56 protein-coding genes and 2 pseudogenes (2 of these 58 cut by a window edge) are annotated in these 56,067 nt (G+C 70.3%); 42 read left to right on the top strand and 16 right to left on the bottom strand.

Annotated elements, in window-relative coordinates; genetic code table 11:
- From uvrC to whiA, 4 genes and pseudogenes are all read left to right on the top strand, one after another.
- A protein-coding gene (uvrC, locus tag ABFX55_RS18000) for an excinuclease ABC subunit UvrC (protein ID WP_346122528.1) crosses the window boundary here: on the top strand, positions 1-535 show its final stretch. Its footprint begins 1,370 nt before the window's first position; 535 of the gene's 1,905 nt are visible here — the last part of the coding sequence; the start codon falls outside the window, past its left edge; its stop codon occupies positions 533-535.
- 7 nt (positions 536-542) lie between these two features.
- Positions 543-1,430, top strand: coding sequence for an RNase adapter RapZ (gene rapZ / locus ABFX55_RS17995; protein ID WP_346122448.1), 888 nt, complete (start codon positions 543-545; stop codon positions 1,428-1,430).
- A 242-nt stretch (positions 1,431-1,672) separates the two neighbouring features.
- Positions 1,673-2,656, top strand: coding sequence for a gluconeogenesis factor YvcK family protein (locus tag ABFX55_RS17990; protein WP_346122446.1), 984 nt, complete (start codon positions 1,673-1,675; stop codon positions 2,654-2,656).
- Between the two features lie 72 nt (positions 2,657-2,728).
- Positions 2,729-3,710: pseudogene (gene whiA, locus ABFX55_RS17985) on the top strand (DNA-binding protein WhiA).
- 46 nt (positions 3,711-3,756) lie between these two features.
- Here the strand turns inward: whiA and ABFX55_RS17980 are convergent.
- Positions 3,757-4,275: a hypothetical protein gene (locus tag ABFX55_RS17980; protein ID WP_346122445.1), complete on the bottom strand. Its 519-nt coding sequence runs from the start codon at positions 4,273-4,275 to the stop codon at positions 3,757-3,759.
- Between the two features lie 187 nt (positions 4,276-4,462).
- On the opposite strand from ABFX55_RS17980, the gene gap reads away from it, so the two are divergent.
- From gap to ABFX55_RS17950, 6 genes are all read left to right on the top strand, one after another.
- The gene (gene gap / locus ABFX55_RS17975; RefSeq protein WP_346122443.1) at positions 4,463-5,467 is read left to right on the top strand and encodes a type I glyceraldehyde-3-phosphate dehydrogenase; all 1,005 of its coding nucleotides are present in this window, start codon (positions 4,463-4,465) and stop codon (positions 5,465-5,467) included.
- Positions 5,468-5,536: 69 nt separating this feature from the next.
- A complete protein-coding gene (locus ABFX55_RS17970) occupies positions 5,537-6,724 on the top strand; it encodes a phosphoglycerate kinase (protein ID WP_346122441.1) in 1,188 nt (395 codons plus the stop codon).
- A gap of 1 nt (position 6,725) precedes the next feature.
- Complete coding sequence (gene tpiA, locus ABFX55_RS17965) at positions 6,726-7,502, top strand: triose-phosphate isomerase (protein ID WP_346122439.1); 777 nt, start codon at positions 6,726-6,728, stop codon at positions 7,500-7,502.
- A 98-nt stretch (positions 7,503-7,600) separates the two neighbouring features.
- The gene (gene secG, locus ABFX55_RS17960; protein WP_183661991.1) at positions 7,601-7,831 is read left to right on the top strand and encodes a preprotein translocase subunit SecG; all 231 of its coding nucleotides are present in this window, start codon (positions 7,601-7,603) and stop codon (positions 7,829-7,831) included.
- 69 nt (positions 7,832-7,900) lie between these two features.
- A complete protein-coding gene (locus tag ABFX55_RS17955; RefSeq protein WP_183661989.1) occupies positions 7,901-8,245 on the top strand; it encodes an RNA polymerase-binding protein RbpA in 345 nt (114 codons plus the stop codon).
- A 166-nt stretch (positions 8,246-8,411) separates the two neighbouring features.
- Positions 8,412-8,834, top strand: coding sequence for a spore-associated protein A (locus tag ABFX55_RS17950; RefSeq protein ID WP_346122437.1), 423 nt, complete (start codon positions 8,412-8,414; stop codon positions 8,832-8,834).
- On the opposite strand, the gene ABFX55_RS17945 is transcribed toward ABFX55_RS17950, so the two are convergent.
- Both ABFX55_RS17945 and ABFX55_RS17940 read right to left on the bottom strand, forming a co-directional pair.
- Entirely contained in the window at positions 8,831-10,432 is a 1,602-nt protein-coding gene (locus tag ABFX55_RS17945; protein WP_346122435.1) for an amidohydrolase, read from the bottom strand. The genes ABFX55_RS17950 and ABFX55_RS17945 overlap by 4 nt on opposite strands.
- A gap of 11 nt (positions 10,433-10,443) precedes the next feature.
- Positions 10,444-11,838, bottom strand: coding sequence for an NAD(P)/FAD-dependent oxidoreductase (locus ABFX55_RS17940; protein ID WP_346122433.1), 1,395 nt, complete (start codon positions 11,836-11,838; stop codon positions 10,444-10,446).
- Positions 11,839-11,946: 108 nt separating this feature from the next.
- Here ABFX55_RS17940 and ABFX55_RS17935 point away from each other — a divergent pair, with 108 nt between their 5' ends.
- Positions 11,947-12,963, top strand: coding sequence for a GNAT family N-acetyltransferase (locus tag ABFX55_RS17935; protein ID WP_346122431.1), 1,017 nt, complete (start codon positions 11,947-11,949; stop codon positions 12,961-12,963).
- Here ABFX55_RS17935 and ABFX55_RS17930 read toward each other — a convergent pair.
- On the bottom strand, positions 12,960-13,520 hold the full coding sequence (locus ABFX55_RS17930) for a Clp protease N-terminal domain-containing protein (protein WP_487047397.1): 561 nt from the start codon (positions 13,518-13,520) through the stop codon (positions 12,960-12,962). The two genes, ABFX55_RS17935 and ABFX55_RS17930, sit on opposite strands and share 4 nt — an antisense overlap.
- Before the next feature lie 70 nt (positions 13,521-13,590).
- Here ABFX55_RS17930 and ABFX55_RS17925 point away from each other — a divergent pair, with 70 nt between their 5' ends.
- The 4 genes from ABFX55_RS17925 (at position 13,591) to add (ending at position 16,886) form a co-directional block, all read left to right on the top strand.
- Positions 13,591-14,307, top strand: coding sequence for a hypothetical protein (locus ABFX55_RS17925; protein WP_346122429.1), 717 nt, complete (start codon positions 13,591-13,593; stop codon positions 14,305-14,307).
- 39 nt (positions 14,308-14,346) lie between these two features.
- Positions 14,347-15,216 (top strand): oxidoreductase, encoded by an 870-nt coding sequence (locus ABFX55_RS17920; protein WP_346122428.1) that lies wholly within the window; start codon positions 14,347-14,349, stop codon positions 15,214-15,216.
- A gap of 10 nt (positions 15,217-15,226) precedes the next feature.
- On the top strand, positions 15,227-15,802 hold the full coding sequence (locus ABFX55_RS17915) for a TetR/AcrR family transcriptional regulator (protein WP_346122426.1): 576 nt from the start codon (positions 15,227-15,229) through the stop codon (positions 15,800-15,802).
- 73 nt (positions 15,803-15,875) lie between these two features.
- Positions 15,876-16,886: an adenosine deaminase gene (add, locus tag ABFX55_RS17910; protein WP_346122424.1), complete on the top strand. Its 1,011-nt coding sequence runs from the start codon at positions 15,876-15,878 to the stop codon at positions 16,884-16,886.
- A 51-nt stretch (positions 16,887-16,937) separates the two neighbouring features.
- Here the strand turns inward: add and ABFX55_RS17905 are convergent, their stop codons facing one another.
- The 7 genes from ABFX55_RS17905 to tkt all read right to left on the bottom strand — a co-directional run bounded on the left by ABFX55_RS17905 (position 16,938) and on the right by tkt (position 26,569).
- On the bottom strand, positions 16,938-18,152 hold the full coding sequence (locus ABFX55_RS17905; RefSeq protein ID WP_346122422.1) for a S8 family peptidase: 1,215 nt from the start codon (positions 18,150-18,152) through the stop codon (positions 16,938-16,940).
- 115 nt (positions 18,153-18,267) lie between these two features.
- Positions 18,268-19,044 carry a 6-phosphogluconolactonase gene (gene pgl, locus ABFX55_RS17900; protein ID WP_183661967.1) on the bottom strand — a complete coding sequence of 259 codons (777 nt, stop codon included), beginning with the start codon at positions 19,042-19,044 and terminating at the stop codon, positions 18,268-18,270.
- A 142-nt stretch (positions 19,045-19,186) separates the two neighbouring features.
- On the bottom strand, positions 19,187-20,098 hold the full coding sequence (locus ABFX55_RS17895) for a glucose-6-phosphate dehydrogenase assembly protein OpcA (RefSeq protein ID WP_346122420.1): 912 nt from the start codon (positions 20,096-20,098) through the stop codon (positions 19,187-19,189).
- Between the two features lie 67 nt (positions 20,099-20,165).
- Positions 20,166-21,767 (bottom strand): glucose-6-phosphate dehydrogenase, encoded by a 1,602-nt coding sequence (gene zwf / locus ABFX55_RS17890; protein WP_346122418.1) that lies wholly within the window; start codon positions 21,765-21,767, stop codon positions 20,166-20,168.
- Between the two features lies 1 nt (position 21,768).
- Positions 21,769-23,379: a glucose-6-phosphate isomerase gene (locus ABFX55_RS17885; protein ID WP_346122416.1), complete on the bottom strand. Its 1,611-nt coding sequence runs from the start codon at positions 23,377-23,379 to the stop codon at positions 21,769-21,771.
- Between the two features lie 2 nt (positions 23,380-23,381).
- Positions 23,382-24,473 carry a transaldolase gene (gene tal, locus ABFX55_RS17880; protein ID WP_346122414.1) on the bottom strand — a complete coding sequence of 364 codons (1,092 nt, stop codon included), beginning with the start codon at positions 24,471-24,473 and terminating at the stop codon, positions 23,382-23,384.
- 2 nt (positions 24,474-24,475) lie between these two features.
- Positions 24,476-26,569: a transketolase gene (tkt, locus tag ABFX55_RS17875; RefSeq protein WP_346122413.1), complete on the bottom strand. Its 2,094-nt coding sequence runs from the start codon at positions 26,567-26,569 to the stop codon at positions 24,476-24,478.
- A gap of 238 nt (positions 26,570-26,807) precedes the next feature.
- On the opposite strand from tkt, the gene ABFX55_RS17870 reads away from it, so the two are divergent.
- Together ABFX55_RS17870 and ABFX55_RS17865 are read left to right on the top strand one after the other, a co-directional pair.
- Positions 26,808-27,761 (top strand): heme o synthase, encoded by a 954-nt coding sequence (locus ABFX55_RS17870; RefSeq protein WP_379479243.1) that lies wholly within the window; start codon positions 26,808-26,810, stop codon positions 27,759-27,761.
- Between the two features lie 53 nt (positions 27,762-27,814).
- Entirely contained in the window at positions 27,815-29,032 is a 1,218-nt protein-coding gene (locus ABFX55_RS17865) for a PrsW family intramembrane metalloprotease (RefSeq protein WP_346122411.1), read from the top strand.
- Positions 29,033-29,063: 31 nt separating this feature from the next.
- On the opposite strand, the gene ABFX55_RS17860 is transcribed toward ABFX55_RS17865, so the two are convergent.
- Positions 29,064-29,759 carry a SanA/YdcF family protein gene (locus tag ABFX55_RS17860; RefSeq protein ID WP_346122409.1) on the bottom strand — a complete coding sequence of 232 codons (696 nt, stop codon included), beginning with the start codon at positions 29,757-29,759 and terminating at the stop codon, positions 29,064-29,066.
- A 74-nt stretch (positions 29,760-29,833) separates the two neighbouring features.
- On the bottom strand, positions 29,834-30,745 hold the full coding sequence (locus tag ABFX55_RS17855; protein WP_346122407.1) for a COX15/CtaA family protein: 912 nt from the start codon (positions 30,743-30,745) through the stop codon (positions 29,834-29,836).
- A gap of 166 nt (positions 30,746-30,911) precedes the next feature.
- Between ABFX55_RS17855 and ABFX55_RS17850 the strand changes: the two are divergent.
- The 14 genes and pseudogenes from ABFX55_RS17850 to ABFX55_RS17785 all read left to right on the top strand — a co-directional run.
- Positions 30,912-31,397: pseudogene (locus tag ABFX55_RS17850) on the top strand (NAD(P)/FAD-dependent oxidoreductase); the annotation flags it as partial.
- A 58-nt stretch (positions 31,398-31,455) separates the two neighbouring features.
- On the top strand, positions 31,456-32,043 hold the full coding sequence (locus ABFX55_RS17845) for an NAD(P)/FAD-dependent oxidoreductase (RefSeq protein WP_346122405.1): 588 nt from the start codon (positions 31,456-31,458) through the stop codon (positions 32,041-32,043).
- A complete protein-coding gene (locus ABFX55_RS17840) occupies positions 32,040-32,282 on the top strand; it encodes a (2Fe-2S)-binding protein (protein WP_346122526.1) in 243 nt (80 codons plus the stop codon). The genes ABFX55_RS17845 and ABFX55_RS17840 overlap by 4 nt, the downstream gene beginning before the upstream one ends.
- Positions 32,279-33,634: an FAD/NAD(P)-dependent oxidoreductase gene (locus ABFX55_RS17835; RefSeq protein ID WP_346122403.1), complete on the top strand. Its 1,356-nt coding sequence runs from the start codon at positions 32,279-32,281 to the stop codon at positions 33,632-33,634. Before ABFX55_RS17840 ends, ABFX55_RS17835 begins: the two co-directional genes overlap by 4 nt.
- On the top strand, positions 33,618-34,511 hold the full coding sequence (locus tag ABFX55_RS17830) for a dihydrodipicolinate synthase family protein (protein WP_346122401.1): 894 nt from the start codon (positions 33,618-33,620) through the stop codon (positions 34,509-34,511). The genes ABFX55_RS17835 and ABFX55_RS17830 overlap by 17 nt, the downstream gene beginning before the upstream one ends.
- Positions 34,508-35,509 (top strand): proline racemase family protein, encoded by a 1,002-nt coding sequence (locus ABFX55_RS17825; protein ID WP_346122400.1) that lies wholly within the window; start codon positions 34,508-34,510, stop codon positions 35,507-35,509. Before ABFX55_RS17830 ends, ABFX55_RS17825 begins: the two co-directional genes overlap by 4 nt.
- A gap of 184 nt (positions 35,510-35,693) precedes the next feature.
- Positions 35,694-36,836 carry a branched-chain amino acid ABC transporter substrate-binding protein gene (locus ABFX55_RS17820; protein ID WP_346122398.1) on the top strand — a complete coding sequence of 381 codons (1,143 nt, stop codon included), beginning with the start codon at positions 35,694-35,696 and terminating at the stop codon, positions 36,834-36,836.
- Complete coding sequence (locus tag ABFX55_RS17815) at positions 36,833-37,726, top strand: branched-chain amino acid ABC transporter permease (protein WP_346122396.1); 894 nt, start codon at positions 36,833-36,835, stop codon at positions 37,724-37,726. Before ABFX55_RS17820 ends, ABFX55_RS17815 begins: the two co-directional genes overlap by 4 nt.
- Positions 37,723-38,703 (top strand): branched-chain amino acid ABC transporter permease, encoded by a 981-nt coding sequence (locus ABFX55_RS17810; RefSeq protein WP_346122394.1) that lies wholly within the window; start codon positions 37,723-37,725, stop codon positions 38,701-38,703. The genes ABFX55_RS17815 and ABFX55_RS17810 overlap by 4 nt, the downstream gene beginning before the upstream one ends.
- Positions 38,700-39,467, top strand: a complete 768-nt coding sequence (locus ABFX55_RS17805; protein WP_346122393.1) for an ABC transporter ATP-binding protein — start codon at positions 38,700-38,702, stop codon at positions 39,465-39,467. The genes ABFX55_RS17810 and ABFX55_RS17805 overlap by 4 nt, the downstream gene beginning before the upstream one ends.
- A complete protein-coding gene (locus ABFX55_RS17800) occupies positions 39,460-40,167 on the top strand; it encodes an ABC transporter ATP-binding protein (RefSeq protein ID WP_346122391.1) in 708 nt (235 codons plus the stop codon). The genes ABFX55_RS17805 and ABFX55_RS17800 overlap by 8 nt, the downstream gene beginning before the upstream one ends.
- Positions 40,164-41,126 carry a proline racemase family protein gene (locus tag ABFX55_RS17795; RefSeq protein ID WP_346122389.1) on the top strand — a complete coding sequence of 321 codons (963 nt, stop codon included), beginning with the start codon at positions 40,164-40,166 and terminating at the stop codon, positions 41,124-41,126. Before ABFX55_RS17800 ends, ABFX55_RS17795 begins: the two co-directional genes overlap by 4 nt.
- Before the next feature lie 88 nt (positions 41,127-41,214).
- Positions 41,215-42,231: an ornithine cyclodeaminase family protein gene (locus ABFX55_RS17790; protein WP_346122387.1), complete on the top strand. Its 1,017-nt coding sequence runs from the start codon at positions 41,215-41,217 to the stop codon at positions 42,229-42,231.
- Between the two features lie 10 nt (positions 42,232-42,241).
- Positions 42,242-42,907, top strand: a complete 666-nt coding sequence (locus ABFX55_RS17785; protein WP_346122385.1) for a GntR family transcriptional regulator — start codon at positions 42,242-42,244, stop codon at positions 42,905-42,907.
- Between the two features lie 3 nt (positions 42,908-42,910).
- Here ABFX55_RS17785 and ABFX55_RS17780 read toward each other — a convergent pair whose 3' ends face one another.
- The 3 genes from ABFX55_RS17780 to ABFX55_RS17770 form a co-directional block, all read right to left on the bottom strand.
- Complete coding sequence (locus ABFX55_RS17780) at positions 42,911-43,822, bottom strand: EamA family transporter (RefSeq protein ID WP_346122383.1); 912 nt, start codon at positions 43,820-43,822, stop codon at positions 42,911-42,913.
- A 169-nt stretch (positions 43,823-43,991) separates the two neighbouring features.
- Positions 43,992-44,759, bottom strand: a complete 768-nt coding sequence (locus ABFX55_RS17775; RefSeq protein ID WP_346122381.1) for an ABC transporter permease — start codon at positions 44,757-44,759, stop codon at positions 43,992-43,994.
- The gene (locus ABFX55_RS17770; RefSeq protein ID WP_346122379.1) at positions 44,756-45,664 is read right to left on the bottom strand and encodes an ABC transporter ATP-binding protein; all 909 of its coding nucleotides are present in this window, start codon (positions 45,662-45,664) and stop codon (positions 44,756-44,758) included. The genes ABFX55_RS17775 and ABFX55_RS17770 overlap by 4 nt, the downstream gene beginning before the upstream one ends.
- A gap of 148 nt (positions 45,665-45,812) precedes the next feature.
- Between ABFX55_RS17770 and ABFX55_RS17765 the strand changes: the two genes are divergently transcribed.
- The 11 genes from ABFX55_RS17765 to ABFX55_RS17715 all read left to right on the top strand — a co-directional run.
- Positions 45,813-46,589, top strand: coding sequence for a VOC family protein (locus ABFX55_RS17765; protein ID WP_346122377.1), 777 nt, complete (start codon positions 45,813-45,815; stop codon positions 46,587-46,589).
- A gap of 95 nt (positions 46,590-46,684) precedes the next feature.
- Complete coding sequence (locus ABFX55_RS17760; protein ID WP_346122375.1) at positions 46,685-47,905, top strand: multidrug effflux MFS transporter; 1,221 nt, start codon at positions 46,685-46,687, stop codon at positions 47,903-47,905.
- 76 nt (positions 47,906-47,981) lie between these two features.
- Complete coding sequence (locus ABFX55_RS17755; protein ID WP_346122374.1) at positions 47,982-48,674, top strand: helix-turn-helix transcriptional regulator; 693 nt, start codon at positions 47,982-47,984, stop codon at positions 48,672-48,674.
- On the top strand, positions 48,671-50,083 hold the full coding sequence (gene sufB, locus ABFX55_RS17750; RefSeq protein ID WP_183661909.1) for a Fe-S cluster assembly protein SufB: 1,413 nt from the start codon (positions 48,671-48,673) through the stop codon (positions 50,081-50,083). Before ABFX55_RS17755 ends, sufB begins: the two co-directional genes overlap by 4 nt.
- Positions 50,083-51,207, top strand: coding sequence for a Fe-S cluster assembly protein SufD (gene sufD, locus ABFX55_RS17745; protein ID WP_346122372.1), 1,125 nt, complete (start codon positions 50,083-50,085; stop codon positions 51,205-51,207). Before sufB ends, sufD begins: the two co-directional genes overlap by 1 nt.
- Positions 51,204-51,521: a non-heme iron oxygenase ferredoxin subunit gene (locus ABFX55_RS17740; protein ID WP_183661906.1), complete on the top strand. Its 318-nt coding sequence runs from the start codon at positions 51,204-51,206 to the stop codon at positions 51,519-51,521. The genes sufD and ABFX55_RS17740 overlap by 4 nt, the downstream gene beginning before the upstream one ends.
- Positions 51,522-51,523: 2 nt before the next feature.
- Positions 51,524-52,270 (top strand): Fe-S cluster assembly ATPase SufC, encoded by a 747-nt coding sequence (gene sufC, locus ABFX55_RS17735; protein WP_346122370.1) that lies wholly within the window; start codon positions 51,524-51,526, stop codon positions 52,268-52,270.
- A 90-nt stretch (positions 52,271-52,360) separates the two neighbouring features.
- Entirely contained in the window at positions 52,361-53,614 is a 1,254-nt protein-coding gene (locus tag ABFX55_RS17730; RefSeq protein WP_346122368.1) for a cysteine desulfurase, read from the top strand.
- A gap of 1 nt (position 53,615) precedes the next feature.
- Positions 53,616-54,050 carry a Fe-S cluster assembly sulfur transfer protein SufU gene (sufU, locus tag ABFX55_RS17725; RefSeq protein ID WP_183661900.1) on the top strand — a complete coding sequence of 145 codons (435 nt, stop codon included), beginning with the start codon at positions 53,616-53,618 and terminating at the stop codon, positions 54,048-54,050.
- A 3-nt stretch (positions 54,051-54,053) separates the two neighbouring features.
- Positions 54,054-54,416: a metal-sulfur cluster assembly factor gene (locus tag ABFX55_RS17720; protein WP_183661898.1), complete on the top strand. Its 363-nt coding sequence runs from the start codon at positions 54,054-54,056 to the stop codon at positions 54,414-54,416.
- A gap of 320 nt (positions 54,417-54,736) precedes the next feature.
- Positions 54,737-56,067, top strand: the 5' portion of a protein-coding gene (locus ABFX55_RS17715) for a DEAD/DEAH box helicase (protein WP_346122366.1). It continues 595 nt past the right edge of the window; the window shows 1,331 of its 1,926 coding nt (coding positions 1-1,331); it begins with the start codon at positions 54,737-54,739; the stop codon falls past the right edge of the window.

Raw genomic sequence — 56,067 nt, 5'->3', positions numbered from 1 at the left:
GCGCTACCTGGAGGAGAAGTCGGCGACGGGCGAGCTCGCCGCCGAGGACGACGTGCACGGGCCGATCGACCCGGAGACCGGCAGGCCGCGCAAGTTCGCCTATCCGCCCAACCTGGTCGTGGTCGACGGCGCGGGCCCGCAGGCGGCGGCGGCCCAGCGCGCGCTCGACGAGCTCGGCGTCGACGACGTCGCGGTGTGCGGCCTGGCCAAGCGCCTGGAGGAGGTCTGGCTGCCGGGCGACGACCAGCCGGTCATCATGCCGCGGTCGAGTGAAGGCCTCTACCTGCTGCAACGCGTCCGCGACGAGGCACATCGCTTCGCGATCGCCTACCATCGTTCCAAGCGGTCCAAGACGGTGAAGGAGAGCGCGCTCGACGGCGTGCCTGGCCTCGGTCCGGCGCGCAGGCAGGCGCTGCTGAAACATTTCGGCTCCGTGAAGCGGCTACGCGAGGCCGGTGTGGCCGAGATCTGCGAGGTTCCCGGCATCGGCCGCGCGACCGCAGAGGTGATCGTGTCGAGGCTTGCCCAGGAGTAGTGAGGTTATGAGCAGCCCAGAGGATCAAGGACGCGCCGGAACCGCGTTCGTCATCGTGACCGGCATGTCAGGAGCCGGGCGCAGCACAGCGGCCAAGGCGCTGGAGGACCTCGGCTGGTTCGTCATCGACAACCTTCCGCCCGGGCTGTTGTTCGCCATGGCCGAGGAGGCGGGCAGGGTCAAGCTGGCCGCCGACAAGGTGGCCGCCGTGGTCGATGTGCGCAGCCTGGCCTTCACCACCGATCTCAACGCCGCGATCGAGGAGCTCGAGGGGCGCGGCGTCCGCGTCCGCGTGGTGTTCCTCGAGGCCAGCGACGAGGAGCTGGTGCGCAGGTTCGAGAACGTCCGCAGGCCCCATCCGCTGCAGGGCGACGGGCGCCTGGTCGACGGCATCGCTCGTGAGCGCGGCATCCTGCGCGAGGTGCGCGCCAACGCCGACCTGGTGATAGACACCTCCGCGCACAACGTCCACGAGCTGCGCAACAAGATCGTCGCCTACTTCGGCGGCGACAACAGGCCGGGGCTGCGGGTCAACGTGGTCTCCTTCGGCTTCAAGTACGGCCTGCCCGTCGACGCCGACCTGGTGGTCGACTGCAGGTTCCTGCCCAACCCGCACTGGGTGCCCGAGCTGCGGCCGATGAACGGCCTCGACAGCCCCGTGCGCGACTACGTCCTCGGACAGCCCGGCGCGAAGGAGTTCCTCGACGCCTACGAGGAGGCTTTCAAGATCGTCGCGACCGGGTACGCACGCGAGGGCAAGAGCTATGCGACGCTGGCGGTCGGCTGCACGGGCGGCAAGCACCGCAGCGTGGCGATGGCCGAGCAGCTCGGCGGGCGGTTGCGTGACCGCGGGATGGAGGTCCAGGTGAGTCACCGGGATGTGGGTCGGGAGTGACGGATGGGCGCGAGGGCGTAGGCGGCTCAGCAGACGAGACCGGTGCCCCCACCGGACAGGGCGGCCCCTCGATGGGGACCTCCCCTGCCACGGGTGACCCGACGATCGCCGATGGTCCCACCCAGGGTGGTTCCGGGGGAGGGCGGCGGGCGGTGACGTCCGTGGGAAGCCCGGATGGCGGTCTCCTGCCGGATGGTCCCGTACTGGGTGGTCCCGGGGGAGGGCGGCGGGCGGCGACACCCATGGGAAGCCCGGATGACGGTCTCCTGCCGGTGGCGTCCGCGGCGCGGACGGGCCGGAAGCCCAAGGTGGTGGCGCTCGGCGGTGGGCATGGGCTCTACGCCTCGCTGTCGGCCCTGCGGAACGTGACCGACGAGCTGACCGCCGTGGTGACCGTCGCCGACGACGGAGGCTCCAGCGGCAGGCTGAGGCGCGAGCTCGGCGTGCTTCCACCAGGCGACCTGCGCATGGCGCTGGCCGCGCTGTGCGGCGACGACGAGTGGGGCATCACCTGGAGCGAGGTGGTCCAGCACCGGTTCAGGAGCGAGGGCGACCTGCACGGCCACGCCGTCGGCAACCTGCTGATCGTGGCGTTGTGGGAGCTGCTCGGCGACCCCGTGGCCGGTCTCGACTGGGTGGGGCGGCTGCTCGGCGCCAGGGGCAGGGTGCTGCCGATGGCCTCGGTTCCGCTCGACATCGTCGCCAGGGTGGAGCTCGACGGGGTGATCTCGACGGTGCGCGGCCAGGTGGCGTGCGCGCTGACCCCCGGCAGGGTCCAGGCGATCTCCCTGGTTCCCGAGAACCCTCCGGCCAGCCAGGAGGCGGTGCGGGCGGTGCTCGACGCCGACTGGGTGGTGTTCGGGCCCGGCTCGTGGTTCACCAGCGTGCTGCCGCACCTGAAGGTGCCCGAGCTGGCCGAGGCGCTGCATCTGACCAAGGCCAGGCGCCTGGTGACGCTCAACCTCGCGCCGCAGCCCGGCGAGACCGACGACTTCTCGCCGCAGCAGCACCTCGAGGTGCTCAGGCAGCACGCGCCCGACCTCACCGTCGACGTGGTGCTCGCCGACACCGGAGTGGTGGACGATCTCGACGCGCTGGAGAAGTCGGCGGCCGCGCTGGGCGGCCAGGTGATCACGGCCTGTGTGGCGGCCGAGGACGGCTCGCCGAGGCACGACCCACGACGTCTTGCCTCCGTCCTGGACGAGATTTTCCTCCAGAAGCGTTGATCCTGGTCGGCGCCGCTCGAAGGTGCGAGAGACTTCTTGGGAGCCGGTCTGTATGGGGGAGGACTAACGCTTATGGCAATGACAGGTGTGGTGAAGGACGAGCTGAGCCGACTGCCGGTGCTCAAGCCCTGCTGCCGCAAGGCGGAGGTGTCGACGCTGCTGCGCTTCGCCAGCGGCCTGCACCTGGTGGGCGGGCGCATCGTGATCGAGGCTGAGCTCGACACCAACGCCACCGCCCGCCGGCTGATCAAGGACATTGGCGAGGTCTTCGGTCACAAGGCCGAGGTGCTGGTGCTGGCCCCCGCGGGGCTGCGCAAGGGATCGCGCTACGTCGTGCGCGTCTACCGCGACGGCGAGGCGCTCGCCCGCCAGACCGGGCTGATCGACAACCACGGCCGCCCGGTCAGGGGGTTGCCGCGTCAGGTGGTGGCGGGGGCCTCCTGCGACGCGGAGGCGGCCTGGCGTGGGGCGTTCCTTGCCCACGGCTCGCTGACCGAGCCCGGCCGTTCGATGTCGCTGGAGGTGACCTGCCCTGGTCCCGAGGCGGCGCTGGCGCTGGTCGGATCGGCGCGGCGGCTCAAGATCCACGCCAAGGCGCGCGAGGTGCGCGGCGTCGACAGGGTGGTGGTGCGCGACGGCGACGCCATCAGCGCGCTGCTGACCAGGCTGGGCGCCCACGACAGCGTGCTGGCGTGGGAGGAGCGGCGGATGCGCAGGGAGGTGCGGGCCACTGCCAACAGGCTCGCCAACTTCGACGACGCCAACCTGCGCCGCTCGGCCAGGGCGGCGGTCGCCGCGGGGGGCCAGGGTGCAGCGGGCGCTGGAGATCCTGGGCGACGACGCACCCGACCACCTGGTCATCGCGGGGCGGCTGCGGGTGGAGCACAAGCAGGCGTCGCTGGAGGAGCTGGGGCAGATCGCCGACCCGCCGCTGACCAAGGACGCGATCGCGGGCCGCATCAGGCGCCTGCTGGCGATGGCCGACAAGCGCGCCTCCGACCTGGGCATCCCCAACACCGAGGCGAACCTGACGGTGGACATGCTGGCTCAGTGAGCGGGCGCGGGCGCCACGCGCGTGCGACGGCGCCCGCGGGTCGTGCTCAGCCCTGCGGGTTCTTCGGCGTGAACAGGCTGCCCTCGGGCTGCTGCTGCGGAGCGGGGACCGGCTCCACCGGCTCGGGCTGCGCCTGCCTGGCGGCCTTGACGCGCTTGCTGACGAACGAGTAGCCGGCGAAGGCGCTGATCGCCCAGAACAGCAGCGTCTTGGGGTCCTCGCCGAGCAGGTCCGGCATCATGCCGGTGACCGTGCTGAACGCGTCGAGGTAGCCCAGCTCGGCGCCCTCGGCCTTCGCGTACTTGACGGCGAGAACGGCGCCGCCGACGGCGGTGCCGAGCGCCGTGCCCACCAACGCGAACAGTGCGGCGAGCGGCGGCAGGACGGGGCTGGACGGCTTGACGGCCATCATGCCCAGGCCGACCAGCACACCGATCAGGATGGCGGCGAGACCGAGCTCGTACTCGGTGATGCCGATCACGGCCCCGTACACGGCCGCTCCGACGAGCATGGCCGCCAGGCCCATGAGAATGCCCGGTACCAGTCCTGATTTCTGCTGGGTCATATATGAGGTCCTCGGGAAATAGGCGTGTTGACAGTGACGAGTCGGGCACTTTACTCGACTAGGACAAACAGCGTGTGTTGATCCAGGAAAAACAGGGTGGGACCTCGCGTGGTCTAAACCAATTTGGGTCCGATAGGGTTCGTGGTTGAGGTTTCAGCCCGCCATTCACGTACGAGGAGACGGTTCCGTGAGCATCCGCGTAGGCGTCAACGGCTTCGGTCGCATCGGCCGCAACTTCTGGCGCGCGGTCGCCGCCAGCGGCAAGGACATCGAGATCGTCGCGGTCAACGATCTGACCGACAACGCGACGCTCGCCCATCTGCTGAAGTACGACAGCATCCTGGGACGCCTGCCGTACGAGGTGAAGGCCACGGCAGACGAGATTGTGGTCGACGGCAAGACCATCAAGGCCTTCGCCGAGCGTGACCCCGCCAAGCTGCCCTGGGGCGACCTGGGCGTCGACGTGGTGGTCGAGTCGACCGGGTTCTTCACCGACGCCACCAAGGCCAAGGTGCACGCCGACAACGGCGCCAAGAAGGTCATCATCTCCGCTCCCGCGAAGAACGAGGACGTCACCATCGTCATGGGTGTCAACGACGACACCTACGACCCCGCCAACCACACGGTCATCTCCAACGCTTCGTGCACGACCAACTGCCTGGCTCCGCTGGCGAAGGTGCTCAACGACTCCTTCGGCATCGAGAAGGGTCTGATGACCACGATCCACGCCTACACGCAGGACCAGAACCTGCAGGACGGCCCGCACGGCGACCTGCGCAGGGCCCGAGCCGCCGCGCTCAACGTGGTGCCGACCTCGACCGGCGCGGCCAAGGCGATCGGCCTGGTGCTGCCGGAGCTGAAGGGCAAGCTCGACGGCTTCGCGATGCGCGTGCCGATCCCCACCGGCTCGGCCACCGACCTCACCGTCGAGGTCAAGCGCGACGTCACCGTCGACGAGGTCAAGGCCGCATACAAGGCCGCCGCCGAGGGCCCGCTCAAGGGCTACCTCACCTACACCGAGGACGAGATCGTCTCCAGCGACATCGTCACCGACCCGGCCTCCTGCATCTTCGACGCGGGACTGACCAAGGTCATCGGCAACCAGGTCAAGGTCATCGGCTGGTACGACAACGAGTGGGGCTACTCCAACCGCCTCGTCGACCTCATCGAGCTGGTGGGTCGCGACCTGTGACGGATCCGCAGCGAAGCGGGGCATCCATTCCGGCGGACCGTTCCGAGCGAAGCTCGGCGAAGGAGAACAGTGCGTCGTCTTGACGATCTCGAGGTGACGGGCCGGCGCGTGCTGGTGCGCGCCGACCTCAACGTGCCCATCGAAGACGGGGTGATCACCGACGACGGCCGCATCCGCGCGTCGGTGCCCACCATCCAGACCCTGGTCGCCAGGGGCGCGAAGGTCATCGTCTGCGCCCACCTGGGCAGGCCCAAGGGCGAGCCCAACCCCAAGTACACGCTCAGGCCGGTCGCCGAGCGTCTGGGCGAGCTGCTCGGACAGGACGTCGCCTTCGCCGCCGACGTGGTGGGCGAGTCCGCGCTGAGCGAGACCAACGCCCTGCACGACGGCCAGGTCGTGCTGCTGGAGAACCTGCGCTACGAGCCCGGCGAGGGGTCCAAGGACGACGCCACCCGCAGGGCCTTCGCCGAGAAGCTGGCGGGCCTCGCCGACCTCTACGTCGGCGACGGCTTCGGCGCGGTCCACCGCAAGCACGCCAGCGTCTACGACGTGCCGCAGATCCTGCCGCACGCGGCGGGCGGGCTGGTCGTGGCCGAGGTCGGCGTGCTGAAGAAGCTCACCGACGAACTCGAGCGGCCCTACGTGGTCGTGCTTGGCGGCGCGAAGGTCTCCGACAAGCTCGGCGTCATCGCCAACCTGCTCTCCAGGGTCGACAGGCTGCTCATCGGCGGCGGCATGGCCTACACCTTCCTCAAGGCCCAGGGCCACGAGGTCGGCCAGTCGCTGCTCCAGGAGGACCAGCTCGACCAGGTGCGCGGCTTCCTCGACGAGGCGGCCAAGCGCGGCGTCGACCTCGTCCTGCCCGTCGACGTGCTGGCGGCCACCCACTTCGCCGAGGACGCCGGGCACGAGGTGGTCGAGGCCACCGCGATCCCGGCCGACCGGCAGGGGCTCGACATCGGCCCGAAGACGCGCGAGCTGTTCGCGAGCAAGCTCGCCGACGCCCGCACGATCTTCTGGAACGGCCCGATGGGCGTGTTCGAGTTCGACGCGTTCGCCGGCGGAACTCGCGCGGTGGCCGAGGCGTTGATCGCTTCTGAGGCCTTCACCGTGGTGGGCGGCGGCGACTCGGCGGCAGCCGTGCGCAAGCTCGGTCTGCCCGAGGACGGCTTCTCCCATATTTCCACCGGTGGTGGGGCCAGCCTCGAGTACCTCGAAGGCAAGACCCTGCCCGGCCTGGCCGCTCTGGAGGACTGACGTGCGCAAGCCGCTCATCGCCGGCAACTGGAAGATGAACCTCAACCACCTCGAGGCCATCGCGCTGGTCCAGAAGCTGGCCTTCGCGCTGAACGACAAGGACTTCGACAAGGTCGAGGTCGCGGTGCTGCCGCCGTTCACCGACCTGCGCAGCGTGCAGACCCTGGTCGACGGCGACAAGCTGCGCATCGTCTACGGCGGGCAGGACCTGTCCAGGCAGGACGCGGGGGCCTACACCGGCGAGATCTCGGGCGCGATGCTGGCCAAGCTGGGTTGCACTTTCGTGACGATCGGCCACTCGGAGCGACGGCAGTACCACCACGAGGACGACGAGGTCGTCAACGCCAAGGTGCGGGCGGCCTACCGCCACTCGCTCACGCCCATCCTGTGCGTGGGCGAGGACCTGCCGGTACGGCAGGCAGGCGGCCAGGTGGCCCACTGTGTGTCACAACTCGATGGCGGACTGCGCGAAATCTCCGAGGAGCAGGCAAAATCGATAGTGGTGGCCTACGAACCGGTCTGGGCGATCGGCACCGGTGAGGTGGCCACCCCGCAGGACGCACAGGAGGTGTGCAGCGCGTTGCGAGCACGACTCGCCGAGCTCTACACGTCCGAAGTGGCCGCGGGCATCCGTATCCTTTACGGAGGCTCGGTCAAGTCTGACAACATCGCCGGGATCATGGCTCAGCCCGACATCGACGGTGCTCTCGTAGGGGGCGCCAGCATCGATGCGGGGGAGTACGTGAAGATCTGCCGTTTCGGCGAAATGTCGGCCTAACTGCAGCGTTCGGAGGGTGCGACTTGACAGCAGGTCGTACCCTCGAGAAGCAAGTTTGAATCGTCACGCGAACAGAGCATTGAAAGAACAGGTCTACGGTGACTATCGGAATCTCCATCGCCCTCATCCTGGCGAGCTTGCTGATGATCCTGCTCGTCCTGCTCCACAAGGGTAAGGGCGGAGGTCTGTCCGACATGTTCGGTGGTGGCTTCTCGTCGAACTTCGGCGGTTCCTCGGTGGTCGAGCGCAACCTCGACCGCCTGACCATCATCACCGGCATCGTATGGTTTGTCTGCATCATCGCCCTTGGCCTGCTGCTCAAGCCCTGACAGCACGTCAACGCGTGACAGTGATTCTCCCCCCGCCGCACGCGGGGCGATCGAGCGAGGAGTTCATCCGTGGGTAGTGGCAACGCGATCCGTGGCAGCCGAGTCGGCGCCGGCCCGATGGGGGAGGCCGAGCGCGGCGAGGCAGCTCCGAGAGTGCGGGTCTCGTTCTGGTGCGCCAACATGCATGAGACGCGCCCCAGCTTCGCCAGCGACGCGGCGGTCCCCGAGACATGGGACTGCCCCCGCTGCGGCCTTCCTGCCGGCCAGGATGAGGCTGCGCCTCCGGCCCCTCCGAGGAACGAGCCGTACAAGACGCACCTGGCGTACGTGAAGGAGCGCAGGAGCGACAAGGACGGCAAGGCCATCCTCGAGGAGGCTCTCGAGCGCCTGCGCGCCAACAAGTCCCCCTGGTAGGGCTTTCACCGCGAAGACCCCGGCCGATGGATGGCCGGGGTCTTCGCGTTTCCCTGGACGCCGCGGCTGCGGTGAGTTAGGGACCTTGTCGGAAGTTGATATTGGCATGTCCGCAATTGCACGGCATGATGATCGCGATCAACGGTCGTCTACAAGAGGGAACTCCGTGCTGAAGAGAACGCTGTCCATCGCCGCCGCCACTGTCTCGGCCGCGGCCGTACTCGCCGTCCCCGCCGCCGCCCACGCGGACGCCAACTGTGGCAGCGGGTACAACGTCGTCGCCCAGGCCGCGGTCAAGACCTCCAGCGGCAGCAACTGGGGCACCGTCTACCTGACTTACAACAGCAGCACCGGCAAGAACTGCGCCACTGTGATCAAGAGCGCCTACGTCGGCACCTACACCGAGGCCTACGTCGGGTTCACCGTGCAGGGCGGCAGCGGCTATGGCATCTACGAGAGGATCAAGTACTACGCGGGCCCCGTCTACGGCGACGCGCGCGGAGCCTGCGTGAAGTACAACGCCTGGATCGAGAACTCCTCCGGCACCAGGGCCAGCGGCGGTCGCTCCAGCTGGGGCAACTGCGGCTAACGCTGATAGACCGCCTCGCCGTCCACGAAGGTCAGTCGCACCTTCGCGGTCCAGATCTCGGCCTCGGGCAGCCCGAAGGGGTCCCTGTCGAGGACGACCAGGTCGGCGGGGCGGCCCTGCTCGATCACACCGGCGGGGGAGCGGTTGATCCAGGCCGAGCCCGCGGTGTAGGCGGTCATCGCGGTGGCCAGGCTGAGCCGCTGCCCCGGCAGGAACGGGGTCCCCGCGGTCGGGTAGCCCGCGTGGACCGAGCCGCCCGGCTCGGTCCTGTTGACCGCCACGTGCATCCCCTGGATCGGGTCGGCGTTGGAGACGGGCCAGTCGCTGCCCGCGCAGAACCTTGCCCCGCTCCTTTCGAGGTCGGCGAAGGGGTACTGCCAGGCCGAGCGCTCCTCGCCCAGGTAGGGCAGCGTGAGCTCGTCCATCTGGGCGTGGTGGGTGGCCCACAGCGGCTGCAGGTTGGCCGTCACGCCGAGGGCGGCGAAGCGGCGCACGTCGGAAGGCTCGATGATCTGCAGGTGCGCGATGTGGTGGCGGTTGTCGGGTGAGGTGCCCTCGAAGCTGTCCAGCGCCTCGCGCACGGCCCGCTCGCCGATGGCGTGGAAGTGCACCTGGAAACCGTTCGCGTCGAGTTCGGCCACGTACTCGCGCAGCTTGCAGGGGTCGATGTAGGACAGCCCCGTGCCGCCGCACAGGCAGTACGGCTCCAGCACCGCGGCGGTGAAGTTCTCGGTGATCCCGTCCTGCATGATCTTGACGGAGCCGGCGCTGAACCGGTCGAGCCCCTCGGCCATCGCCCTGCGCTCGATGAGCGAGGCGATCTGGTCGGCGCCCCGCGTGCGGTCCCACCACAGCGCGCCGACCACGCGGGCCTTCAGCCGCCCTGCGCCGGCCGCGGAGATGTAGGTGGGCAGCTGGTCGTCGGAGCCCGCGTAGGAGCCGACGATGGCGTCCTGCCAGCCGGTGATGCCCAGCGAGAACAGGTGCCGCTGCGCCGTGACGAGCGCCGTGTCCATGTCGTCGGTGGTCGGGCGGGGGGTGAGCAGGCCGACCAGGTCCATGGCGCCCTCGTGGAGCACGCCGCTCGGGCTGCCGTCGGCGTCGCGCTCGATCCTGCCGTCGGCGGGGTCGGGGGTGTCGCGGGTGATCCCCGCCCGCTCCAGAGCCCTGGTGTTGACCCAGGCGGCGTGGTGGTCGCGCTGGATCAGGTAGGCGGGCCTGTCGAGGAAGTCCAGCCGGCTGCGGTGGGGAAGGCCGCCGGGGAAGGCCGACATGTCCCAGCCGCCGCCGTCGATCCACTCCTTGTCGCAGCCGTCGGCGTAGGTCCTGATGGCCGCCAGGTACTCGTCGAGTCCGTAGATCTCGGACAGGTCGCACTTGGCGTGCTCGAGGCCGGCCTGGACCGGGTGGATGTGCGCGTCGGTCACGCCCGGCATGAGCAGGCCGCCCTCGAGGTCGACCGTCTCGTGGGCGGGCGCCTGCCGTACAAGGTCGGACTCGGAGCCGACGGCGACGATCACGCCGTCGCGGACCAGGACGGCTTCGGCGAAGGACCCGGTGGCGGTGAAGACGCGGCCGCCGCGGAAGAGGGTGTGCAACAAGATCTCCTTCAGTGACCGGTGATGAGGTCGGCGAGGCGCGCGAGCGCCGAGGTGCGGGACATCGAGCGTTCACGGGCGTCGGCGACGCGGTAGAGGCGGTACATGGAGTGGACGCCCAGCCAGCGCAGCGGCTCGGGCTCCCAGGGGCGCACGTCGCGGCCCACCCACGGCAGCTCGGTGAGGTGGGTGGGCTCGCCCAGGATCAGGTCGCGGAGGGTGCGGCCGGCCAGGTTGGTCGTGGTGACGCCGTGCCCGGTGTAGCCGCCGGCCCAGCCGATCCCCGTGGCCTGGTCCACGTGCGCGGTGGAGCACCAGTCGCGCGGGACGCCGAGGACGCCCGACCAGGCATGCGCGATTCTGGAGGAGGCGGCGGCGGGGAAGAAGTCGACCAGCAGCCCCCACAGCGCCTCGACGGTCCAGTCGTGGGTGTGGCCGCGGGCGTCGACGCGCGAGCCGTACAGGTAGGGCCTGCCCCTGCCGCCGAAGGCGATACGGCCGTCGGCGGTGCGCTGGGCGTACATGTAGTAGTGGGCCAGGTCGCCGAGCAGCTCGGCGCCCTGCCAGCCGACCTGCTCCCAGAAGCTGTCCGGCAGCGGCTCGGTGACGATCATGGAGCTGTTCATCGGCAGCCACTGCCGGCGCAGGCCCTTGATCGTCGAGGTGAAGCCCTCGGTGGCCCTGATCACGTAGTCGGCGCTGACCGTGCCGTACGGCGTGACCGCCCGGTGCGGTGCGATCTCGTCGACCGGCGTGTGCTCGAAGATCTCCACCCCCAGCTCGCGTACGGCCCGCGTGAGGCCGCGCACCAGCTTCGCCGGGTGAATCCTGGCACAGTGCGGGCTCCAGGAGGCCTGGACGGCGCCCGCGACCCGCAGCCGCGCGTCACGCTCCTGCGGGCTCATCAGCCTGACCTCGACGTCCCACCTGGCCGCCTCGGCCACCGAGGCCCGCAGCCTGGCCGCCTGCGCGCTGCCCCTGGCGACGTTGAGCACGCCGCCCTTGACGATGTCGGCGTCGATGCCCTCCTTCTCGCAGACGGCGATCACCTCGTCGATGGAGGCGTACATCTCGCGCTGCAGGGCCCTGGTCGCCGCCACGCCGTGCGTCTTGGCGTAGCGCGCGTGCGAGCCGGCCAGGTCGCCGGTCAGCCAGCCGCCGTTGCGGCCTGAGGCGCCGAACCCGGCGAACTCCTTCTCCAGCACCACGACGTCGAGTGAGGGCCTGGCCTGCTTGAGGTAGTAGGCCGTCCAGAGTCCGGTGTAGCCCGCGCCCACGATCACCACGTCCGCCCGGCGATCACCGCCCAGGACGGGCCCCGCATGTGCGGGGCCGAGGGAGCGATGCCAGAAGGAGACGTCTCCGTTGACGAAGTCGTCGGTGAACGTAGGAACACGCGAGCTCATGACCCCACATACTGCTATATCCGCATATCTTGGCGTATCTCGCCACGGAATTCGTGATGAAACACTTTCGCCCGCCAGCTGTAACAAACGTCGCGCATCCTCATGTGTATGGGATTTCTGCGCATCCGAACCACGGTCGACGAACGCCCCGGAAGACTGGCCTCGCTGGCCGCGGCCCTCGCCGAGCGGGGCGGCAACATCCTCGGGCTGAGCGTCCAGCCCGACACCGACGGCACCGTCGACGAGTTCGTCGCGGACATCCCCGCCAGCCCCGAGGCGGTCAAGGCGGCGCTGGAGTCGGCGGGCGGCCGCCGCGTGCAGGTCGTGCCCGCCACGGCGCACGAGCTGACCGACGAGCCCACCAGGGCGCTCCTGCTGGCCTCGCGCCTGCGCGGCGCGCCATGGCGCCTTCCCGAACTGCTGGCCGAACTGCTGCGCGCGGACGACGCCCGCTGGGTCTATGGTGAGGCGGTGCGTGATCTCCCCGACCCCACCCTGCTGGTCGTCCCCGTGGCGGCCAAGCGCGCGATCAAGGTGCGCAGGTCCGACCTGCCGTTCACGCTGACCGAGGCCGCCCGCGCCGCCTCCTTCGTACGGCTGGCCCAGCCGCCGGCCGAGCCGTCCTCGAGCGCTCGCGTGCTGCGCCTGTCCGACGGCGTCGAGGCCGAGGTCAGGCCGCTGACGAACATCTACCGCGAGGCCATCCGCGACCTGCACGAGCGCTGCTCGCCCGAGTCGCGGCGCTTCCGCTACTTCACCTCGATGCCCTCGCTGCCGCCGAGGGTCTTCGACAGGCTCGTCGATCGCAGCCGGGGGCTGTCGCTCGTGGCCTGCCACGACGGCCAGGTCGTCGCGATGGCCAACCTCATGTTCACCCCCGATCCCGGCATCGCGGAGATGGCCGTGCTGGTCGAGGACCGCTGGCAGGGGCGCGGTCTGGGCGCGGCGCTGGCCAGGACGCTGGTGCAGGAGGCCCGCGACCTCGGGTACGCCGAGGTCCGCGCCACCCTGCTGTCAGACAACGCCCGCATGCGCAGGCTGATGATCTCGCTGGGCGCGACGCTGGCCTACACCGAGGACCCCGGCGTCATGGAGGCCAGGCTCGCGGTCGGCGCGCTCGTCTAGGAGGCCTCCTCGCCGTCCTTCGGCGCTCCCATCGCGTCCAGGCGGCGCTCGATCCTGTCGAGGCTGTCCTGGATGCGCTGGAGCCGCTGGTCGAGCAGCACGCGCTCCTTCGGGCCCGTGGAGCCGAGGTGGTGGGCCACGCGCTGCCTGAGCGAGGTGAGGTCGAGGCCCCTGGCGACGAGCACCTGCGCGGCGACGCCCTTGCCCTCGTGGATGAGGCCGAGCAGGATGTGCTCGGTGCCGATGTGGTGGTGGCCGAGCTGCAGGGCCTCGCGCAGCGACAGCTCCAGCACCTTCTTGGCGCGCGGCGTGAACGGGACGTGCGTGTGCTCCTCCGGCGGCGTGGAGCCCTGGCCGATGATCTCCATGATCGCCTCGCGGATCTCGCCGACGTCGGCGCCGCCGTCGCGCAGGATCGCGGCCGCCACGCCTTCGCCCTCCCTGATCAGGCCCAGCAGCAGGTGCTCGGTGCCGATGTAGTCGTGGTTGAGCGTCCTGGCCTCTTCCTGGGCGAGGACGACCACCCTACGGGCGCGGTCGGTGAAGCGCTCGAACACGGGGGCCTCCGCTCGAGTGGGCTCTCTCCACTATGCGCTACAAACCAGTCATGTGGGGTATCTCTCACGTGTGGATCTTGACGAGATCGCCGACCGGCTCTACGGGCTCGACGTGTCCGACTTCATCGCCGCGCGCGAGGCGGAGGCCCGCGCGGCCAAGCAGGCGGGGCGGGGCGACCTGGCCAGGCAGGTGGCCGCGCTGCGCAAGCCCACGGTCGCGGCCTGGGCGGTCAACCAGCTGTCACGCGGCCATCCCGACGAGCTCGCCGAGCTGCTCGAGCTGGGCGAGGAGCTGCGCGCCGCGTGGGCGGCCCAGGACGCCGACGCGCTGGCCGAGCTGACCGCGCGCCGCGCCAGGCTCTCCCAGCGGCTGGTACGGCTGGCGCCCTCCTCCGGCGCCGAGGTGGAGCAGACGCTCGACGCGGCCACCGTGGACGCCGACGCCGCCGACCAGGTACGGCAGGGCCGCCTGGCCAGGCCGCTCAGCTACAGCGGCTTCGCCCCCGCCCCCGCCCCCCGCTCCCGCCCCGCGCGCAAACCCTCAGAGGAGGAGGCGCGGGCCAGGGCGGACCGTGAGGCGAAGGAGCAGGCCGAGGCCACCGCCGCCTACGAGGAGTGGCGGGAGGCGCTGGCGCAGGCCGTACAGGAGAGGGACGAGAGGGCGGTGAAGGTGGCGACCCTGGAGAAGAAGCTCGCCAAGGCCCGCAAGAAGCTCGCGGAGGCCGATCAGCGGGCCGAGGTGGCTCGCAGGGAGGAGGCGCACGCGCGGGCGCGTTTGAAGCGTTAAGGTGGTGTACGAAACGGTTTCGTACACTTGGAGAAGCCCATGAGCGCCTGGACCCCCTCGGATCTGCCCGACCTCACCGGCACCACCGCGATCGTCACGGGAGCCAACAGCGGCATCGGCCTGGCTACCGCCCTCGAACTGGCCAGGCACGGCGCGCGGGTCACCGTGGCCTCCCGCGATCCCTCACGCGGCCGGTCGGCCGTCGGCGACATCCAGCGGGCCGCGCGGGGAGCCGACGTCCACTACGCCGAGCTCGACCTGGCCGACCTGTCGTCGGTGCGCGCCTTCGCCGCCACCGTGGACCGCGTCGACCTGCTGATCAACAACGCGGGGATCGGCATGATCCCGCGCGGCCAGACCAGGGACGGCTTCGAGCTGCAGTTCGGCACCAACCATCTCGGGCACTTCGCGCTCACGGGCCTGCTGCTCCCGCGCCTGCTGGCCGCGTCCTCGCCGCGCGTGGTCACGGTCTCCAGCGACGCGCACAAGGTCGGCAAGCTCGACTTCGACGACCTCGGCCTCGAGCGGGGCTACGCCAAGATGAGCTCCTACGGCCGCTCCAAGCTGGCCAACCTGCTCTTCGCCCTCGAGCTGCAGCGTAGGGCCGCACGGGCCGGCTCCTCGCTCGTCTCGGTGGCGACCCATCCAGGGGCCACCGCCACGAACTTCTTCACCCTCGGCCCGCTGCAGCCGCTGCTGCGGCTCTTCCTCAACAGTCCCGAGGACGGCGCGCTGCCCTCGCTCTACGCGGCCGCCTCGCCCGACATCCGGGGAGGGGAGTACCTCGGGCCCAAGGCCAAGCGGCTCACGCCGAGCCGGACGGCGACGGACGAGACGCTCGCGCGGCGGCTGTGGGAGGTGTCCACGGAGCTGACCGGCGTACGATTCCAGGAGTTCGCCTACAACTAAGGAAGCGTGCGTGGCACCACTCGATCCCGGCAGGGAGAAGGCCATCCTCGACGCCACCTTCGACCTGCTGTCGGAGATGGGCTACGACCGGATGTCGGTCGACCAGATCGCCAGGCGGGCCAAGGCCAGCAAGGCGACCATCTACCGGCGATGGGCGGGCAAGCCCGAGCTGGTCGTCGACGTCATCTGCCGTCGCTTCGACATGGACGTCCCGCCCGTGCCCGACACGGGCTCGCTGCGCGGCGACCTGGTCGAGGTCGTCAGGGGGCTGTCGGAGGCGGCCGAGCGCAAGCACGGGCTCATCATGGGGCTGTCGTCCACGCTCGTCTCCCACCAGGAGCTGGCCAGGACCCTGCGCGAGCACATGCCCGCGCGCGACCTCGGCGGCACCAGGGCGCTGGTCGAGCGGGCCGTGGTGAGGGGAGAGCTGGCCGCTCCCGTCGACACCGTACGGCTGTCCGAGCTCGTGGAGGCGCTCGTGTGGCACCGCCTGATCTTCGTCGGGCCCCCGCTGGACGACGCCTTCGCGGCTGAATCGGTCGACCGCGTGCTCCTCCCGCTGGCTCACGCCTGGGCAACGGGCTGAATCTGACGACTTGGTGTCAGATTCAGCCTCAGAGTCTTTCTGGCTGGGGCGGAGCGCGCCTAGGGTCGTCGTCATGACGATCGACGCCTTCATCGACCGGCTGCCCAAGGTCGAGCTCCACGTCCACCTGGTCGGCTCCGCCTCCGTGCCCACCGTGCTCGAACTGTCCCTGCGCCATCCGGGCAGCGGCGTGCCGTCCACGGAGGAGGAGCTGAGGCAGTTCTACACCTTCCGCGACTTCCCGCACTTCGCCGAGGTCTACCGCGCGGTCAACTCCCTGGTGCGCGAGCCCGAGGACGTCGCCTCCCTCGTGACGGGGCTGGCCCGCGACCTGTCGCCCCAGAACTGCCGCTACGTGGAGTTGCAGGTCACGCCGTACGCGCACTGGATGCAGGGGCTGCCCATGCGCGCGGTCACCGAGGCGCTCGACCTGGCCGCGCGCCGGTCGCTGGACGAGTACGGCGTCGAGATGGCCTACATCTTCGACATCCCCGGCGAGTTCGGCGCCGAGGCGGCCGCGATCACTCTCGACCACGCGTTGAAGGAACCTCCCGCCGCCTTGGTAGGTTTCGGCATCGGCGGGATCGAGCAGGCGCGGCCCGCCTACCGCGAAGCCTTCCGCGAGGCCTTCTCCGCCGCCCGCGCCGCGGGACTGCACAGCGTGCCGCACGGCGGGGAGATGTCGGGGCCCGAGACGGTGTGGGAGGTCATCGAGGGCTACGGCGCCGAGCGCATCGGGCACGGCATCAACTGCCTCGACGACCCCCGGCTGGTCTCCTACCTGCGCGAGACCCAGCTGCCGCTGGACGTCTGCCCGACCTCCAACGTGTGCACCGGGCAGGTGGGGCGGATCGAGGACCATCCGCTGCCCAGGCTGCTGGAGGAGGGCCTGTTCGTCACCCTCAACAGCGACGACCCGCCCATGTTCGCGACCACGCTGGAGCGGGAGTACCGCGTCGCGGCGACCGTGTTCGGCCTGGGCGAGAGCGAGCTGGCCGCGCTGGCGGGCAACGCCGTACGAGCCTCGTACATGAGCGAGGAGCGCAAGCGCGAGCTCCTCGCCGAGATCGACGCCCTGCGCTGACAGGCGCAGGCGCCCCGCGGACGGGCGGCGTCCACGGGGCGCGGGCGGTGCCTACAGGCCGGGGGTGTGCAGCAGGCGGTTGGGAGAGCCGCTGCCGGGGCTCTTGACGACGCCGGTCGTGGCGTTGTTCACGATCGCGTCGCGCACCTGCTGCGGGGTGGCGCCGGGGTGGCCCTGCAGGTAGACGGCGGCGGCGCCGGCGACGTGCGGGGTGGACATCGACGTGCCGCTGATGGTGCTGGTCGAGGTGTCGGAGTCCTTCCACGCCGAGGTGATGTTGTAGCCGGGCGCGAACAGGTCGACACAGGGGCCGCGGTTGCCCCACGACGGTTTGGTGTCGGTGTTGTTGGTGATCGAGACGGTGATCGCCTCGGGAACCCTGGCGGGGGACTGCGTGCAGGCGTCCAGCGCGAACAGCCCGAAGAAGCCGTTGCCCGCCGCGATGGCGTAGGAGATGCCCGACGCGATCGAGTTCTTCACCGCGGTGTCCAGCACGGTGTCGGCGCTGCCGCCGAGGCTCATGTTGGCGACGGCAGGCTTGGCGGCGTTCGCCGTGACCCAGTCGATGCCCGCCACGACCTGGTCGGTGGTCCCCGACCCTTCGCAGTTGAGCACCCTGACGCCGACCAGCGTCACGCCCTTGGCAACACCGTGGGCCGAGCCTCCTGTGGTCCCCGCCACGTGCGTGCCGTGGCCGTGGCAGTCGTTGCCGTTCTGGCCGTCGCCGATCGCGTCGAACCCGATGGAGGCGCGCCCGCCGAAGTCGCTGTGGGTGGGCCTGATGCCGGTGTCGATGATGTAGGCGCGCACCCCCGCGCCGGTCGGCCCGTAGGTGTAGGAGCTGTTCAGCGGCAGGTTGCGCTGGTCGATGCGGTCAAGCCCCCACGAGGGCGGGTTCGGCTGGGTGTCGGAGGCGCGGTGCACCACCACCTGCTGCACGTACTCGACCGAGGCGTCGCCGGCCAGCCGCCTGGCCTGCCGCTCGCTGGCGTGGACGGCGAAGCCGCGCAGCGCGTGCGTGTACTCCCTGAACTTCGTGCCGCCGTGCTTGGCGGTCAGGTCGGTGGCGGCCCTCGACACCTCGGGCCTGTCCTTCAGGACCACGATGTAGGTGCCTGGCACGAGAGCCTGGGCATCGGCGCTGGGGATGACCAGCTTGCCCGAGGGCTCGGGATCGGCGAGGGCGGGAGCGGAGCTCGCGAGTACGGCGGCGGCCGCGGCGATGACCGCGGCCCAGCGACGTAAGGCCACGTTGCTCAAGACCATGGGGGGTGTCCCTTCGTGGGTCGTTGCCCATGAAAGTAAAGAACACCACCGGGGCTGACAAGGCCTAAAGTTTGGTGTCAAATGCCCTTATGTCCGGATGTATTTCACGATCCGTTCAGGGCGAGGCGATTCTGCCGAGGCCCGCAGGTATCTTGCCCGCCGCGGCCCTGTCGAGCAGGAACAGCGTGCGCCGCGAGCCCCTCGCGCCGGCCGCGGGCACCTGCACCTGGCCGGAGTCCTGGGACAGCGCCAGCCGTACGGCCCCTGCCTTCTCCTCGCCCGCGGCCACCACCCACACCTCGCGCGCGGCGTGGATCGTGGGGAAGGTCAGGGAGATGCGCACGGGCGGCGGCTTGGGCGAGCCGTGCACGGCCACCACGGAACGGGTGTCGTAGACGGCGGGGTTGCCGGGGAACAGCGAGGCCACGTGAGAGTCGGGGCCCATGCCGAGCAGCATCACGTCGAAGGAGGGGACGGGGCCGTGGTCCTCGGGACGGGCGGCCTTGCGCAGCTCCTCGGCGTAGGCGTCGGCCGACTCCTCGGCGCTCATGCCCGAGTCGGGGCCGCGCATGACGTGCACCCTGGCCGGATCGAGGTCGACGCGGTCGAGCAGGGCCTCGCGGGCGCCCGTCTCGTTGCGCTCGGGGTCGCCGGAGGGCAGGAAGCGCTCGTCGCCCCACCAGATGTCGAGCTTGGGCCAGTCGACGGCGTCGCGGGCGGGGGTCGCGGCGATGGCGGCCAGGGTGGCGATGCCGACCGTGCCGCCGGTCAGCACCAGCGATGCCGAGCCTCTGGCCGACTGCACGTCGACCAGGCGGGTGATGATGCGGGCGGCGACGGCCTTGGCCAGCACGTCGGCGTCGCGGTGCACGACTACGTTGGGAACGCTCACGGATGCCACCCTATCGAGCCTTGACCGCATGATCGGTTGCGGGGACTTCGCTTCCGCCTCTCAAGCGGCCGGAAGGTGGAATTCGGTTCGCTGTGCGCGCAGGTCCCGGGCCCGCAGGGACCCGGGACCTGCGCAAGGCCCGTCAGCCCCTGTACGTGCGCGACAGCCGCTTCAGTGCGGCCTCGTAGATCTCGTCGGAGTCGAGCCTGCGCAGCTCCTCGGCCAGCAGTTCCGAGGTGTGCCGCCTGGCCAGCGCGACGTGCCGGTCGGGCTGCCCTGGGCGGGCGAGCGTGGCCAGCCGCGCGTCGGTGCGGGTCACCGCGATCTCGCCGCCGTCGAGCGTCAGCCTGACCGCGGTCAGGCCGGGGCCGGCCGAGTCGGCCACCTTGACCGGCGCGCCGAGCCGCTCGCTCAGCCACGCCGCCAGCAGCGGCGCGCTCGCGTGCCCTGCCGCGGCGTCCACGAAGCCCTTCTTGACCTTGTCCACCGGCTGGTCGAAGGCGGCGGCCAGCAGGCTGCGCCACGGCGTCAGCCTGGCCCACGCCAGGTCGGTGTCGCCGGGCGCGTAGCCCTTGGCCCTGCCCGCCAGCACCTTGATGCCGTCGGGCACCGTCTTGGCGTCGGTGATCCTGCGCTGGGCGAGCATCCCGATCGGATCCTTCGACGGCACGGCGGGCGCGTCGCCTGGCCACCACGCCACCACGGGCGTGTCCGGCAGCAGCAGCGGGCTGACGACCGAGTCGGCGTGGGCGGTCAGCTCGCCGTACAGGCGCAGCACCACGACCTCGCCTGGCGTGGACTCCCCGACGCGCAGCTCCGCGTCGAGCCTGTTGGCCTCGTCGGACTCCCGGTTGATCACCACGAGGATCCGCGAGGGGTGCTCGCGGGCGGCCTCGGTGGCCGAGCGGACCGAGTCGTACTGGTCGCGCTCGTCGCAGACCACCACCAGCGTCAGCACCATGCCCACGGCGGGGGCGCCCATCTGGTGGCGCAGCCTGGTGAGCTGCCCCGAGATCTTGCCGGCCGTCGTGTCGGTCAGCATGAACGACGTCATGAGTCCTCCTTCGCCGGCCCCATGACATCCGATGTGCCGTGTTCCCTGCTTCTCACGCTGCGCTCGCTCACAGTCGCCTCCAGACCCTGCCGTCGCGGGCCATCATCTCGTCGGCCGACGGCGGTCCCCACGTGCCGGCGGGATAGTCCTCGGGCTGGCCCTGCGTGGCCCAGAACTCCTCGATCGGGTCGAGGATCTTCCACGACAGCTCCACCTCGCGCTGGTGCGGGAAGAGCGGCGGGTCGCCGATCATCACGTCCAGCAGCAGCCGCTCGTACGCCTCGGGCGAGGACTCCATGAACGACTCGCCGTAGGCGAAGTCCATGGACACGTCCCGCACCTCCATGGCCGTGCCCGGCACCTTCGAGCCGAACCGCACCGTGATGCCCTCGTCCGGCTGCACCCTGATGACCAGGGCGTTGTGGCCGAGGATCTCGGTGTCGTCCTTGCTGAAGGGCAGGTGCGGCGCCTTCTGGAAGACGACGGCCACCTCGGTGACGCGGCGGCCGAGCCGCTTGCCCGTGCGCAGGTAGAACGGCACACCAGCCCAGCGCCTGTTGGCGATCTCCAGCTTGATGGCCGCGTAGGTCTCGGTCACGGAGTCGGCGGGGATGCCCTCCTCGTCCAGGTAGCCGACGACCTTCTCGCCGCCCTGCCAGCCCGCCGCGTACTTGCCGCGCGCGGTGTTCAGCGACAGGTCGGCGGGCAGCCGCACCGCCTTGAGCACCTTCTCCTTCTCCCTGCGCAGCGCGTTGGCCTCGAAGGAGGTGGGGTCCTCCATCGCGACCAGCGCGAGCAGCTGGAGCAGGTGGTTCTGGATCACGTCGCGGGCCGCGCCGATGCCGTCGTAGTAGCCCGCGCGCCCGGCCAGGCCGATGTCCTCGGCCATGGTGATCTGCACGTGGTCGACGTAGCTGCGGTTCCAGATCGGCTCGTAGAGGTTGTTGGCGAACCTCAGCGCCATGATGTTCTGGACCGTCTCCTTGCCGAGGTAGTGGTCGATCCTGAAGATCGAGCTCTCGGGGAAGGCCTCGTTGGTGATCTCGTTCAGCTCGTGCGCGCTCTGCAGGTCGTGGCCGAACGGCTTCTCGATCACCACCCGCCGCCACGAGCCCTCGGGGGCGTCGGCCAGACCGGTGCGCTTGAGCTGCTGCACCACCGTGGGGAAGAACTTCGGCGGCACCGACAGGTAGAAGGCATAGTTGCCGCCGGTGCCCCTGGTCTGGTCGATCTCCTTCAAAGCCATCGCGAGGGCGTCGAAGGCGCCGTCGTCGGAGAACTCGCCCGGCACGAAGTGGATGCCCTCGGCCAGCTGCTTCCAGACCTCCTCGCGGAAGGGCGTGCGCGCGTGCTCCTTCACCGCGTCATGCGTGAGCTGCGCGAAGTCCTGGTTGGCCCAGTCGCGGCGGGCGAATCCGACCAGCGAGAAACCGGGCGGCAGCAGCCCCCTGTTGCCCAGGTCGTAGATCGCCGGCAGCAGCTTGCGCTTGGCCAGGTCTCCCGTCACTCCGAAAAGCACCAGCACACACGGTCCCGCCACCCTGGGCAGCCGCTTGTCCCGCGGATCACGCAGCGGGTTGGCGGCGGCCGCCTCCAGTGTCGTGGCCGTCACCGCGGCGGCGGCCGCCACGGCGACGGCCTCCTCCACGGGCGCTGCCGGTTCCGTCATCTCAGACCTCCTGTGCGGCTGCGAGCAGGTGCGCGATCCCCGCTGCGCGGTCGGTCAAATGCAGTCGTACGGCGGGCCGCCCACGCCCGATGAGCGCCCGCTGGTCGCCGAGCGCCTGCGCCAGCTGCAGGCCCCCCAGCGTGTAGGGCCTGCCAGGCACCTCGACGTCGGCCGTCACGGCGCCGGTGATCTGCAGGAACACTCCGTTCGACGGGCCGCCCTTGTGGTACTGCCCGGTGGAGTGCAGGAAGCGAGGGCCCCAGCCGAACGTCACGGGACGCGGCGTCCTCATGGCCAGCAGCGCCCGCAGCGTCTGGGCGTCGGCCGCCATCCACGCCTCGGTCATCTGCTCGAAGTCGGGGGCCTCCGGCATGGGAGCGTCGAAGGCGGCCATCCTGTCGAGGTAGGCCATGACGGCCAGGTAGCCGTCGGAGGGCACCGCTTTGAGCAGCTCGGTGAGCACGCCTGACAGGTCGCCGGCCCGGCTCTCGCCGTAGACCTCGACGGGCCCGTCGACCAGCACGGGCTCCTCGGCGGTCGGAGGGTCGTCCAGCACGCGGGTGGTGTTGTCCTTCGACTCGGCCACGTTGGGCTGGTCGAAGGGGTTGACGCCGAGCACGAGACCGGCCAGCGCCGTGGCGTACTCCCACACCATGAACTGCGCGCCGAGCGGGCCGTCGACGCGGACGTCGCCGTCGTCGGACTCGATCGCCACCACCAGCTCGTCGCGTGCGCCCGTGGGCTCGGCGGCGACGACCGGCAGGATGCCCTTGCCCTGCTTGCCCGTGGACTCGGCGACCAGCTGCTCGATCCAGTCGGGCAGGCCGTTGATCTCGGTCAGCTGGTCTTCGAGGATGAGCTTGTCGCGCCCCGCGAGGGCGGCGCCGCCGAGCGCCGCGCCGAGCGCCAGCCCGGGGTTGCCCTCGTTCAGCGCGAGTGAGGGCAGCACCTCGGCGGCGTCGTCGAGCAACTGCTCCACCTCGGCGCCTGCCAGCGCGCTCGGCACCAGGCCGAACGCCGACAGCGCCGAGTAGCGCCCGCCGACGTTCGGGTCGGCGAGGAAGATCGTGTAACCGGCCTCGACGGCCGCCTGCTCCAGAGGGGAGCCGGGGTCGGTGACGACGACGATCCGCTCGGCGGGGTCGATGCCGGCCGACCTGAAGGCCTGCTCGTAGATCCTGCGATGGCTGTCGGTCTCGACCGTCGAGCCGCTCTTGCTCGACACGACCACGATCGTGCGGTCGAGGCGGTCGTCGAGCGCCCGCCGCACCTGGTCGGGGTCGGTGGTGTCGAGGACGGTCAGCGCGACGTCGGCGGTGTTGCAGATGACCTCGGGCGCCAGCGAGGAGCCGCCCATGCCGGACAGGACCACGTGGTCGAGGCTCTCGGCACGGGCCCGCTCCACCAGCTTGCCGAGCTCGGGCAGCAGCTCGCGCGAGGTGCGCGGCAGGTTGAGCCAGCCGAGGCGCAGCGCCGCCTCGGCTTCGGCGCCGGCGCCCCACAGAGCGGGGTCGCCGGCCGCCAGGCGGGCGGGGACCCCCTCGCCGGACAGCCGGCCCGCGACGGAGGCGGCGGCCTCGGCCACCCCCTCCTCGCGGTAGGTGACCTCCATCGTCAGGGAACCAGCTTCTTGCTGATGCTCTCGAGCAGCTCGTTCCACGACGCCTCGAACTTCTCCACGCCCTCGTCCTCGAGCACGCGCACGACGTCGTCGTAGTCGATGCCCGCCTCCTTGAGCGCGGCCATGGTGTTCCACGCCTGCTCGTAGAAGGGACGGACGGTGTCGCCCGTGATGCGGCCGTGGTCGGCGGCGGAGTCGAGCGTCTTCTCCGGCATGGTGTTGACGGTGCCGGGGGCCACCAGGTCGTCGACGTACATCGTGTCGACGTAGTTGGGGTCCTTGACGCCGGTCGAGGCCCACAGCGGACGCTGCGGACGGGCCCCTGCCGCGCGCAGGCGCTGCCAGCGCTCGGAGTTCATGACGTCCTCGAAGGCCGCGTAGGCCAGGCGCGCGTTGGCCACGCCCGCTTTGCCCTTCAGCTCGGGCTTGCCCACCTTGTCGAGACGCTTGTCGATCTCGGTGTCGACGCGGCTGACGAAGAAGGAGGCCACCGACTCGATGGAGGCCAGGTTGAGACCCTTGGCCTGCGCGGCCTCGAGGCCGGCCAGCCAGGCGTCCATGACCGCGCGGTAGCGCTCGAGCGAGAAGATCAGCGTGACGTTGACGCTGATGCCCTCGGAGATCGCCTGCGTGATCGCGGGCAGGCCCTCGACCGTCGCGGGGATCTTGATCAGCAGGTTGGGCCTGTCGACCGCCCACCACAGGAAGCGGGCCTCGGCGATCGTCTTCTCGGTCTCGCGGGCCAGGCGCGGGTCCACCTCGAGGGAGACCCTGCCGTCCACGCCGCCGGTGGCGTCGTAGACGGGGCGCAGCACGTCGGCGCCCCACCTGATGTCGTAGGTGGTGATGGCCCTGACGGCCTCGCCCACGTCGACCCCGCGCACGGCGAGGTCGTGCAGCTGGGCGTCGTAGGCGTCGCCCTTGCTGAGCGCGTTGGCGAAGATCGTCGGGTTGGAGGTCACGCCCACGACGTTCTTCTCGCGGATCAGCTGCTCCAGGTTGCCGGTGCGCAGGCGCTCGCGGCTGATGTCATCGAGCCAGATGGACACGCCCTGGCTGGTGAGCTTGTTCAGGTTTTCCGACATGTCTAGTTTCCCGTCGTCTCGCCCTTGTCGAACCCCAGCTTGGCGAGACTGGCCTTGGCTGCGGCCGCGACTCGCTCGGCGGTGAGGCCGAACTGCTCGTATAGCGTCTTGTATGGAGCCGATGCGCCGAAGTGCTCCAGGCTGACCACTTCGCCCGCATCTCCAACGAACTCCCGCCAGCCCAGCGCGATTCCCGCCTCGACCGCCACTCGCGCCTTGACGTCCGAAGGAAGGACCGTCGCCCGGTAAGCGGAGTCCTGCCCGTGGAACCACTCGACACACGGCATGGAGACGACGCGTGTCGGAATCCCCTGGGACTCGAGCAGGTCGCGGCCGTCGAGCGCGATCTCGACCTCGCTGCCGGTGGCGATGAGGATCACCAGCGGCTGGCCGTTGGAGGCCTCGCGCAGCACGTAGCCGCCCCTGGCCACGCCCTCGGCGCTGGTGCCCTCGAGGACGCGCAGGTTCTGCCTGGTCAGCGCCAGCGCCGCGGGCCTGTCGTTGTGCTCGAGCACGGTCTTCCACGCCGCCGCCGTCTCGTTGGCGTCGCCGGGGCGCACCACGTCGAGGCCGGGGATGGCGCGAAGCGCCCACAGGTGCTCGACCGGCTGGTGCGTGGGGCCGTCCTCGCCGAGGCCGATGGAGTCGTGCGTCCACACGTAGGTGACGGGCAGCTTCATCAGCGCGGCAAGCCGTACGGCAGGCCGCATGTAGTCGGAGAAGACCAGGAAGGTGCCGCCGTAGGGACGCGTGCCGCCGTGCAGGGCGATGCCGTTGAGGATCGCGCCCATGCCGTGCTCGCGGATGCCGAAGTGCAGCGTGCGGCCGTAGCGGTTACCGGGGAACTCCTTGGTCTGGTACTCCTCGGGGATGAAGGAGGGCTCGCCCTTGATCGTGGTGAGGTTCGACTCGGCCAGGTCGGCCGAGCCGCCCCACAGCTCGGGCAGGAAGGGGGCGACGGCGTTGAGCACCTCGCCCGAGGCCTTGCGGGTGGCCACCGAGGCGCCCACCTCGAACTCCGGCAGCGCGCTGGTCCAGTCGGCGGGCAGCTGACGCCTGGAGATGCGGTCGAACTCCGCCGCGCGCTCCTCGTTGGCCAGACGCCAGTCGGCGTAGGACTTCTCCCACTCGGCGTGCGCGGCGCGGCCGCGCTCGGCCACCTGGCGGGCGTGCTCAAGCACCTCGGCGGGCACGTCGAAGGTCTTCTCGGGGTCCTGGCCCATGACCTTCTTGGTGGCGGCGACCTCGTCGGCGCCCAGCGCGGAGCCGTGGGCCTTGCCGGTGTTCTGCTTGTTGGGGGCGGGCCAGCCGATGATCGTGCGCAGCCTGATGAACGACGGCTTGTCGGTCTCGGCGCGGGCCGCCTCGAGCGCTTCGTGCAGCGCCCTGACGTCCTCGACGTACTCGCCCGTCTGGGTCCAGTCGACGGTCTGGACGTGCCAGCCGTAGGCCTCGTAGCGCTTGACCACGTCCTCGGACAGGGCGATCTGCGTGTCGTCCTCGATGGAGATGTGGTTGGAGTCGAACACCACCGTCAGGTTGCCCAGCTTCTGGTGCCCCGCGATGGCGCTGACCTCGTGGCTGACGCCCTCCTCGATGTCGCCCTCGGAGACGAAGCACCAGATGTGGTGGTCGAAGGGGCTGGTGCCGGGCTCGGCGTCGGGGTCGAACAGGCCGCGCTCGCGGCGGGCGGCCATCGCCATGCCGACCGCGTTGCCGATGCCCTGGCCGAGCGGGCCCGTCGTCGTCTCGACGCCCACCGTGTGCCCGTGCTCGGGGTGACCTGGCGTGAGGCTGTCCCAGGTGCGCAGCCGCTTGATGTCGTCAAGGGACAGGCCGTAACCGGACAGGTAGAGCTGGATGTACAGCGTCAGGCTGGAATGCCCGCATGACAGCACGAAGCGGTCACGGCCCGCCCACGTCGGGTCCGTGGGGTCGTGACGCATCGTGCGCTGGAAGAGCAGGTATGCGGCGGGCGCCAGGCTCATCGCGGTGCCGGGGTGGCCCGAGCCCGCCTTTTCGACCGCGTCCATCGCCAGGGCTCGGACGACGTCGACCGCCTGCTTGTCGAGGTCGGTCCATTCAAAGGTGCTCAACTGCTCGATCTCCGGAATCTAGTTGTCATGGTGGTGCTGGTGGCATTTCCCGCCCACACCGACCCTAACTGAGTAGACCTTGGTGGGGCTGACCAACCCACCCTCGGTGCCCCCATTGGCCGGACCGGCTCACCCTGCGACTACAGTTTGTTTGTTCGCAAGGACGTCTGGTGCTCGGCGTCCACGGTTCCGCTCTCTTCAGAGGTTACGCGTTGACTCCGCACACGCTGGAAGCGCCTTGACGGTGCTCACGAACAGGCAATCGCCGGCTGGGCCCCCGTCGGCCATGGCGCCCGCCGAGCCGCGCTCCTTCGGCGCGGTCATCAAGGCGTACGTCGCGCTCACCAAGCCGCGGGTCATCGAGCTGCTCCTGATCACGACGCTGCCGGTGATGTTCCTCGCCGCCGACGGCCTGCCCCCGCTGTGGAGGGCGCTGTCGGTCATGGTGTTCGGCACGCTGTCGGCGGGCAGCGCCAACGCGCTCAACTGCTACATCGACCGCGACATCGACGTGAAGATGCGGCGCACCCGCAAGCGGCCGCTGGCCAGGCACCAGGTCACCCCGCGCGCCGCCCTCGTCTTCGGCGTGGTTCTGGGGATCTTGTCCGTTGTCGGCATGTGGGTGACGACGAACCTGCTCGCGGCGGCGCTCAACCTGTCGGCGATCCTGTTCTACGTCTTCGTCTACTCGATGGTGCTGAAGCGCCGCACCTCCCAGAACATCGTCTGGGGCGGCCTGGCGGGCTGCATGCCGGTCGTGATCGGCTGGTCGGGCATCACCGGCGGCCTCGACTGGACGCCACTGGTGCTGTTCGGCGTGGTGTTCTTCTGGACCCCTCCGCACACCTGGACCCTGGCGATGCGTTACAAGGAGGACTACGCGGCCGCCTCGATCCCGATGCTGCCGGTGGTGGCCACCGAGCGCAGGGTGGTGCTGGAGTCCATCGCCTACACCTGGGCCACGGTCGCCTGCTCGCTGCTGCTGTGGCCGGTCGCGGACACGACTTTGCTGTACCCGATCGTCGCCGCGGTGCTCGGCGCGTTCTGCCTGATCGAGGTCTACCGGCTGCTCGGCAGGCTCAACGCGGGCAAGAGCGGTGTCGATCTTCGTCCCATGCGCTTCTTCCACTGGTCGAACGCCTATCTGGCGCTGCTGTTCCTGGCGGTCGCGATTGATCCGCTGCTGGCCTGACCTGCTCTCGAAGTGGGAAGGACAGCTTCATGGCGATCCGTTACAGTCACGGTATGAAGACCCGTGATCCACGCTGGGTGTTCAAGGACCGGCCGTCCTTCGCGTTGATCGCGGGCCTGGTGCTGGCGGGCATCTGCGCTCTGGTTTCGTTCTCCTTCGACGTGCTCAACGGCGCGCCTGTGCAGTTCTTCATCGCGCTCACCCTGGCGCTGGCCCCCGTGCCGTTGCTGCTGGCGGCCGTGCTGGCGCTCGACCGCATGGAGCCGGAGCCGCGCAGCAACCTGGTCTTCGCCTTCGCGTGGGGCGCGGGCATCGCCGTGCTGGTGGCTGGCATCGTCAACTCGCTCAACCTGCAGTACATCACCGACACCGTGGGTCTGTCGGCCGCCACCGCGCGCAACATCGCCGCCACCTTCGGCGCGCCCGTGGTCGAGGAGACGATGAAGGGCCTGGTGCTGCTCGGGCTGCTCAGGTTCCGCCGCGCCGAGCTCGACGGGCCGACCGACGGCATCATCTACGCCAGCATGGTCGGCCTCGGTTTCGCCATGACCGAGAACGTCAGCTACTACATCGCCGCCCAGGACCAGTTCGGCGTGCAGGGCCTGGCGGTGACCGTCGTGCTGCGCGGCATCCTGTCGCCCTTCGCCCATCCGCTGTTCACCTCGATGACGGGCGTGGCCGTCGCCTACGCCGCCAGACGCTCGGGCTCCGACAGGGCCCTCATCATCCTGGCGGGCTGGATCGCCGCGATGCTGCTGCACGGCATGTGGAACGGCCTGGCCTCCTACGGCGGCTTCGCCGGCCTGATGATCGCCTACCTGGTCCTGCTCATGGTGCTGTTCGTGCTCATCGGCGTGGTCCTGCGCGACAGGCGGCGCATCGTCGCCCTGCTCCAGCGCTACCTGCCGCCCTACGAGCCGACGAGGCTGGTCGACGCGGCCGACATCTTCATGCTGTCGGCGCTGTCGCGGCGCAGGCAGGCCAGGCAGTGGGCCAAGGCGCACGGCGGCAAGGAGGGAGTGCGGGCGATGAGCGACTACCAGCTCGCCGCCACCGAGCTCGGCCTCCTGCACGAGCGGGCCGCCCGTCACATCGTCGACGACCAGACCTTCCACGAGGAGCAGAGGGCGCTGCTCGAGTGCATGAGCGCGGCCAGGGCCCGCTTCCCCGTGCCGCGTCAGCACGCCCGTGCGGCCGCCCACGGCACCCCGCCGCCCGGCTACGCGCCCGGGGCCCCTTCGCCCACCACCGAGGGCCACTGGCCGGTCTGAGGCCCGGAGGGGCCAACGGCGCTCCGCCGCTTCATCCGCCTGCCTGGGCTCGCATGAGGGAGGTCTCCCTCGGCCCGGGGAAGACCGGCTCGGCGCCGAGCACCACGTCGCCCAGCGCCTTGGCCGAGGCCACGAACTCCCGCGCGGCGGAGACGTAGGTGGCGGCCGCCCACTGCCTGGTGGAGTCGTCGCCGACGCCGAAGGTCCGCAGCCCCGCCGTACGGCACAGCGTCACCGCCCTCGGCAGGTGGAAGGCCTGCGTGACCACGGTGACGTCGTCGGCGCCGAAGACGTCGCGGGCCCGCACGCAGGAGTCCCAGGTGTCGAAGCCCGCGTAGTCGCGGACGATCACGGCGTCGGGCACGCCCTTGGCCAGCAGGTAGTCGCGCATGGCCGAGGGCTCGTCGTAGTCCTTCCTGCTGTTGTCACCCGACAGGAGCAGGGCCTTGACCTTGCCGGCCCGGTAGAGGCCCTCGGCGATGTCGAGGCGCCTGGCCAGCATCGGGCTCGGCTGCCCGGCGAACAGGCCCGCGCCGAGGACCAGCGCGGTGCCCGAGGCGGGCACCCTGGACAGCCAGCCAGGCGTGTCCGCCACGACGCGATGGTTCTCGCTTCCGATCCACGCCCAGGTCAGCGGAGCGATGGCCAGCACGCTCACCGCCACGGCGCCCTGGTAGGCGCGGCGCATCGCCGTACGGGTGATACGGGTAAGGGGGACGAATCGCATGAAACGTGCACCTCGCGCCGGTGGGGGAGTGGCCGACATATCGTGCCATACGCCCCGCTTCGGGAGGCGGGTGCTCAGTGGGGGAGGGGGACGGCGGCCGCGGACGCCCCGGCCTCGGCGCGCACCTCGTCGCGGACCCGCAGGCTGGTGACCACCCGCAGGGCGCCGATCCACACCACCGTGGCGCCCAGGACGTGCAGGCCGACCAGGAACGCCGGCACGGCCAGGAAGTACTGGGTGTAGCCGATCACGCCCTGGGCCAGCTCGATCACCAGCAGCCCCACCGCAGCCGCGCGGGCCGGCTTGGGCGCGCCGGTCACGTGCAGCGCGAACAGCAGCGCGAAGGTGAGGCCGACCACCAGGTAGACGATGTCGGCGTGCAGCCGCACCACGGTCTCGATGTCGAAGTCGAAGCGGGAGGCCAGCACGTCGCCGGAGTGCGGCCCCGTGCCGGTCACCACCACGCCCGCGACCAGCAGGACGGCGACAGCGGCCAGGAGCACGTGGCCCAGGCGGCGGATGTCGCGGTGCACGATGGGCCTGGCGGGGGCGTCGCCCTCGCGGGAGCGTGCGTACAGGAGCCAGCAGGCCGCTATCAGGCCGATGGAGATGAGGAAGTGCACGCTGACCGTGACGGGGTTGAGCGCGCTGCGCACCACGAGGCCGCCCCACAGCGCCTGGGCGACGACGCCCGCGGGCTGCAGCCAGGCCAGGCGGACCAGGTCGCGGCGGCGGGGCGCCATCCGGATCGCTGTGAGCAGGCACATCGCGGCCACGGCCAGCACCACGAAGGCGAGCAGGCGGTTGCCGAACTCGATGCCCATGTTGACCCAGCTGTGCTCGGGATGCGCGACAGGGACGAAGCTGTCGGGCGTGCACCTGGGCCAGGTCGGGCAGCCCAGCCCCGACCCCGTGACGCGCACAGCCGCGCCCGTGACGGTGATGCCCGCGTTGGCGATCACGGACCACAGGGCCCACAGGCTCATCGAACGCGGGGTAGGCGGCCAGAAGGATTTCACGTCTTCGATGGTAGGGGGCGGGGTGGGTGGTCCTTCCACCGGTCGCCGGCCCCGCGGCGGGGGTAGTTCCCCGGCAGGGATTCACACGAGCGACGGTATGTGACATATTACTGCGAGGAGGTGGACAGACGCGATGTCCGACGTGATCGTCATCGGCGCAGGCGTCGTGGGCGCGGCATGCGCCTACTACGCGGCGGCCGCGGGCCTGGACGTGACGGTGCTCGACCGCGGCCCCGTGGCGGGCGGGACCACGGGCGCGGGCGAGGGCAACATCCTGGTGTCCGACAAGGAACCGGGACCCGAGCTCGACCTGGCGCTGCTGTCCAACCGCCTCTGGCGCGAGCTGGCCGAGCACGGCGGGTTCGAGTACGAGCCCAAGGGCGGCCTGGTGGTCGCCGAGACAGGGGAGGTCCAGCGGCAGCTGGTGGAGCTGGCGGGCAAGCAGGGCGTGGAGCACGCGGTCGTGCCCGACACCGAGCTGCACGGCTACGAGCCCCACCTGGCCGACGGCCTCGCGGGCGGTGTCTTCTACCCGCAGGACGCCCAGGTGCAGCCCATGCTCGCGGCCGCGAGGCTCCTCAGGCACGGCGCCGACAGCTTCGGCCACGGCGCGCTGCGCCTGCGGACCGGCGTCACGGTCACCGGCTTCGTCCGCAGCGGCGAGCGGGTGACGGGGGGTGCGCACCGACCACGGGGACATCCTCGCCGACGCCGTGGTCAACGCGGCGGGCACCTGGGGCGGCCAGGTCGCCGCCCTGGCGGGCGTCGAGCTGCCGATCCTGCCGAGGCGCGGCTTCATCCTGGTCACCGAGCCTCTCAGGGAGCCGCTGATCAGGCACAAGGTCTACACCGCCGCCTACGTGACGAACGTGGCGAGCGACTCGGCCGACCTGGAGACCTCGGCGGTCGTCGAGGGCACCCCTGCCGGCAGCGTGCTCATCGGCGCCAGCAGGGAGCGGGTCGGCTTCGACAGGACGACCTCGATCCCGGTGCTGCGCAGGCTGGCCGCACAGGCCACCGCGCTGTTCCCCGTGCTGAGGAACAGGCGCGTGATCAGGTCCTACTGCGGCTTCAGGCCGTACTGCCCCGACCATCTGCCGGTGATCGGCCCCGACCCGCGCGCCCCCGGACTGCTGCACGCCTGCGGGCACGAGGGCGCGGGCATCGGCCTGGCGCCCGCCACCGGCCACCTGCTGGCCCAGCTGCTGTCGGGGGAGCGCACGGCCCTCGACCTGGCCCCCTTCAGCCCAGGGAGGTTCGCGTGAGTTTCGAGATCACCGTGGACGGCAGGCCGGTGCCCGTCGTGCAGGGGCAGAGCGTGGGCGCGGCCCTGCACGCGGCGGGCATCACCTCGTGGCGCTCGACCAGGCACGAGGGAAGGCCGCGCGGCCTGTTCTGCGGCATCGGCGTCTGCTTCGACTGCCTGGTCACCGTCAACGGCCGTGAGTCCCAGCGCGCGTGCCTGGTGCCGGCCAGCCCCGGAGACGAGGTGACCACCTCATGACCGGCTACGACCTCGTCGTCGTCGGCGGCGGCCCCGCGGGAGTGGCGGGCGCGCTGAGCGCCGCCCAGGCGGGGCTGCGCGTGGCCCTCGTCGACGCGGGCCCTCGCCTGGGCGGCCAGTACTTCAGGCACCGCGCGGGCAGCCTGCCGTCGGGGCGCGGCGCCGACCGGTTCGTGCGGCAGTGCCGCGCCCTCAGGACCAGGGCGGAGCTCCTGCTCGACCACAAGGTCTGGGCCGTGGAGCAGGGCGAGGACTCCGTCACCGTCCACGTCATGGCCGGCCAGGAGGAGCGCCCCTTCACCCTCGCCTGCCGATCGCTGCTGATCGCCACCGGCGCGCACGACAGGCCGCTGCCCTTCCCCGGATGGGACCTGCCCGGCGTGCTCACGGCAGGCGGCGCGCAGGCCCTGCTCAAGGGCGAGGGCGTACCGGCCGGGCGGCGGGTCGTCGTCTCGGGCACGGGACCCTTCCTGCTGCCCGTCGCCGCGGGGCTGGCGAAGGCCGGGGTCTCCGTGGCGGGGGTCTTCGAGGCCAACGGCCCGCTCGGCCTGGCCCGCCACCCCCTGCTGGCCGCGGGCAAGGCGGGTGAGGCGCTGGGCTACGGCGCCGCGCTGGCCGGGCACCGCGTGCCGTACAGGACGCGCCACGCGGTCGTGGCGGCCCACGGCTCCTCGCACGTCACCCACGTGACCGTCGCCCGCCTCGACGCCGAGTGGAGAGTGCTGTCGTCGCGAACGGTGGAGTGCGACGCCGTCGCGGTCGGCTACGGCTTCGTCCCGCAGATCGACCTGGCCGTCCAGCTGGGCTGCGCCACCACGCACTCGGCCGACGGCAGTCCCGTCGTGGACGTGGACGAGGGGCAGCGCACCAGCGTGGCCTCGGTCTACGCCGCGGGCGAGCCCACCGGCGTCGGCGGCGCGGCGCTGGCCGAGCTCGAGGGCAGGACCGCGGGCCTGACCATCGCCCACGACCTCGCCTCGGGCGAGGGCGGCGACCCCGTTCCCGGTGTCCTGCGCAGGCGGGGAGAGCGCCTGCGCGCCTTCGCGCGAGCACTGCAGGAGGCCTACCCCGTCCAGCCCGGCTGGCAGGACTGGCTGGAGGACGACACCCTTGTCTGCCGCTGCGAGGAGGTGCCGGTGAGCAGGATCCGTGAAGCCATGGACCTGGGCGCCACCGACGCGCGCTCGATCAAACTGCTCGCCCGCCCAGGAATGGGCTGGTGCCAGGGCAGGATCTGCGGTTACGCGGTCTCCTGCCTGGCCGGCGAGCGCCCCCAAGCCCCCCGGCGCCCCATAGCCCAGCCGATCACCCTCGGCTGTCTTGAGAGGATCGAAGATGAGCAACCGCGTTGAGCCGTGGCAGGGAATCATGGTCGCTACGGCCCTTCCCCTGCGCGAGGACCTGTCGGCCGATTTCGAGGCCTTCGCCGAGCACTGCCGATGGCTGGTCGAACAGGGCTGTGACGGCGTGGCCGTGAACGGCTCGCTCGGTGAGTACCAGACGCTCAGCCAGGAGGAACGGGCCAAGGTCGTCGAGACGGCGGTGGCGGCCGTCGGCGGGCGCAACGTGATGCCGGGCGTCGGCGCGTACGGCTCCGCCGAGTCGCGCCGCTGGGCCGAGCAGGCCCGCGACGCCGGCTGCGCGTGCGTCATGCTGCTGCCGCCCAACTCCTACAGGGCCGACGAGCGGACCGTGATCGACCACTACAGGGAGGTGGCCAAGGCCGGCCTGCCGATCGTGGCCTACAACAACCCCTATGACACCAAGGTCGACCTGACCCCCTCGCTGCTGGCCAAGTTGTTCGACGAAGGTTTGATCGTCGCGGTGAAGGAGTTCACCGGCGACGTGCGAAGGGCCTACGAGATCGCCGAGCTCGCCCCCGGGCTCGACGTGCTCATCGGCACCGACGACGTGGTCCTCGAACTGGCGCTGGCGGGGGCCAAGGGGTGGATCGCAGGGTTCCCCAACTCCCTGCCCGCCTCGACCGTCGCCCTCTACCGCGCCGCCATGGCGCACGACCTGGAGAGCGCGCTGCCGCTGTACCGCGCGCTGCACCCGCTGCTGCGCTGGGACGCCAAGACCGAGTTCGTCCAGGCCATCAAGCTGTCCATGGACCTGGCGGGCAGGTACGGCGGGCCGTGCAGGCCGCCGAGGCTCCCGCTGACCGACGAGCACGCGACGGCGGTGCGGGCCGCGACGGAGAAGGTGCTGGCGGAGGGCCTCAGATGAGGACCAGCCGCGTCTTCCACGCCGTCGACTCCCATACCGAGGGCATGCCCACCAGGGTCATCACCGGCGGCGTGGGCGTCATCCCCGGCAACAGCATGGCCGAGCGGCGGATCTACTTCCGCGAGCACTTCGACCACATCAAGCAGCTGCTGATGAACGAGCCGCGCGGGCACGCGGCCATGAGCGGGGTCATCCTGCAGCCGCCCACCCGTCCCGACGCCGACTGGGGCGTGCTGTTCATCGAGGTCTCCGGCTACCTGCCGATGTGCGGTCACGGCACGATCGGGGTGGCCACCGTGCTGGTGGAGACCGGGATGGTCGAGGTCGTCGAGCCGGTGACCACCGTCCGTCTCGAGGTGCCTGCGGGGCTGGTCGTCGTGGACGTGGCGGTCAAGGACGGCGTGGCGCAGTCGGTGACGCTGCGCAACGTGCCCGCCTACAGCGACAGGCTGGACGCGGTGGTGGAGGTGCCTGGATTCGGCCAGGTCCGCTACGACCTGGCCTACGGCGGCAACTTTTACGCCATCGTCGACCTCGACGACTACAAGCTGCCCTTCGACAGGGCCGCCAAGAACGAGATCCTCGCCGCGGGGCTGGCCACCATGGCCGCCGTCAACGCCACCGACGAGCCCGTCCACCCCGAGGACGAGCGGATCCGCGGCTGCCACCACGTGTACTTCACCGCCCCCGGCTCGACCGCCGAGCACTCCAGGCACGCGATGGCGATCTACCCCGGCTGGTTCGACCGTTCCCCGTGCGGGACGGGAACCAGCGCCCGCATGGCCCAGCTGCACGCCAGGGGCGAGCTGGCGCTGGGCGCGGACTTCGTCAACGAGTCCTTCATCGGGACCAGGTTCGTGGGCCGCCTGGTGGAGGAGACCAGCGTGGGCGGCCGTCCTGCGGTCGTGCCCACGATCACGGGAAGGGCATGGATCACGGGGACCGCGCAGTACTTCCTCGACCCCCAGGACCCGTTCCCCGAGGGCTTCGTCCTCTGACGGAGCACCCACCGCACGGTGGTCGTTTCGGGCTGTCCGAAATATCGGGGAGGTCACGGTTTTGACCGGGGCCTCCCTTGACGGTTCAAGTGCGTGTTAGGACCCTAACGGTCTGATATCGGAGCTTGACCGGCCACCGGCACATCGGTGTGATGTCACACATCACTCACATGAGGAGAGTCACATGCGCTCAACGCAAGTCGCCTCCCTGGTGGCGGCCGCCATGCTGCTGGCGGGATGCGGTCAGGGTCTGCTCGGCGACGGTGGAGCCGCCCAGCAGGACGACAAGGCCCCCATCCGTCTCGGCATGCTGGTCCCCCAGTCCGGCAGCGAGGCCGCCATCGGCCCGTACATGACCAACGCCGCCCAGCTCGCGGTGGAGGAGATCAACGCCAAGGGCGGCGTCCTCGGCCGCCAGCTCGAGCTCAAGGCCGCCGACGACGCCTGTGACGCGCAGACGGCCGTGGCCGCGGCCAACAAGGTGGTCACCGAGGGCGTCCACGTCTCCATCGGCGGCTACTGCTCGGGCGCCACGCTGCCCACGCTGCCGGTGTTCGGCAAGGCGAACATACCGATGATCATCCCGGCGGCCAACTCCCAGGAGCTGGTCGACCAGAAGCTGAAGCACGTCTTCCTGATCAACGGCACCGGCACCCAGCAGGCCGAGTCGGCCACCAAGTGGATCACCAAGCAGGGCGCCACCAAGGTCGCGCTCATGCACGACAACACCAGCTACTCCAAGGACATCGCGGTCCGCACCCAGCCGCTGCTGGGCGACAAGGTGGTCATCACCGAGGCCGTCACGCCCAAGGAGAGCGACTACAGCGCCAACATCGCCAACGTCCTGGACAAGAAGGCCGACTTCGTCTACTGGACGGGCTACTTCCAGGAGGGCGGCCTGATCATCAGGCAGCTGCGCCAGGCCGGGTACAAGGGCGCGATCATGGTCGCCGACGGCTCGGTCTCTCCCAAGCTCGGTGAGATCGCCGGCGACGAGGCCGAGGGCGTCTTCGCCACCATGACCCCGATCCCCGACACCCTGCCCGACGCCAAGGGCTGGATCGACTCCTACACCAAGAAGTTCGGCTCCGCCCCCGGGCCCTACTCCAACCAGGCCTACGACGCCGTGCGGCTGGCCGCTGAGGCGATCACCAAGGCGGGCTCCACCGACGGCGCCAAGGTCATCTCCGCGCTCGAGGGGATCGACGGGTTCACGATGTTCTCCGGCCCGCTGAAGTTCACCCCCGAGCACACGCTGTCGGCCGGTGGCTTCCAGATCCTGGTGTGGAAGGGCGACAAGTTCGCCCTGCAGGACGCCCTGTCATGACACAGCTCGTCTGGAACGGCCTGTTCGTCGGGTCGTTCTACGCCCTCGTGGCGCTCGGCTACAGCATGGTCTACGGCATCATCAAGCTGCTCAACTTCGCCCACGGCGACCTCTACATGCTCGGCGCGTTCAGCGGCTTCGCCGTCCTGTCCACGCTGGGCGGGGTCTCCGCGGCGATGACGCTGCCCGTGCTGATGGCGGTCCTGCTGCTGACCATGGTCAGCACGGGGCTGGCGGGCGTGGTGCTCGAGCGGGTGGCCTACCGCCCGCTGCGCGGCGCGCCCCGCCTGTCACTGCTGATCACCGCCGTCGGCGCCTCGTTCGCCATCGAGTACGGCATGCGCGCCGCCACGGGCCCCGACCCCAGGGTCTACCCCGTGCGGCTCAGCGGCACCTCCATCGAGGTGCTCGGCGCCAGGCTCACCCTCCAGCAGCTCGCGCTGATCGGGGTGGCCATCGTCCTCATGGTCGGCCTCAACCTCCTGGTCACCAGGACCCGTGAGGGCAGGGCCATGCGGGCGATCGCGCTCGACCCGCGAACCAGCGCGCTCATGGGCATCGACGTCAACGCGGTGATCTCCAGGACCTTCTTCCTCGGCTCGGCGCTCGCGGGCGCGGCCGGCGTGATGGCCGGCGCCTACTACGGGAAGATCGACTTCCTGATGGGCTTCCTCATCGGGCTGAAGGCCTTCACCGCGGCCGTCATCGGCGGCATCGGCAACATCCCCGGCACCATGCTGGGCGGCCTCGTGCTGGGCCTGCTGGAGTCGTTCGGCACCTACTGGCTCGGCGGCGAGTGGCGGGACGTGTTCGCCTTCGGCGTGCTGATCCTGTTCCTGACCGTGAGACCGACGGGTCTGCTCGGCGAGCGTGTGACGGAGCGGGTGTGAACGAGACGACCAAAGCCCCCGAGGCCCCTCGCAAGATCGGCGCCCAGCGCCCGCAGACCAGGCTGTCCAAGCTGTTCGACAACCGCTGGGTCGGCCTGGTGGGCCTGCTGATCGCGCTGCTCGTGCCTTTCGTCAACGCCAGCAACTACACGATGTCCATCATGACCACGGCTGCCGTCTTCGTGATGCTGGCCTCGGGCCTGAACATCGTGGTCGGCTTCACCGGCCTGCTCGACCTGGGGTACGCCGCCTTCTTCGCAGTGGGCGCCTACACCAGTGGCGTCCTGGCGACCCGGTTCGACCTGCCGCTGGTCGCCACCGTACCCGCCGTCATCGTGGTCACGGTCATCGCGGGCGTCATCATCGGCGCCCCGACACTGCGGCTGCGCAGCGACTACCTGGCCATTGTCACGCTGGGCTTCGGCGAGATCATCCGCATCACCGCCAACAACCTGCCCGTCACGGGCGGCCCCTCGGGTATCTACGGCATCCCCGGTCTGACCGACAGCCCGGTGAGCCTGTACTTCGTCACGGTGGTGATCGTCGCGATCGCCGTGATCGGCGCCTCTCGCCTGGGCAGGTCACGGCTCGGCCGGGCGATGCGGTTCGTGCGCGAGGACGAGGACGCCGCCGAGGCGACCGGCGTGCACACCTACCGGGTCAAACTGGCCGCCTACATCGCGGGCGCGGTGTGGGGCGGGCTGGCGGGTGTGCTGTTCGCCGGCCAGGTGTCGGCCATCTCGCCCAACAGCTTCACCTTCCTGTACTCGGCGACGGTCCTGATGGCCGTGGTGCTCGGCGGAATGGGCTCGGTGCCCGGCGTCGTGCTCGGCGCCATCATCATCAGCCTGCTGCCCGAACTGCTGCGTGACGCCGCCGACTACCGGTTCTTCATCTTCGGCGTACTCCTGATCATCGTGATGATCGTCCGGCCGCAGGGTCTGTGGCCCGCCCGTTCGAAGGAGGCCCTCAAGTGACACTCCTCCAGGTGAGCGAGCTGCGTCTGACCTTCGGCGGCCTGGTGGCCATCGACGGGCTCAGCTTCTCGGTGAACGAGGCCGAGATCGTCTCGGTCATCGGCCCGAACGGCGCGGGCAAGACCTCCGCCTTCAACTGCGTGACCGGCTTCTACAAGCCCACGGGTGGCACGATCACCTTCGAAGGCACCTCACTGCTGGGCATGCGGCCCTCGGCCGTGGCGGGGGTCGGCATCAGCCGTACCTTCCAGAACCTGCGGCTGTTCGGCGAGCTGTCGGTGCTCGACAACGTCCGCGCGGGCAGCCACCTGTGGCTGAAGCAGAGCGTCTTCGACGCGCTGCTGCACACCCCGCGCTACCGCCGCACCGAGCGCGAGTGCACCGACGAGGCCAACCACTGGCTCGACTTCGTCGGCCTGCGGGGCGACCGCTACTCGGCGGCGCGCAACCTGCCCTACGGCGAGCAGCGCCGCGTCGAGATCGCCCGCGCGCTGGCCCGCAAGCCGCGCCTGCTGCTGCTCGACGAGCCCGCCGCGGGACTCAACCACACCGAGAAGGCCGAGATGCTCGACCTGATCAGGCGCATCCGCGAACTCGGCATCGCGATCGTGCTGATCGAGCACGACATGGGGCTGGTCATGCAGGTCTCCGAACGCATCGTGGTTCTCAACTTCGGCAAGGAGATCGCCGACGGCCGCCCAGAAGAGGTGCGCCGCGACCCTGCCGTCATCGAGGCCTACCTGGGGAGCGACGCCCATGCTTGAGATCAGCGGCCTCGACGTCCACTACGACGGCGTGCACGCGCTGCGCGGCCTGTCGCTGACCGTCGGCCAGGGCGAGATCGTCGCCCTGCTCGGCAACAACGGCGCGGGCAAGACGACCACCATGTCGGCGACCTCGGGCCTGGTGCGGCCCAGCGGCGGCAAGGTCCTCTTCGAGGGCGAGGACATCACCGGCCTGGCCGCGCACAAGATCACCAGCCGCGGGCTCGTCCACTGCCCCGAGGGCCGCCGGATCTTCAGCACGCTGACCGTGCACGACAACCTCCAGCTCGGCGGCTACCTCGTGCGCGACCAGGCGGAGATCAGGCGCCGCATCGACCACGTGTACGGCCTGCTGCCCCGCCTGGCCGAGCGCCGAGCCCAGCAGGGCGGCACGCTGTCGGGCGGTGAGCAGCAGATGCTCGCCATCGGCCGCGCGCTGGTCACGGGCCCCCGCCTGCTGCTGCTCGACGAGCCCTCCATGGGCCTGGCGCCGCTCGTCGTCGCCCAGGTCATGGAGCTCATCGCGGACATCAACTCCTCGGGCACCGCGGTGCTGCTGGTCGAGCAGAACGCCTCGGCGGCGCTGAAGATCGCCCACAGGGGATACGTCCTGGAGAACGGGGTCGGCACCCTGTCGGGGACGGGCGAGGATCTCCGCTCCGACCCCCGGGTCGTCGAGGCCTACCTGGGAGGATCATGATCCAGACGATCGACTACCACACCGGCGGAGAGCCGTTCAGGGTCGTGGTCGGCGGGGCCCCCGAGATCGGGGGCGCCTCCGTCCTGGAGCGCAGGAGCACGGCCGCGGGCAGCGAGGAGATCGACCGCGTGCGGCGGCTGCTGTGCCACGAGCCGCGCGGGCACGCCGACATGTACGGCTGCTTCCTCGTCCCTCCCGACGACGAGGGAGCCGACCTGGGCGTGCTGTTCTGGCACAAGGACGGCTACTCCACCGCCTGCGGGCACGGCACGATCGCGCTCGGCGTCCACGCCGTGCGCGAGGGGCTGGTCGAGGCCGACCCCGACGGCGTCACGGACGTGGTGATCGACGTCCCCTCCGGCAGGGTGACCGCGAGGGTGCTCATGAAGGGCGGCCGGATCATCTCGGTCACCTTCAGGAACGTCCCCTCCTACGTGCTCGCCCGCTCGGTGCCCGCCGGCGGGAGCGAGGTCGACGTGTCGTACGGCGGGGCCATCTACGCCTCGCTGCCCGCAGCCTCCCTCGGACTGTCGGTACGGCCCGAGCACCTCACCGCGCTGATCGAGCACGGACGGCGGATCAAGGCGGCGCTGGCAGGCCATCCGGCCGCGCGGCATCCCACCGACGAGCGCCTGTCAGGGATCTACGGAGTGATCTTCTATGACGCGCTCGGGCCCGCACACCAGCGCAACGTGACCGTCTTCGCCGACGGCGAGGTGGACAGGTCGCCGTGCGGCTCGGGGACGGCCGCGCGGCTGGCGCTGCTGGCCGACGAGCTGCCCGAGGGGTTCACGCTCACCCACGACAGCATCGTGGGCTCCTCGTTCAAGGCCTGGGTGGCCGAGACCACGGCGGAAGGCGTGATTCCCGAGATCGAGGGCATGGCCTACCGTACGGGGCGCCACAGCTTCGAACTCGACCCACACGATCCGATCGGGACGGGGTTCACGCTGCGATGAGCCGCCTCGCGAGCATGTCGGTCGGGGCCGGATCCGCGCCTCTGGTCTCGACCGGCCCCCTCCTTCCGGCCGCCGCGCGGACCGCGTCGTGAGCGGCCTGCCGTACATCGGGGGCCTGGAAGGGCTGGTGCCGGTGTCACGCGCCGTCGCGGTCCTGGAGGAGACGCTGGCCTCGGGCTTCGACCCCGAGCAGGCCCAGGCCCGCACGGCCGCGCCCGCGGGGCAGGGGGAGTTCCTGCTCATGCCCGCGGCCGCCGGACGTTACGCGGGCGTCAAGGTGGTCAGCGTCGCCCCGGGCAACCCGGCTCGGGGGCTGCCCCGCATCCAGGGCGCCTATCTGCTGTTCGACGGCGACAGCCTGGCGCCGCTCGCCGTCATGGACGGCCTGGCCCTCACCTCGCTGCGCACCCCCGCGCTGTCCGCCCTGGCCGTCAGGCACCTCGCGCTCCCGGCCGCCTCGCGGCTGCTGGTGTTCGGCACGGGACCGCAGGCGTGGGGGCACGTCCTGGCCCTGCGCGAGGTCCGCCCGCTGGAGCGGGTCACCGTGGTGGGGCGTGACCCCGGAAGGACCGCCGCCTTCGCGGACCGCTGCCGCGCGCTGGGCCTGGCGGCCGAGGCGCTGCACCCGGATCCGGCGTCCCCCGGCGCCGCCTCCCGTGGCCTCGGCGACCTGGTCGCCTCGGCCGTCGGGGAAGCGGACCTGATCGCCTGCTGTACCACCTCCAGAACCCCCCTCTTCCCCGGTAGGCTCACCCGCGACAGCGCCACCGTCGTCGCCGTCGGATCGCACGAGCCCGACGCCAGGGAGATCGATGACGATCTCGTCAGCCGCGCCACCGTCGTCGTGGAGGCCCGCGGGACGGCATTGTCCGAGGCGGGGGATGTGGTCATTCCCCTGCGCGGCGGTACGATCACCAGTGGTCATCTCGCCGGCAACCTGGCCGACCTGGTCACCGGCCGCGTCACCCTCGGTGAGGGGCCGCGGGTCTTCAAGAGCGTCGGCATGGCGTGGGAGGACCTCGTGGTGGCGGCGGCCGCCTACGAGGCGTGGACCCGACAGGAGGGCCCCGTGAGCGGGCCCGGCACCGTAGACGGACGAAAGTAGGGAAGCCGGGATGGCTGCGGACGATCGGCTCGACCTTCCGGTCGTGGGCGAGCGGCAGAGCCTGCGCGAGCAGGTCGCACACGCACTGCGCGCCGCGCTCGTCACGGGCGAGATGCGGCCCGGCGTGGTCTACTCGGCCCCCGTGCTGGCCGCCCAGTTCGGCGTCTCGGCCACCCCTGTCCGCGAGGCCATGCTCGACCTGGCCAAGGAGGGCCTGGTCGAGGCGGTGCGCAACAAGGGGTTCAGAGTCACCGAGCTGTCCGACCGCGACCTCGACGAGCTGACCGAGATCCGCCAGCTCATCGAGGTGCCGACCATCGCCAGGCTCGCCGACTCCTCACGCGCGGAGGAGTTCGAGCTCCTGAGGCCCGTCGCCCAGGAGATCGTCGACGCCGCGGAACGCGCCGACCTGCTCGCCTACGTCGACGCCGACCTGCGCTTCCACGTCGAGCTGCTGGCGTTGTCGGGCAACGCCCACCTGGTGGAGGTGGTGCGCGACCTGCGCAACAGGGCGAGGCTGTACGGCCTGTCGCAGCTGTCGGAGCGCGGCACGCTGACCGACTCGGCGCGCGAGCACCTCGAACTGCTCGACGCGCTCAAGGCGGGCGACAGGAGCGCGGCCGAGCGCATCATGGGCGAGCACATCCACCACGTGCGCGACATCTGGGCCGAGTAGCGGCTAGGAGGAGCGCGTCGCGCCCAGGCTGGCCGCGACGATGCAGATGATGGCCGCCCACTGCTGGACGTGCAGGAACTCGCCGAGCAGCACCAGGCCGATCAGCGCGGCCACCGCGGGCTCCAGGCTCATCAGGATGCCGAACACGTGCTTGGGCATCCGGCGCAGCGCCTGCAGCTCCAGCGAGTAGGGGATCACCGACGACAGCAGCCCCACGCCGAGCCCGATCAGGATCACCCAGGGCTGCAGCAGGTCGGCGCCGCCCGTGGTGATGCCCACGGGCGCGACGACCACCACCGACACCATCATCGCGAACGACAGCCCCGTCGTGCCGGGGAAGCGCTGCCCCGCGGCGGCCGACAGCAGGATGTAGCCCGCCCAGCAGGCCCCGGCCACCAGCGCGAACCCGATGCCGAGCCAGCTCACCGCCGCCGACTCGCTCCACGGCGCGATGAGCGCGATGCCCGCGCCCGCGAGGGCCACCCACAGCAGGTCGACCCTGCGGCGGGAGGCCGCGATCGCCACTCCGAGCGGCCCGAGGAACTCGATCGCCACCGCGATGCCGATGGGCAACCTGGCGAGCGCCTCGTAGAAGGACAGGTTCATGACGGCGAGGATGAGGCCGAAGCCGAGCCCGACGGCCCAGTCGCGCCAGGCCAGTCCCCTGAGCTTGGGCCGCGACACCGCGCCGAGGATCAGCGCGCTCGCCGCGATCCGCAGGAATACCACGGCCGACGGCGGCAACGCAGTGAACAGCTCCTTGGCGAACCCCGCGCCCAGCTGCACCGAGAAGATCGCGAGCAGCACGAGGCCCGAAGGAGGCACGGAGTCGGCGGCGCTGCGCAGCAGGCCGCCCGTACGGGGCAGCGCTGCCTTGAGACGATCTGCTGGCCCGTCGAGGGCGAAGGCGGTCACGGGACTCCTCGGGAGGAAGTGGTACAGAAGGTGCCGAGCTTACTCGGCCGCTCCGACAGCGTTCCTGCGAGGTGGCCCCGTCGCAGCACTCCCACCGGTCGCAGCCACTCCCCACGGCGGGAGGAGCCACCTACAACGGCGGGAGGAGCCGCTACAGTGGCGGGAGGAACTACTCCCAGCGGAAGGTCCGCGACGCGAGGCCGAGCGTGAGCGCCGCCCACGCCACCAGCACCGCCACCGCGCCCAGCGGCAGCGCCGCGCCGTCGGCCAGCACCGCTCTCAGCCCACCGGTCAGCGCCGAGATCGGCAGCAGCGCGAGCGTCGGCTCCACGCCGTCGGGGAAGGCCGTCAGCGGGAAGATCACCCCTCCGCACCCCAGCAGCACCAGGTAGACCAGGTTGGCCGCGGCCAGAGTCGCCTCCGCGCGCAGCACACCCGCCATCAGCAGCCCGAGCCCGCTGAAGGCGGCGGTGCCGAGCAGCACCAGCAGGACGGCGGCGGCCATGGAGCCGCGCGGCTGCCAGCCCAGCGCCAGCGCCACCGCCACGATGACCACGGCCTGCAACAGCTCCACCCCGATGACGGCGAGGGTCTTGGCCAGCAGCAGCCCCGTCCTGGACAGAGGGGTGGCGCCCAGGCGCTTCAGCACGCCGTAGCGCCGCTCGAAGCCCGTGGCGATCGCCTGCCCCGTGAAGGCGGTCGACATGACCGCCAGCGCCAGCACGCCGGGAGCGAGGAAGTCCACCCTCGGCCCCTCGCCGACGTCGACCAGCGGAGCCAGCGAGAAGCCGACCAGCAGCAGCACCGGGATGATCAGCGTGAGCATCAGCTGCTCGCCGTTGCGCAGGATCGCCCGCGCCTCGGCCCCCGCCTGCGCCAGCACCATGCGGGGGAACGGCGCGGCCTGCGGGGCCGGGGTCAGGTCGAGGGTGGTCATCGCAGCTCCCTGCCGGTCAGTTCGAGGAAGACGTCCTCCAGCGTGCGGCGCTCGATGGACAGGTCGTCGGCGGTGACGCCCTCGGAGGCGCACCAGGCGGTCACGGTGGCCAGCAGCTCGGGCCCCACGTGGCCCTCGATGATGTAGTGGCCCGCCGGCGACTCCTTGGCGGCCGAGCCCGCGGGAAGCGCGCTGAGCAGCTCCTCCAGGGCGAGGCCCGGCCTGGCGCGGAAGCGCAGCTGCCGCTCGGCGCCGGTGAGGGTGGCGGGGCTGCCCTCGGCCACGACCCTGCCCCTGTCGATGATGACGACGTGGTCGGCCAGCCGCTCGGCCTCGTCCATGTAGTGGGTGGTCAGCACCACGGCCACGCCCGCCGCGCGCAGGTCGGTGACCAGCTCCCAGCAGGCCCGCCTGGCCTGGGGGTCGAGGCCCGCCGTCGGCTCGTCGAGGAAGACCAGCTCGGGACGGCCGATGACGGCCCCCGCCAGCGAGAGCCGCTGCTGCTGGCCGCCCGACATCCGCCGGTACGGCGTGCGGGCGTGCTCGGTCAGCCCCAGCCGCGCCAGCAGGACGGCCGGGTCGAGGGGGCGGGCGTGGAAGCGCGACATCAGCCGCAGCCACTCCGCGCACCTCATCGCCGGGGGAACCCCTCCCGCCTGCGGCATCACGCCCACCCTCGCCCGCAGTGAGGAGTCGCCGGGATCGGCGCCCAGCACCCGCACCGTGCCGCCGTCGGCCTTGCGGAAGCCCTCGCAGATCTCGATGGTGGAGGTCTTGCCCGCGCCGTTGGGGCCGAGGATGGCGGTGACCGCTCCGCGCTCGGCGGCAAGGGTCAGCCCGTCGACGGCGGTGGTGCCGCCGTAGCGTTTGACCAGTTCGATGACCTCGACGGCAGGGGAGCTCATGGCCACGAGTTTAGGGACCCCATGGCGCGGTCAGCGCGGCAGGCGGCCAGGAGCGCTTTCGTTGCCGAGAAATCACCAAAGAGCTCGCCAAGTCAACTGATGTGACCTTCGTCGCGTGATTGTGTGTGAGGCGACAGGAGGTAGTGCCATGTCGGTACGTAGTAGTTACGAGGCGGGCGTCCCGTGCTGGGTCGACCTGTCGAGCCCTGACGTCCAGGCGTCGGTCACCTTCTATGGTGAGATCTTCGGCTGGAGAGCCGAGATGGCCGACGATCCGGCCGCCGGCGGCTACGGGCAGTTCGTCCACAACGGCAAGAAGGTCGCGGGCGTCGGACCGATCATGGGGGAGGGGATGCCTCCCGTCTGGAACGTCTACGTCGCCACCGACGACGCCGCCGCCACCGCCGACCGCGTGAAGAACGCGGGAGGAAGCGTGGTCATTGAGCCGATGCGGGTCTTCGACGAGGGCACGATGGCCGTCTTCCAGGGCGGCGACGGCTCCTTCTTCTCCGTCTGGCAGGCGGGCAACCACCAGGGCGCCGAGCTGGTCAACGAGCCGGGCTCGTTCTGCTGGAACGAGCTGGTCACCCGCGACCCGCAGGCGGCCGCGCGCTTCTACACCACCGTCTTCGGCTGGACCCCCAAGCCGACCGAGATGGACGGCATGACCTACACCGAGTGGCTGGCCGGCGACAAGAGCATCGCCGGGATGATCGAGATGTCGCCCAACTACCCCGAGGGCACCCCCTCGCACTGGGCGACCTACTTCGCGGTCGCCGACCTCGACGCGACCATGGCCAAGGCGCAGTCGCTGGGCGCGACGATCCTGATCGAGTCGATGGACTCCCCGCCCGGCAGGTTCGGCATGATCCTCGATCCGCAGGGCGCGGCGCTGTCCCTCATCCAGCTCACCGAAACGGCGTGATAAATCACCCGAAATTCGGGAATTCGGCGGACCAGATGGAGGTTTGATCCCTCGGCCCTCGTGGGCCACGGCCTACGAGGGAGAGGGGTTCACGCATGTCCGTGGCAGAAGCCACACCTGTTGCCAGGGGGAACCGCCGCGGACTGCTGTTGCTGATCCTGGGAGCGCTGTCGGCCATCGGCCCGCTCTCGATCGACATGTACCTTCCCGCGCTGCCCGCCATCACCACCGAGATGCTGTCGGCGCCCGCGCAGGTCCAGCTCACGCTGACGGCCTGTCTCATCGGGGTCAGCGTCGGACAGGTCCTGGCGGGACCGCTGAGCGACGTCCACGGGCGCAGGATCCCGCTGATCGTCGGCGTCGCCGGATACACGCTGGCCTCCCTGCTGTGCGCCTTCGCCCCCTCGGTGACCGCGCTGATCGTGCTGCGTCTGGCGCAGGGCGTCATGGGCGGCGCCGCGCTGGTGATCGTCCGCGCCGTCGTGCGCGACCTCTACGACGGCGCCGCCATCGCCCGTATCTTCGCCACCCTCATGCTGGTCAGCGGACTCGCCCCGATCCTCGCCCCGATCGCGGGCGCCCAGCTGCTCTCCTTCACCTCCTGGCGCGGCATCTTCGTGGCGCTCAGCCTGGCCGGGGTGGTGCTGCTGCTGGCCGTACTGCCGGGCGTGAGGGAGACGCTGCCGGCCGAGGACAGGGAGGGCGGCGGGCTCAGGCAGACCGCCGCCACGTTCTGGCGGCTGCTGCGCGACCGCTCGTTCATGGCCTGCTCCCTGGCCGCCGGCCTGGCCTTCGCCGGCATGTTCGCCTACATCTCGGGCTCGCCCTTCGTGCTGCAGGAGGTGTACGGCGCCACGCCGCAGCAGTTCTCGCTCGTCTTCGGCCTCAACGCCTTCGGCCTGACCGTCATGGCCCAGGTCGGCGGCAGGCTCGCGGGCCGGGTGCACCCCGCCCGCCTGGTGCTGGTCGGCCTGTTGGTCAGCCTGGCGGGCGGCGCGCTGCTGGTGCTGGCCGCCTCCATGGACCTCGGCCTGGCCGGCGTGGTGGCCGCGCTGTTCGTCATCATGTGCGGCGCGGGCCTCGTGCTGCCGGGAACCGGCGCGCTGGCGCTGGCCGGTCAGCCCCAGCAGATCGCGGGCAGCGCCTCCGCGCTGCTCGGCGTGCTGCAGTTCGCGTTCGGCGCGGTGGCCGCCCCTCTGGTGGGTCTGGCGGGCTCGGGGACGGCGGTGCCGATGGCCGTGGTCATGCTGGCGCTCATCATCGGCTCCCTCCTGGTTTTCGTCCTTCTCGGCCGCGGGCGTGTTTTCGCAGGTTAGGTAAGGCTTACCTGCGTGAGAAATTGCATTCCCCATTCATTTGAGATGAGGGAAGGAATTACGGCACACTGATGTTGTGAAAAACGTGACCTCCTCGATCGAGCCGGGAAGCGAGCGCAGCACACGTGCGCGCGTCGCTCGGCTGATCCTGGAACACGGTCCCGTCACGGCCGTCGGGCTCGGCGAGCGGCTCGGGCTCACGCCCGCCGCCGTCCGCCGTCATCTCGACGCGTTGCTGGCCGACGGGATGATCGAGCCCCGCACCGTGCGCCCGCGCGGACAGCGCGGAAGAGGGCGACCGGCCAAGCTGTTCGCCATCACCGACGCGGGGCGCAGTGCTTTCGAGCACGCCTATGACGATCTCGCCGGCAGCGCGCTGCGCTTCCTGGCCGAGCGCATGGGCGAGGAAGCAGTGACCGAGTTCGCCCGCTCGCAGGTCGAAGGCCTGCTGCAGCGGCTTGAGCCGGTCATGCGGACAGTGCCGGAAGACCAGCGCGTTCAGGTGCTGGCCCAGGCGCTGTCGGCGGACGGTTACGCCGCCTCGGCCACCAAGGCCAAGTCTGGCGGCGACCAGCTCTGCCAGCACCACTGCCCGGTGGCGCACGCGGCCGCGGAGTTCCCGCAGCTGTGTGAGGCCGAGACTGAGGCGTTCGCGAAGTTGCTCGGCACCCCGGTGCAGCGCTTGGCCACCATCGCACACGGCGACGGGGTCTGCACCACCCACGTGAGCCCCGTTCGGATTAAAGAGAGCAAGGAGACCGGAAGGTGACTGTCACCGACCGCCCGGAGCTGGAAGGCCTCGGGAATTACAAGTTCGGCTGGGCCGACTCGGACGCCGCGGGCGCCGCGGCCAAGCGTGGCCTGTCCGAGGAGGTCGTCCGCAACATCTCCGCGCTCAAGAACGAGCCGGAGTGGATGCTCGACCTTCGCCTGAAGGGCCTCCGGCTGTTCGGCAAGAAGCCGCTTCCCACGTGGGGCTCCGACCTCACCGGCATCGACTTCGACAACATCAAGTACTTCGTGCGCTCCACCGAGAAGCAGGCCGCTTCCTGGGACGAGCTGCCCGCCGACATCAAGAACACCTACGACAAGCTCGGCATCCCCGAGGCGGAGAAGCAGCGCCTCATCGCCGGTGTCGCGGCCCAGTACGAGTCCGAGGTCGTCTACCACCAGATCCGTGAGGACCTGGAGGAGAAGGGCGTCATCTTCGTCGACACGGACACGGGCCTGCGCGAGCACGAGGAGCTCTTCAAGGAGTACTTCGGCTCGGTCATCCCGGTGGGCGACAACAAGTTCGCCGCGCTCAACACCGCGACCTGGTCCGGTGGCTCGTTCATCTACGTGCCGCCGAACACCCACATCGACATCCCGCTGCAGGCCTATTTCCGGATCAACACCGAGAACATGGGCCAGTTCGAGCGGACCCTGATCATCGTGGACGAGAACTCCTACGTCCACTACGTCGAGGGTTGCACCGCGCCGATCTACTCCAGCGACTCGCTGCACTCCGCGGTCGTCGAGATCGTCGTGAAGAAGGGCGCCCGCTGCCGTTACACGACCATCCAGAACTGGTCGAACAACGTCTACAACCTGGTCACCAAGCGCGCCGTCGCCTACGAGGGCGCGACCATGGAGTGGATCGACGGCAACATCGGCTCCAAGGTGACGATGAAGTACCCGGCCGTCTACCTGATGGGCGAGCACGCCAAGGGTGAGACGCTGAGCGTCGCCTTCGCGGGCGAGGGCCAGCACCAGGACGCCGGGTCCAAGATGGTCCACCTGGCGCCCAACACCTCCTCCAGCGTGATCTCCAAGTCGGTGGCGCGCGGCGGCGGCCGCACCTCCTACCGCGGCCTGGTCCAGATCGAGGAGGGCGCCCACGGCTCCGCCTCCACGGTCAAGTGCGACGCGCTGCTGGTCGACCAGATCAGCCGCTCCGACACCTACCCCTACGTCGACGTCCGTGAGGACGACGTCTCGATGGGGCACGAGGCCACGGTCTCCAAGGTCAGCGAGGACCAGCTGTTCTACCTCATGAGCCGCGGGCTCGAGGAGGACGAGGCGATGGCGATGATCGTGCGCGGCTTCGTCGAGCCGATCGCGCGCGAGCTGCCCATGGAGTACGCCCTCGAGCTGAACCGCCTGATCGAGCTGCAGATGGAAGGAGCCGTCGGCTGATGGGCCTGAACGAGAAGCCCCTGTCGACCCTGCACGAGAAGTCGTCCTACAACCTCGACGACTTCTCCGTGCCGACCGGGCGCGAGGAGAAGTGGCGCTTCACGCCGCTCTCACGGCTGAAGGGCCTGCACGACGGCACCGCCGAGGTGACCGGCCAGGTCGTCACGCAGGCATACACCCCCGCCGGCGTCACCGCCGAGTGGGTGGGCCGCGACGACGCCAGGGTCGGCCAGGCCTACGCGCCGACCGACAGGGTCAGCGCGCAGGCCTACAACGCCTTCGAGAAGGCGCTGGTCGTGACCGTGCCCAAGGAGGCCGTTCCGGCCGAGCCGATCCAGATCGAGCTGCGCGGCGGCGGCACCACCGGCGTCGCCTACGGCCACATCGTGGTCAAGGTCGAGCCGATGGCCGAGGCCGTGGTCGTCCTCGACCACCAGGGCAGCGCCGTCTACGCCGACAACGTCGAGTTCGTCGTGGGCGACGGCGCCACGCTGAAGGTCGTCAGCCTGCAGGACTGGGCCGACGACGCCGTGCACGTCTCCCAGCACCACGCCCAGCTGGCCAAGGACGCGACCTTCCGCAGCTTCGTGGTGACCCTCGGCGGCGACCTCGTACGGCTCTCGCCCAGCGTCTCCTACACGGGCCAGGGCGGCGACGCCGACCTGGCCGGCGTCTACTTCGTCGACGCGGGCCAGCACCTCGAGCACCGCCTGCTGGTCGACCACTCCACGCCCAACTGCAAGAGCCACGTCGACTACCGCGGCGCGCTGCAGGGCCAGGACGCCCACGCGGTGTGGATCGGCGACGTGATCATCAGGGTCGAGGCCGAGGGCACCGACACCTATGAGCTCAACCGCAACCTGATCCTGACCGACGGCGCCCGCGCCGACTCGGTGCCCAACCTCGAGATCCTCACCGGCGAGGTCGCCGGAGCGGGTCACGCCTCGACGTCGGGCAGGCTCGACGACGAGCACCTGTTCTACCTCCAGGCCCGCGGCATCCCCGCCGACCAGGCCCGCCGTCTGGTCATCAGGGGCTTCCTCGGCCAGCTGGTGGAGAAGATCTCCGTACCCGAGCTGCGTGAGCGGGTGCTCGCCAAGATCGAGGCGGAGCTCGAGAAGTGAGCTACGAGAAGGTCTGCAAGGTCAGCGACATCCCCGACGAGGGCGTCATCGGCGTCGAGGTGGGGGAGACCCCGGTGGCGCTGGTCCGCAAGGGCGAAGAGGTCTTCGCCCTGCACGACGTCTGCTCCCATGCCGAGGTGAAGCTGAGCGAGGGCGAGGTCTACGACGGGACCCTCGAGTGCTGGCTGCACGGATCGTGTTTCGACGTGCGCTCAGGCAAGCCGACGGGTCCGCCCGCCACCAAGCCCGTGAACGTTTACCGAGTGAAGATCGACGGCGACGACGTCCTCGTCTCGCTCTCGAAGGAGTCATAAAAGTGTCCACCCTTGAGATTCGTGAGCTGCAGGTCTCCGTCGCCGACAAGGAGATCCTGAAGGGCGTCAACCTGACCGTGAGGGCCGGCGAGACCCACGCCATCATGGGCCCCAACGGTTCGGGCAAGTCGACGCTCGCCTACGCGATCGCCGGTCACCCCAAGTACACGATCACCGGTGGCCAGGTGCTGCTCGACGGCGTCGACCTGCTCGAGCTCTCGGTCGACGAGCGCGCCCGCGCCGGTCTGTTCCTCGCCATGCAGTACCCGGTCGAGGTCCCCGGCGTCAGCGTCTCCAACTTCCTGCGCTCGGCCGTCACCTCGGTGCGCGGTGAGGCGCCGAAGCTGCGTGAGTTCAGCAAGGACCTGAAGAACGGCATGGACGCGCTGGCGATCGACCCCGCCTTCGCCACCCGCAACGTCAACGAGGGCTTTTCCGGCGGTGAGAAGAAGCGCCACGAGATCCTGCAGCTCGAGCTGCTCAAGCCGAAGATCGCCGTCCTCGACGAGACCGACTCGGGCCTCGACGTCGACGCGCTTCGCGTGGTCTCCGAGGGCGTCAACCGCTTCCGCGCCTCGGGCGAGACCGGCGTGCTGCTGATCACGCACTACACCCGCATCCTGCGCTACGTGAAGCCCGACTTCGTGCACGTCTTCTCGGCCGGCAAGATCGTCGAAGAGGGCGGCCCCGAGCTGGCGGACAAGCTCGAAGCCGAGGGCTACGAGGCGTACACGAAGGCATCGGCCTGATGAACCAGGAGCGAGCCCGACACAGTGAGCGGAGTGGACCCGTCAGGAACGAGCGGGTCCGCGAAGCCAATGAGGAGTGGTGAGCGACCGATGAGTGCTGTGTTCGACGTGGAGAGGGTCAGGAAGGACTTTCCTGTCCTCTCCCGCGAGCTGTCCGGTGGACGCCCGCTGGTCTATCTCGACTCGGGCAACTCCTCGCAGAAGCCGACGCAGGTCATCGAGACCATGCGCGACCACTTCGCGATGCACTACAGCAACGTGGGGCGGGCCCACCACGCGCTCGGCACCGAGTCGACCGACGCCTACGAGGCCGCCAGGGACAAGGTGGCGGCCTTCGTCGGGGCACCGAGCCGCGACGAGATCATCTTCACCAAGAACGCCTCCGAGGCGCTCAACCTGGTCGCCTACTCCTTCGGCAACAGGACCAACGACGACCCGCGCTTCACGCTCGGCCCCGGTGACGAGATCGTCATCTCCGAGATGGAGCACCACTCCAACATCGTCCCCTGGCAGATGCTCGTGCAGCGCACGGGGGCGACGCTCAAGTGGTTCGGCGTGACCGACGAGGGCAGGCTCGACCTGGCCGACGGCGTCATCACCGAGCGCACGAAGATCGTCTCGGTGGCCCATCAGTCGAACGTGCTCGGCACCGTCAACCCGGTCGCCGAGGTCGTGCGCCGCGCCCACGAGGTCGGCGCGCTGGTGATGCTCGACGCCTCGCAGTCGGTTCCGCACCACCCCGTCGACCTGGCGGCGCTCGGCGCCGACCTCGTCGCCTTCACCGGGCACAAGATGCTCGGCCCCTCCGGCATCGGCGTGCTCTGGGGGCGCACCGAGCTGCTGGAGGCCATGCCCCCGTTCCTGGGCGGCGGCGAGATGATCGAGGCGGTCTGGATGGACCACTCGACCTACGCGCCGGTGCCGCACAAGTTCGAGGCGGGCACGCCGCCGATCGTCGAGGCCATCGGGCTCGGCGCGGCGGTCGACTACCTCAACGGGGTCGGCATGCAGGCCATCGAGGAGCACGAGCGCACGCTGACGGCGTACGCGCTCGAGGCGCTGGGCGAGGTGCCCACCCTGCGAATCATCGGGCCGAAGGGCCTGGACGGCAGAGGTGGGACGCTCTCCTTCACGATGGAGGGCATCCATCCGCACGACGTGGGGCAGATCCTCGACGACCAGTTCGGCGTCGCGGTGAGGGTCGGCCACCACTGCGCGCGGCCGCTCCACCTGAGGTTCGGAATACCCGCGACGACGCGGGCGTCGTTCTACCTGTACAACACCACGGGCGAGATCGACGCCCTGGTGAAGGGTCTTCACCACGTGCAGAAGGTGTTCGCCTGACATGATCGCCGAGTCGATGTACCAGGAGCTGATCCTGGAGCACTACAAGCACCCGCAGGGGCGGGGGCTTCGCGAGCCGTACGACGCCGAGGTCCACCACGTGAACCCGACGTGCGGTGACGAGATCACGCTCAGGGTCAAGCTCGGCGACGGCGGCAAGATCGAGGACGTCTCCTACGACGGGCAGGGCTGCTCCATCAGCCAGGCCGCGGCCTCGGTGCTGCACGAGCTGGCCACCGGCTCGACGGTCGAGGAGTCGCTGTCGGTGGTCGACGAGTTCACCAGGCTCATGCAGGGCAGGGGCCAGGTGGAGGCCGACGAGGACGTGCTCGGCGACGCGGTGGCCTTCGCCGGCGTGGCCAAGTTCCCCGCGCGCGTCAAGTGCGCGCTGCTGTCGTGGATGGCCTACAAGGACGCTGTTGTGAGGAGTGCCTAAGAGATGAGCAAGCCGGTGGAAACCCCGACAACGGCGTACGACGGTGACACCACCGTCGAGGAGGTCATGGAGGCGCTCAAGGACGTCGTCGACCCCGAGCTCGGGATCAACGTCGTCGACCTGGGCCTCATCTACGGCCTCAACCTCGACCCCGGCGAGGGCGGCCACCCGGTGGCCACCATCGACATGACGCTGACCAGCGCGGCCTGCCCGCTGACCGACGTCATCGAGGACCAGGCGCACTCCGCCCTCGACGGCATGGTCTCCGACGTCAAGATCAACTGGGTGTGGCTGCCGCCGTGGGGCCCCGACAAGATCAGCGATGACGGACGCGACCAGTTGCGTATGCTAGGATTCAATGTCTGATCTTTTGCTGCACGGCTGGTGTTCCCAGCACCGGCCGTTTCAGCATGCCAGGGCTCCGGAAGGTCCGAAGCCCCGCCGGGAATAGCACGACCTTCCTGCGCGTTGGCAACATGTGCACCTGACGCACCATTGTGCGTAATGCCGCCTGCGGCCGGTCTTGGGTGCGCGTTGACGGGTCCAGAAGTGGCCCGGTCCCCACCCCGGCAGGCGTCCGATACGTCCGCCCCTCGCACTGAGTACGGCACCGCCGTACGGTCCCGGCTCGTCCTTTTCGCAGAAGTGACGCGCCACTTCGACTGAAAGGCACGACCTTCGTGACCATGCTTGACGCTGCCATGCCCGAAATCTCCGTCGAGGAGAAGGGCGTTTCGGAATTCGAGCTGCTGGGCCTGCCCAAGCCGCTCGTGACCGGACTGTCCCGTCAGGGCATCGACAGCCCGTTCCCCATCCAGACCGCGACGATCCCCGACGTGCTCGCGGGGCACGACGTCCTCGGTCGCGGACAGACCGGCTCGGGCAAGACGCTCGCCTTCGGTCTGCCCACCATGGCGCGCATCGCCGGGGTGAAGCCGCAGGCCGGCCGTCCCCGCGCGATGGTCCTCGTCCCGACGCGCGAGCTCGCGCTGCAGGTGCACGACGCGCTCGAGCCCCTCGGTCGCGGCCTGGGCCTGCGCATGAAGGTCGTCGTCGGCGGCATGTCCATGGGCAAGCAGATCGAGGCGCTGCGCCGCGGCGTGGACGTCATCATCGCCACGCCGGGCCGTCTGGGCGACCTGATGCGCCAGGGCGAGTGCTCGCTCGACTCCATCGAGGTCAGCGTCCTCGACGAGGCCGACCACATGTGTGACCTCGGCTTCTTCCCCGTCGTGTCGGAGCTGCTCTCGCAGACCCCCGCCGACGGCCAGAGGCTGCTGTTCTCGGCCACGCTCGACGGCGACGTCGACAAGCTGGTGCGGCGCTTCCTCAAGAACCCGATCACGCACTCCATCGCTCCCGCGACCTCCCCGGTCGACACCATGGAGCACCACGTGATCCAGGTGACGCGCGACGACAAGTTCGACGTCACCGCCGAGATCGCCAACCGTGAGGGCCGGACGATCATCTTCGTCAAGACCCAGCACGGTGTCGACCGGCTGTGCAAGCAGCTGGCCCGCGTCGGCGTCAAGGCGGGCGGCCTGCACGGCGGCAAGCGCCAGAACCAGCGCACCCGCATCCTGGCCGAGTTCAAGGAGGGCCAGGTCAACGTCCTGGTCTGCACCGACGTCGCGGCCCGTGGCATCCACGTCGACAACATCAGCCTCGTGCTGCACGTCGACCCGCCGCAGGACCACAAGAGCTACCTGCACCGTGGCGGCCGCACCGCCAGGGCGGGCGAGAAGGGCACCGTCGTGACCCTCGTCCTGCCCAACGAGCGCCGCTCGACCGACCAGCTCACCCGTAGGGCGGGCATCCACCCGTTCAGGCTCAAGGCCGAGCCGGGCAGCGAGCGCATCGCCGAGGTCACCGGGGCCCGCACGCCCAGTGGCGAGTCCATCCCCGTGTGGGAGCCCGACGTGCGCAAGCCGCTGCGTCCCCGCCGTGAGAGCGGCGGCCACGGCGGCGAGCGTCGCGGTGGCGGCCGTCGTCGCGACTTCGGTGGCGACCGTGGCCC

Origin of the sequence: Nonomuraea roseola (genome assembly GCF_039535395.1) — a bacterium.
Lineage (GTDB): Bacteria > Actinomycetota > Actinomycetes > Streptosporangiales > Streptosporangiaceae > Nonomuraea > Nonomuraea roseola.
Note: the sequence above shows the minus strand (reverse complement) of the source record. Positions and strands in the feature narration are given on the sequence as shown.

Excerpts from the sequence above, each read along its gene's own strand:
- rapZ (WP_346122448.1), top strand. The coding sequence starts at position 543 with ATGAGCAGCCCAGAGGATCAAGGACGCGCCGGAACCGCGTTCGTCATC.
- ABFX55_RS17990 (WP_346122446.1), top strand. The coding sequence starts at position 1,673 with ATGGGAAGCCCGGATGACGGTCTCCTGCCGGTGGCGTCCGCGGCGCGG.
- ABFX55_RS17980 (WP_346122445.1), bottom strand. The coding sequence starts at position 4,275 with ATGACCCAGCAGAAATCAGGACTGGTACCGGGCATTCTCATGGGCCTG.
- ABFX55_RS17940 (WP_346122433.1), bottom strand. The coding sequence starts at position 11,838 with ATGAGCTCGCGTGTTCCTACGTTCACCGACGACTTCGTCAACGGAGAC.
- ABFX55_RS17935 (WP_346122431.1), top strand. The coding sequence starts at position 11,947 with ATGGGATTTCTGCGCATCCGAACCACGGTCGACGAACGCCCCGGAAGA.
- ABFX55_RS17920 (WP_346122428.1), top strand. The coding sequence starts at position 14,347 with ATGAGCGCCTGGACCCCCTCGGATCTGCCCGACCTCACCGGCACCACC.
- add (WP_346122424.1), top strand. The coding sequence starts at position 15,876 with ATGACGATCGACGCCTTCATCGACCGGCTGCCCAAGGTCGAGCTCCAC.
- ABFX55_RS17905 (WP_346122422.1), bottom strand. The coding sequence starts at position 18,152 with ATGGTCTTGAGCAACGTGGCCTTACGTCGCTGGGCCGCGGTCATCGCC.
- ABFX55_RS17895 (WP_346122420.1), bottom strand. The coding sequence starts at position 20,098 with ATGACGTCGTTCATGCTGACCGACACGACGGCCGGCAAGATCTCGGGG.
- zwf (WP_346122418.1), bottom strand. The coding sequence starts at position 21,767 with ATGACGGAACCGGCAGCGCCCGTGGAGGAGGCCGTCGCCGTGGCGGCC.
- ABFX55_RS17885 (WP_346122416.1), bottom strand. The coding sequence starts at position 23,379 with ATGGAGGTCACCTACCGCGAGGAGGGGGTGGCCGAGGCCGCCGCCTCC.
- tal (WP_346122414.1), bottom strand. The coding sequence starts at position 24,473 with ATGTCGGAAAACCTGAACAAGCTCACCAGCCAGGGCGTGTCCATCTGG.
- ABFX55_RS17865 (WP_346122411.1), top strand. The coding sequence starts at position 27,815 with ATGAAGACCCGTGATCCACGCTGGGTGTTCAAGGACCGGCCGTCCTTC.
- ABFX55_RS17860 (WP_346122409.1), bottom strand. The coding sequence starts at position 29,759 with ATGCGATTCGTCCCCCTTACCCGTATCACCCGTACGGCGATGCGCCGC.
- ABFX55_RS17855 (WP_346122407.1), bottom strand. The coding sequence starts at position 30,745 with ATGAGCCTGTGGGCCCTGTGGTCCGTGATCGCCAACGCGGGCATCACC.
- ABFX55_RS17835 (WP_346122403.1), top strand. The coding sequence starts at position 32,279 with ATGACCGGCTACGACCTCGTCGTCGTCGGCGGCGGCCCCGCGGGAGTG.
- ABFX55_RS17830 (WP_346122401.1), top strand. The coding sequence starts at position 33,618 with ATGAGCAACCGCGTTGAGCCGTGGCAGGGAATCATGGTCGCTACGGCC.
- ABFX55_RS17825 (WP_346122400.1), top strand. The coding sequence starts at position 34,508 with ATGAGGACCAGCCGCGTCTTCCACGCCGTCGACTCCCATACCGAGGGC.
- ABFX55_RS17820 (WP_346122398.1), top strand. The coding sequence starts at position 35,694 with ATGCGCTCAACGCAAGTCGCCTCCCTGGTGGCGGCCGCCATGCTGCTG.
- ABFX55_RS17815 (WP_346122396.1), top strand. The coding sequence starts at position 36,833 with ATGACACAGCTCGTCTGGAACGGCCTGTTCGTCGGGTCGTTCTACGCC.
- ABFX55_RS17800 (WP_346122391.1), top strand. The coding sequence starts at position 39,460 with ATGCTTGAGATCAGCGGCCTCGACGTCCACTACGACGGCGTGCACGCG.
- ABFX55_RS17795 (WP_346122389.1), top strand. The coding sequence starts at position 40,164 with ATGATCCAGACGATCGACTACCACACCGGCGGAGAGCCGTTCAGGGTC.
- ABFX55_RS17785 (WP_346122385.1), top strand. The coding sequence starts at position 42,242 with ATGGCTGCGGACGATCGGCTCGACCTTCCGGTCGTGGGCGAGCGGCAG.
- ABFX55_RS17775 (WP_346122381.1), bottom strand. The coding sequence starts at position 44,759 with ATGACCACCCTCGACCTGACCCCGGCCCCGCAGGCCGCGCCGTTCCCC.
- ABFX55_RS17770 (WP_346122379.1), bottom strand. The coding sequence starts at position 45,664 with ATGAGCTCCCCTGCCGTCGAGGTCATCGAACTGGTCAAACGCTACGGC.
- ABFX55_RS17765 (WP_346122377.1), top strand. The coding sequence starts at position 45,813 with ATGTCGGTACGTAGTAGTTACGAGGCGGGCGTCCCGTGCTGGGTCGAC.
- ABFX55_RS17760 (WP_346122375.1), top strand. The coding sequence starts at position 46,685 with ATGTCCGTGGCAGAAGCCACACCTGTTGCCAGGGGGAACCGCCGCGGA.
- sufD (WP_346122372.1), top strand. The coding sequence starts at position 50,083 with ATGGGCCTGAACGAGAAGCCCCTGTCGACCCTGCACGAGAAGTCGTCC.
- ABFX55_RS17730 (WP_346122368.1), top strand. The coding sequence starts at position 52,361 with ATGAGTGCTGTGTTCGACGTGGAGAGGGTCAGGAAGGACTTTCCTGTC.
- sufU (WP_183661900.1), top strand. The coding sequence starts at position 53,616 with ATGATCGCCGAGTCGATGTACCAGGAGCTGATCCTGGAGCACTACAAG.
- ABFX55_RS17720 (WP_183661898.1), top strand. The coding sequence starts at position 54,054 with ATGAGCAAGCCGGTGGAAACCCCGACAACGGCGTACGACGGTGACACC.